The organism is Flavobacterium sp. Sd200, from assembly GCF_009826935.1.
In the GTDB taxonomy this organism is placed as follows: Bacteria; Bacteroidota; Bacteroidia; order Flavobacteriales; family Flavobacteriaceae; genus Flavobacterium.
The window spans coordinates 173,014-230,684 of the sequence record NZ_WUMN01000002.1; the positions used below are offsets into that span (position 1 = coordinate 173,014).

57 protein-coding genes and 1 tRNA gene (1 of these 58 running past the window's edge) are annotated in these 57,671 nt (G+C 39.5%); 30 read left to right on the forward strand and 28 right to left on the reverse strand.

The genetic code is table 11. The annotated features are described in order from the left end of the window. Window positions 1-60 precede the first annotated feature (60 nt). On the reverse strand, window positions 61-450 hold the full coding sequence (locus tag GR160_RS06805) for a helix-turn-helix domain-containing protein (RefSeq protein ID WP_160749592.1): 390 nt from the start codon (window positions 448-450) through the stop codon (window positions 61-63). Window positions 451-615: 165 nt separating this feature from the next. Between GR160_RS06805 and GR160_RS06810 the strand changes: the two genes are divergently transcribed. From GR160_RS06810 to GR160_RS06830, 5 genes are all read left to right on the forward strand, one after another. Then, entirely contained in the window at window positions 616-1,809 is a 1,194-nt protein-coding gene (locus GR160_RS06810; protein WP_160749118.1) for a hypothetical protein, read from the forward strand. 36 nt (window positions 1,810-1,845) lie between these two features. After that, window positions 1,846-2,196 (forward strand): hypothetical protein, encoded by a 351-nt coding sequence (locus GR160_RS06815; RefSeq protein ID WP_160749119.1) that lies wholly within the window; start codon window positions 1,846-1,848, stop codon window positions 2,194-2,196. Window positions 2,197-3,238: 1,042 nt separating this feature from the next. Continuing rightward, entirely contained in the window at window positions 3,239-4,024 is a 786-nt protein-coding gene (locus GR160_RS06820; RefSeq protein WP_160749120.1) for an AraC family transcriptional regulator, read from the forward strand. Window positions 4,025-4,105: 81 nt separating this feature from the next. Then, on the forward strand, window positions 4,106-5,209 hold the full coding sequence (locus GR160_RS06825) for a serine hydrolase domain-containing protein (protein ID WP_160749121.1): 1,104 nt from the start codon (window positions 4,106-4,108) through the stop codon (window positions 5,207-5,209). Between the two features lie 23 nt (window positions 5,210-5,232). Next, window positions 5,233-6,342 carry a S41 family peptidase gene (locus GR160_RS06830; RefSeq protein WP_160749122.1) on the forward strand — a complete coding sequence of 370 codons (1,110 nt, stop codon included), beginning with the start codon at window positions 5,233-5,235 and terminating at the stop codon, window positions 6,340-6,342. A gap of 650 nt (window positions 6,343-6,992) precedes the next feature. On the opposite strand, the gene GR160_RS06835 is transcribed toward GR160_RS06830, so the two are convergent. Beyond that, window positions 6,993-8,036 (reverse strand): DUF932 domain-containing protein, encoded by a 1,044-nt coding sequence (locus tag GR160_RS06835; protein WP_160749123.1) that lies wholly within the window; start codon window positions 8,034-8,036, stop codon window positions 6,993-6,995. Between the two features lie 406 nt (window positions 8,037-8,442). Here GR160_RS06835 and mobA point away from each other — a divergent pair, with 406 nt between their 5' ends. The 4 genes from mobA to GR160_RS06855 all read left to right on the forward strand — a co-directional run bounded on the left by mobA (window position 8,443) and on the right by GR160_RS06855 (window position 10,955). After that, window positions 8,443-8,874, forward strand: a complete 432-nt coding sequence (gene mobA / locus GR160_RS06840) for a conjugal transfer protein MobA (RefSeq protein WP_160749124.1) — start codon at window positions 8,443-8,445, stop codon at window positions 8,872-8,874. 3 nt (window positions 8,875-8,877) lie between these two features. Next, the gene (gene mobB, locus GR160_RS06845) at window positions 8,878-10,158 is read left to right on the forward strand and encodes a conjugal transfer protein MobB (protein ID WP_160749125.1); all 1,281 of its coding nucleotides are present in this window, start codon (window positions 8,878-8,880) and stop codon (window positions 10,156-10,158) included. 223 nt (window positions 10,159-10,381) lie between these two features. Continuing rightward, entirely contained in the window at window positions 10,382-10,657 is a 276-nt protein-coding gene (locus GR160_RS06850) for a helix-turn-helix domain-containing protein (RefSeq protein WP_237421180.1), read from the forward strand. Window positions 10,658-10,664: 7 nt separating this feature from the next. Further along, window positions 10,665-10,955, forward strand: coding sequence for a hypothetical protein (locus GR160_RS06855; RefSeq protein ID WP_160749126.1), 291 nt, complete (start codon window positions 10,665-10,667; stop codon window positions 10,953-10,955). 202 nt (window positions 10,956-11,157) lie between these two features. On the opposite strand, the gene GR160_RS06860 is transcribed toward GR160_RS06855, so the two are convergent. From GR160_RS06860 to GR160_RS06875, 4 genes are all read right to left on the reverse strand, one after another. After that, entirely contained in the window at window positions 11,158-12,198 is a 1,041-nt protein-coding gene (locus GR160_RS06860) for an alpha/beta hydrolase (protein WP_160749127.1), read from the reverse strand. Between the two features lie 11 nt (window positions 12,199-12,209). Beyond that, entirely contained in the window at window positions 12,210-12,767 is a 558-nt protein-coding gene (locus tag GR160_RS06865; protein ID WP_160749128.1) for a DapH/DapD/GlmU-related protein, read from the reverse strand. Window positions 12,768-12,872: 105 nt separating this feature from the next. Then, the gene (locus GR160_RS06870) at window positions 12,873-13,697 is read right to left on the reverse strand and encodes an AraC family transcriptional regulator (protein WP_160749129.1); all 825 of its coding nucleotides are present in this window, start codon (window positions 13,695-13,697) and stop codon (window positions 12,873-12,875) included. A 103-nt stretch (window positions 13,698-13,800) separates the two neighbouring features. After that, window positions 13,801-14,241: a nuclear transport factor 2 family protein gene (locus tag GR160_RS06875; RefSeq protein WP_160749130.1), complete on the reverse strand. Its 441-nt coding sequence runs from the start codon at window positions 14,239-14,241 to the stop codon at window positions 13,801-13,803. Window positions 14,242-14,390: 149 nt separating this feature from the next. Here GR160_RS06875 and GR160_RS06880 point away from each other — a divergent pair, with 149 nt between their 5' ends. Next, a complete protein-coding gene (locus GR160_RS06880; protein WP_160749131.1) occupies window positions 14,391-14,777 on the forward strand; it encodes a helix-turn-helix domain-containing protein in 387 nt (128 codons plus the stop codon). 91 nt (window positions 14,778-14,868) lie between these two features. On the opposite strand, the gene GR160_RS06885 is transcribed toward GR160_RS06880, so the two are convergent. After that, window positions 14,869-15,765: an AraC family transcriptional regulator gene (locus GR160_RS06885; RefSeq protein WP_160749132.1), complete on the reverse strand. Its 897-nt coding sequence runs from the start codon at window positions 15,763-15,765 to the stop codon at window positions 14,869-14,871. 148 nt (window positions 15,766-15,913) lie between these two features. Here GR160_RS06885 and GR160_RS06890 point away from each other — a divergent pair, with 148 nt between their 5' ends. Genes GR160_RS06890 through GR160_RS06915 form a run of 6 tightly spaced genes read left to right on the forward strand, consistent with a single transcriptional unit; the run spans window position 15,914 to window position 20,488 of the window. After that, on the forward strand, window positions 15,914-16,405 hold the full coding sequence (locus tag GR160_RS06890; RefSeq protein ID WP_160749133.1) for a cupin domain-containing protein: 492 nt from the start codon (window positions 15,914-15,916) through the stop codon (window positions 16,403-16,405). A gap of 9 nt (window positions 16,406-16,414) precedes the next feature. Next, window positions 16,415-17,476 carry a carboxymuconolactone decarboxylase family protein gene (locus GR160_RS19370; RefSeq protein WP_160749134.1) on the forward strand — a complete coding sequence of 354 codons (1,062 nt, stop codon included), beginning with the start codon at window positions 16,415-16,417 and terminating at the stop codon, window positions 17,474-17,476. Window positions 17,477-17,478: 2 nt separating this feature from the next. After that, window positions 17,479-17,871 (forward strand): DUF2255 family protein, encoded by a 393-nt coding sequence (locus tag GR160_RS06900; RefSeq protein ID WP_160749135.1) that lies wholly within the window; start codon window positions 17,479-17,481, stop codon window positions 17,869-17,871. Window positions 17,872-17,875: 4 nt separating this feature from the next. Then, window positions 17,876-19,069, forward strand: coding sequence for an NAD(P)-dependent alcohol dehydrogenase (locus GR160_RS06905; protein ID WP_160749136.1), 1,194 nt, complete (start codon window positions 17,876-17,878; stop codon window positions 19,067-19,069). Between the two features lie 9 nt (window positions 19,070-19,078). Next, the gene (locus GR160_RS06910; protein ID WP_160749137.1) at window positions 19,079-19,834 is read left to right on the forward strand and encodes an SDR family oxidoreductase; all 756 of its coding nucleotides are present in this window, start codon (window positions 19,079-19,081) and stop codon (window positions 19,832-19,834) included. Between the two features lie 15 nt (window positions 19,835-19,849). After that, the gene (locus GR160_RS06915) at window positions 19,850-20,488 is read left to right on the forward strand and encodes an NAD(P)H-dependent oxidoreductase (RefSeq protein ID WP_160749138.1); all 639 of its coding nucleotides are present in this window, start codon (window positions 19,850-19,852) and stop codon (window positions 20,486-20,488) included. 126 nt (window positions 20,489-20,614) lie between these two features. On the opposite strand, the gene GR160_RS06920 is transcribed toward GR160_RS06915, so the two are convergent. Further along, the gene (locus GR160_RS06920) at window positions 20,615-20,935 is read right to left on the reverse strand and encodes a MazG-like protein (RefSeq protein ID WP_160749139.1); all 321 of its coding nucleotides are present in this window, start codon (window positions 20,933-20,935) and stop codon (window positions 20,615-20,617) included. A gap of 835 nt (window positions 20,936-21,770) precedes the next feature. On the opposite strand from GR160_RS06920, the gene GR160_RS06925 reads away from it, so the two are divergent. The 10 genes from GR160_RS06925 to GR160_RS06970 all read left to right on the forward strand — a co-directional run bounded on the left by GR160_RS06925 (window position 21,771) and on the right by GR160_RS06970 (window position 29,641). Beyond that, window positions 21,771-22,874, forward strand: coding sequence for an acyl-CoA desaturase (locus GR160_RS06925; protein WP_160749140.1), 1,104 nt, complete (start codon window positions 21,771-21,773; stop codon window positions 22,872-22,874). An 8-nt stretch (window positions 22,875-22,882) separates the two neighbouring features. Continuing rightward, window positions 22,883-24,136: a sodium:proton antiporter gene (locus tag GR160_RS06930; protein WP_160749141.1), complete on the forward strand. Its 1,254-nt coding sequence runs from the start codon at window positions 22,883-22,885 to the stop codon at window positions 24,134-24,136. A 214-nt stretch (window positions 24,137-24,350) separates the two neighbouring features. Beyond that, window positions 24,351-24,662 (forward strand): RNA-binding protein, encoded by a 312-nt coding sequence (locus GR160_RS06935; protein WP_160749142.1) that lies wholly within the window; start codon window positions 24,351-24,353, stop codon window positions 24,660-24,662. 231 nt (window positions 24,663-24,893) lie between these two features. Then, entirely contained in the window at window positions 24,894-26,009 is a 1,116-nt protein-coding gene (locus GR160_RS06940) for a DEAD/DEAH box helicase (RefSeq protein WP_160749594.1), read from the forward strand. 71 nt (window positions 26,010-26,080) lie between these two features. Further along, a complete protein-coding gene (locus tag GR160_RS06945; RefSeq protein WP_160749143.1) occupies window positions 26,081-26,338 on the forward strand; it encodes a hypothetical protein in 258 nt (85 codons plus the stop codon). 65 nt (window positions 26,339-26,403) lie between these two features. After that, window positions 26,404-26,646 carry a hypothetical protein gene (locus GR160_RS06950; RefSeq protein ID WP_160749144.1) on the forward strand — a complete coding sequence of 81 codons (243 nt, stop codon included), beginning with the start codon at window positions 26,404-26,406 and terminating at the stop codon, window positions 26,644-26,646. A 249-nt stretch (window positions 26,647-26,895) separates the two neighbouring features. Then, complete coding sequence (locus GR160_RS06955; protein WP_160749145.1) at window positions 26,896-27,711, forward strand: oxidoreductase; 816 nt, start codon at window positions 26,896-26,898, stop codon at window positions 27,709-27,711. Between the two features lie 28 nt (window positions 27,712-27,739). After that, window positions 27,740-28,180 carry a DUF2147 domain-containing protein gene (locus GR160_RS06960; RefSeq protein ID WP_160749146.1) on the forward strand — a complete coding sequence of 147 codons (441 nt, stop codon included), beginning with the start codon at window positions 27,740-27,742 and terminating at the stop codon, window positions 28,178-28,180. Window positions 28,181-28,209: 29 nt separating this feature from the next. Continuing rightward, complete coding sequence (locus GR160_RS06965) at window positions 28,210-28,731, forward strand: hypothetical protein (protein WP_160749147.1); 522 nt, start codon at window positions 28,210-28,212, stop codon at window positions 28,729-28,731. A 4-nt stretch (window positions 28,732-28,735) separates the two neighbouring features. Then, window positions 28,736-29,641, forward strand: a complete 906-nt coding sequence (locus tag GR160_RS06970) for an AraC family transcriptional regulator (RefSeq protein WP_160749148.1) — start codon at window positions 28,736-28,738, stop codon at window positions 29,639-29,641. Here GR160_RS06970 and GR160_RS06975 read toward each other — a convergent pair. The 9 genes from GR160_RS06975 to GR160_RS19550 form a co-directional block, all read right to left on the reverse strand. Continuing rightward, window positions 29,638-29,997, reverse strand: a complete 360-nt coding sequence (locus GR160_RS06975; protein WP_160749149.1) for a type II toxin-antitoxin system HigA family antitoxin — start codon at window positions 29,995-29,997, stop codon at window positions 29,638-29,640. The genes GR160_RS06970 and GR160_RS06975 overlap by 4 nt on opposite strands. Window positions 29,998-30,056: 59 nt before the next feature. After that, complete coding sequence (locus GR160_RS06980) at window positions 30,057-31,142, reverse strand: YhcG family protein (RefSeq protein WP_160749150.1); 1,086 nt, start codon at window positions 31,140-31,142, stop codon at window positions 30,057-30,059. 3 nt (window positions 31,143-31,145) lie between these two features. Then, window positions 31,146-32,480 carry a site-specific integrase gene (locus tag GR160_RS06985; protein ID WP_160749151.1) on the reverse strand — a complete coding sequence of 445 codons (1,335 nt, stop codon included), beginning with the start codon at window positions 32,478-32,480 and terminating at the stop codon, window positions 31,146-31,148. A 270-nt stretch (window positions 32,481-32,750) separates the two neighbouring features. Then, window positions 32,751-32,828 (reverse strand) — tRNA-Val (locus tag GR160_RS06990). Between the two features lie 78 nt (window positions 32,829-32,906). Beyond that, complete coding sequence (locus tag GR160_RS06995) at window positions 32,907-34,121, reverse strand: folylpolyglutamate synthase/dihydrofolate synthase family protein (RefSeq protein WP_160749152.1); 1,215 nt, start codon at window positions 34,119-34,121, stop codon at window positions 32,907-32,909. Between the two features lie 57 nt (window positions 34,122-34,178). Next, on the reverse strand, window positions 34,179-35,405 hold the full coding sequence (locus GR160_RS07000) for a Glu/Leu/Phe/Val dehydrogenase dimerization domain-containing protein (protein ID WP_160749153.1): 1,227 nt from the start codon (window positions 35,403-35,405) through the stop codon (window positions 34,179-34,181). Between the two features lie 62 nt (window positions 35,406-35,467). After that, window positions 35,468-37,474: an ATP-binding protein gene (locus tag GR160_RS07005; RefSeq protein ID WP_160749154.1), complete on the reverse strand. Its 2,007-nt coding sequence runs from the start codon at window positions 37,472-37,474 to the stop codon at window positions 35,468-35,470. Between the two features lie 92 nt (window positions 37,475-37,566). Next, window positions 37,567-37,740, reverse strand: a complete 174-nt coding sequence (locus GR160_RS07010; RefSeq protein WP_160749155.1) for a hypothetical protein — start codon at window positions 37,738-37,740, stop codon at window positions 37,567-37,569. Between the two features lie 432 nt (window positions 37,741-38,172). Next, window positions 38,173-39,009, reverse strand: a complete 837-nt coding sequence (locus GR160_RS19550) for a LytTR family DNA-binding domain-containing protein (protein WP_160749156.1) — start codon at window positions 39,007-39,009, stop codon at window positions 38,173-38,175. Between the two features lie 104 nt (window positions 39,010-39,113). On the opposite strand from GR160_RS19550, the gene GR160_RS07020 reads away from it, so the two are divergent. Further along, on the forward strand, window positions 39,114-39,782 hold the full coding sequence (locus tag GR160_RS07020; protein WP_160749157.1) for a response regulator: 669 nt from the start codon (window positions 39,114-39,116) through the stop codon (window positions 39,780-39,782). Here GR160_RS07020 and GR160_RS07025 read toward each other — a convergent pair. After that, window positions 39,777-40,853, reverse strand: a complete 1,077-nt coding sequence (locus GR160_RS07025) for an anhydro-N-acetylmuramic acid kinase (protein WP_160749158.1) — start codon at window positions 40,851-40,853, stop codon at window positions 39,777-39,779. The two genes, GR160_RS07020 and GR160_RS07025, sit on opposite strands and share 6 nt — an antisense overlap. 86 nt (window positions 40,854-40,939) lie before the next feature. Here GR160_RS07025 and GR160_RS07030 point away from each other — a divergent pair, with 86 nt between their 5' ends. Next, the gene (locus tag GR160_RS07030; RefSeq protein WP_160749159.1) at window positions 40,940-42,082 is read left to right on the forward strand and encodes an acyl-CoA dehydrogenase; all 1,143 of its coding nucleotides are present in this window, start codon (window positions 40,940-40,942) and stop codon (window positions 42,080-42,082) included. Window positions 42,083-42,099: 17 nt separating this feature from the next. Here GR160_RS07030 and GR160_RS07035 read toward each other — a convergent pair whose 3' ends face one another. Then, the gene (locus tag GR160_RS07035) at window positions 42,100-42,456 is read right to left on the reverse strand and encodes a hypothetical protein (RefSeq protein WP_160749160.1); all 357 of its coding nucleotides are present in this window, start codon (window positions 42,454-42,456) and stop codon (window positions 42,100-42,102) included. A 394-nt stretch (window positions 42,457-42,850) separates the two neighbouring features. On the opposite strand from GR160_RS07035, the gene GR160_RS07040 reads away from it, so the two are divergent. Beyond that, entirely contained in the window at window positions 42,851-43,189 is a 339-nt protein-coding gene (locus tag GR160_RS07040) for a helix-turn-helix domain-containing protein (protein ID WP_160749161.1), read from the forward strand. Between the two features lie 82 nt (window positions 43,190-43,271). After that, window positions 43,272-45,695 (forward strand): ATP-binding protein, encoded by a 2,424-nt coding sequence (locus tag GR160_RS07045; RefSeq protein WP_160749162.1) that lies wholly within the window; start codon window positions 43,272-43,274, stop codon window positions 45,693-45,695. A 10-nt stretch (window positions 45,696-45,705) separates the two neighbouring features. Here GR160_RS07045 and GR160_RS07050 read toward each other — a convergent pair whose 3' ends face one another. The 9 genes from GR160_RS07050 to topA form a co-directional block, all read right to left on the reverse strand. Continuing rightward, on the reverse strand, window positions 45,706-47,052 hold the full coding sequence (locus GR160_RS07050) for a sigma-54 dependent transcriptional regulator (protein WP_160749163.1): 1,347 nt from the start codon (window positions 47,050-47,052) through the stop codon (window positions 45,706-45,708). 135 nt (window positions 47,053-47,187) lie between these two features. Further along, window positions 47,188-47,487, reverse strand: a complete 300-nt coding sequence (locus GR160_RS07055; RefSeq protein WP_160749164.1) for a hypothetical protein — start codon at window positions 47,485-47,487, stop codon at window positions 47,188-47,190. A 198-nt stretch (window positions 47,488-47,685) separates the two neighbouring features. Then, window positions 47,686-50,976, reverse strand: coding sequence for a T9SS type B sorting domain-containing protein (locus tag GR160_RS07060; RefSeq protein ID WP_160749165.1), 3,291 nt, complete (start codon window positions 50,974-50,976; stop codon window positions 47,686-47,688). A 247-nt stretch (window positions 50,977-51,223) separates the two neighbouring features. Then, window positions 51,224-52,201 carry a gliding motility protein GldN gene (gene gldN, locus GR160_RS07065; protein WP_160749166.1) on the reverse strand — a complete coding sequence of 326 codons (978 nt, stop codon included), beginning with the start codon at window positions 52,199-52,201 and terminating at the stop codon, window positions 51,224-51,226. Between the two features lie 36 nt (window positions 52,202-52,237). Then, entirely contained in the window at window positions 52,238-53,782 is a 1,545-nt protein-coding gene (gene gldM / locus GR160_RS07070) for a gliding motility protein GldM (RefSeq protein WP_160749167.1), read from the reverse strand. A 52-nt stretch (window positions 53,783-53,834) separates the two neighbouring features. Next, the gene (gene gldL / locus GR160_RS07075) at window positions 53,835-54,467 is read right to left on the reverse strand and encodes a gliding motility protein GldL (RefSeq protein ID WP_202390740.1); all 633 of its coding nucleotides are present in this window, start codon (window positions 54,465-54,467) and stop codon (window positions 53,835-53,837) included. Window positions 54,468-54,540: 73 nt separating this feature from the next. Then, a complete protein-coding gene (gene gldK, locus GR160_RS07080; RefSeq protein ID WP_160749168.1) occupies window positions 54,541-55,914 on the reverse strand; it encodes a gliding motility lipoprotein GldK in 1,374 nt (457 codons plus the stop codon). Window positions 55,915-56,062: 148 nt separating this feature from the next. Then, window positions 56,063-57,211, reverse strand: coding sequence for a formimidoylglutamase (locus GR160_RS07085; RefSeq protein WP_160749169.1), 1,149 nt, complete (start codon window positions 57,209-57,211; stop codon window positions 56,063-56,065). Window positions 57,212-57,217: 6 nt separating this feature from the next. Then, on the reverse strand, window positions 57,218-57,671 hold the end of the coding sequence (topA, locus tag GR160_RS07090) for a type I DNA topoisomerase (RefSeq protein WP_160749170.1). Its footprint extends 2,066 nt past the window's final position; only the last 454 of its 2,520 coding nucleotides appear in the window; its start codon lies beyond the right edge, outside the window — the gene reads right to left on this strand; its stop codon occupies window positions 57,218-57,220.

Consider the following 57,671-nt stretch of genomic DNA (forward strand, 5'->3'; position numbering starts at 1 on the left):
GTAAAATAAAAAAGAGACCACCTTTCAGCGGTCTCCATCAGTAACAGTAAAACGAGTTTACTATTTATTTAAAAGCTTCTCCAAGTAAGCTACTTTATCTTTTTCGGCTTGAACTAATCTCTCATAAAGTTCTACAACTTTATCGAGTGGATTAAAATTGCACGTGTTGTGAGTCCCTATCGGCCCTTGATTAATACTATTATCGCTAAAATTATTGAAATAATTTATCACAGCCTCCTCAGAAAAATTCTTAATCGCTTCCACAGTCACACCAAGAGCTTTGGCCACTTCAGCCAGTTTTTCATCTTCAACTACTTCACTGTTCTCCAAAATAGAAATAGCCTGCTGGTTTGTTCCCATTGCCTGGGCAAGGGCTTCCTGTTTCATATTACGCAGTTCGCGAATACGGCTGATTTTACGTCCTATATGGTTTGGTTTTGTCGTGTTCATAATCAAAGGTATAAAATTGAAAATAAAGTGCCACCCTGTAAAATACATTGAAAACCATGTACCATACATCGGAAATTGATTTGGTACAGGATAAGCAATGATTTACTTGTGCTTCATAACAAAAATACAATTTTTCAATGATGTACCACTTTAAAACGTAAGATTATGAACGATTCCATTCAAATTAAGCAAAGCGATCCTTCAGCAGGAATTCTCAAAGAATTAACCGAAAAGGTAATAAAGGTTGCCCCAATGCAAGATATTTATATCTCTGTCGCCAATACAGCACCGGAGACGAGATTTATATTGTTTGTAGATACCACCTTTACACGTATTGACAATGACCTGCTGGAGCCACTCAACCAGGTATTTGAAGACTATCTCTCGATTACCTATAATGTGTTTTCGGGTGATTATGCGGCTGACGCCATACGCAAGGGCAACCTCTATTTTATTGAGCACTGCGTTTTAGGCCAGCTGGCTTACACAAATACCGAAGCTAAAACTAACTTCCACCCTGAGAGCATACAGCCATCTATTTTAATTCCACGTGCCAAGAAACAATTTAAAAGGGCAATGGGCAAAGTAGATGGCAGGTATACCACCTTTCCTAAAAGTCTGAAGAATGAGAAATATGTGGATGCGGCGTATACATTACATCAAATGATGGAACAGCTGTTCAAAATTGCAGAAGAATTTATTTTAGGGAAACAGCTTTTTGCAAAAGATATTTCGGAACACCAAACTGCACTTACGGGCTATGTGCCAGGCATTGCAACATTATTTGACATCGAACACGAAGAAGATGTTTGCTTGCTGGAACTACTTCATTCCGCATACCTGGCATTCAGGCACAAAAACCATTTGCATATTTCCCGCGCAGATATTGAAAAACTTTTGTGTAAGACGCAATCCCTACGAAAAGAAATAGAACGGCTATTTATGGAAGCTGTTGCTAGATGCTACGAAAAAATAGAGACAGACCAGACTACTCCGGCTAGGGAGGATAAACACGAATTGGAAAACACAGTAAATGATGAAGCCGGAAAGGAATCCCCTCCGCGGCCGAAATTACCAAAATATATGTTGACTGATACAGAGGGTTATGTATGTAATCTTAAGTTCAGCAGCTACTTTGACCTGTTTGTGGTTATTGAAGACTTAATAGAAATTTCATTGCATACGCTGTATAATGCCGATTCTGAGAACAGTGGATTTGTCAGGAATCCCCATTATCACCTCGTAAGTGTACTAGAACTTATTAAGAAATTACTCCCTGGAGACACCGGCCAGACACTTACAGAGCTAAATGATTACCTGAATGCTGTAAATAATTTAAACGAGCAAATATCAATATAAATGAAGTGCTGAAAAGCTATAAATTGATGTGGCGATATGAAAAAAGAAAGAAAAAAAGCGATAAAAAAGTTCGCAAACGCAGAGACCAGAATGTGGATGTTCACCACATTAGCTGAGGATACAGGTGATGACAGCTTTGAAGCCCGGCTGCATTTTGATAGTTACAGTGACTTGATGTATACCGTTTCAGACCTTCTAAAGATTTCCATGCACGCAATGTATCACGATGGTGATACAAATTCAGGCGAGATAGCAGAGCCGGGTTACCATGTTATAAGCGTTTTGAGGATAGCATCCCAACTATTACCCTTGAATGAATCGGAGGTTTTGGATAACTGCCATAGACTTTATTTGAAACTGGAAGAACTTAAAAACAGTAAAAACTAAAAGGCATTTTCTATAATAAAAAATAAATCAATAAATAACAGTAAAAGTTTGGCGACTCACATCAAAAATCGACTCCGGAGATTTTTTAGCCCACTGCGCAAGGGCAAGTTGTTTTGAGCTGCTGAAGTATTTCAAGCAGCTCAAGACACAACTTGCTGTTGCTACGCGGCAACATTTTAGATAAAGGAAATAAACTGAAAAGGGTATCAAGCCCTTTTTGTTTTGTCCGGAACAAATCATCTTTTCCACAAGGAAAAAAAGGCTAATAAATTCAATAAACTAATCAAGTTTACCCCTTGATGGCATGCCTGTAGGGTGCCCACCCGAAGATTCAGTATATCATTTAACTGGTTTACTTGCCAAATAATAAAGCAGGTAGATTTAAAGGTTATATAGCTAACCTGGTGGCTTGGAAGTAGGTAATAAAACTATAAGGTTTTAAAAGTATAAAAGCGGTAAAGCGGTTTTATTACCTTTTTAAAATTTTACCAAAAAGCTTCTTTTTAAGGAGTGTGCTTTAGAGCTAAAGTGCAAAACAATTTGGTGATAAGGTAAAGTTAGAACACATCCTACCAGGAACCTATATTGGTCGGCAGTCCTGATGGCTGCCCGCTTGTATAAATTCCCTGCAAACCCACCTTTTTATAATCTTTGGCACCTTGCAGGGATAAAAATGTTGCTGCTAACTATTAACTATTCCAAAACAGCTGCTCCGTTATTTAATCTCAAAAAACAGAGGCCAAAAACTCAATTATTGACTGCGCCTAACAGGCGTGCTGAGCAATAAATAATATTTTGATTATAAATGATTGTGTTGAAAATATTTTGGTGTAAGATCGGCAACTACGTTACTAAATCATTGATTAGTCGGAATCTATTCAGTAACTTCGCACAACATGTTCTAAGCGGCAATGCGTGTCGCAGGCTAAACACAGGCACTGCGCCTAGCGTGGGAGTGTTGGTGTAATTTAGTTGCTGACATTACTATAATAATCACAGTTTGAAAAATGATAGGATATAATTATTTTTACAAATGCTAACTTTGAAAAAAGGTACATATTCGGGGGATGTAACTTGTGCGAAAAATATAAATGGCATTATCGCATGTGTTACTGATTATAATATCAATGATTATAATAGCTCAATGCATTGTCACGAAAATGCTCACTTAAGCTTTATGATACAAGGTGGTTGTGTGGAGAAGAAAAGAGATGCTTTTGATATTAACCCAGGTAGTATTCAATACTACAGTTCCGGCGAAATGCATCAGGTCGTAAAAATCGCTAAACCTTCTCGAAGGGTTAATTTAGAATTGGAAGAAAGTTTTTTTGCTCAGTTTAACCTTGACGACACACAAGCAAGAGTTGCTATTTTGAAAAATCTGGAATTCAAATTTTTAATGATAAAGATTTACAAAGAATTGCTTACTTATGATTCTTTATCAGAAATATCTATCCAAATGTTATTGTTTCAATTAATAAGCCAGGAGCAATATCATACCCAAACAAACAAACTCCCGCTTTGGATAAGTGCCGTTGAAGAATACTTGCATGATAACCCGGATGAAAAAGTATCATTGCACGAACTGGCGCTAATTACGAATATGCATCCCGTAACACTTTCAAAAAATTTTCCAAAATATTTTCATTGTACTATAGGGGAATATAAACGCCGCATAAAAATAGAAAAGTCGCTTACCCTAATTAAATCATCGAAATTGACACTAACTGACATTGCGTTAGAGTGCGGTTTTTTCGATCAAAACCACTTCATCAGAACATTCAAGCATATCACAGGTTTTTTGCCGATGGAGTATAAGAAATCATAAAATTCTTAATGGCTAAATTCATGCTATTTATTCTTTTCGACACAAAATAATTTTGCTCAATAACGTAAAATTTAGATGTCTGTGAAACAAAATAGAAAGATTTTATTTTTAGTCGTTACCCTTCCTCTTTTAGTAATTCAGTATTCCTGCCGTTCGGTAACTGCTCTAAATGGGAAAAAAGTAAGTGCATCCGATATTGACCACTTTATTAAAAAACAGGTTGATACTTTTCATTTACCAAGCGTATCAATTGCATTCATTGATGATGGAAAAATAGCTTATTATAAAGAGTTCGGTTATTCCAATATAAAAAATAAAAGTAAAGCTGACCGGAACTCTATGTACGAGGCATGTTCTATGAGCAAGCCTGTGTTTGCTTATTTCATAATGAAGATGAAGGAAAAAGGCATTATAAATATTGACACTCCATTGTATCAATATTTGTCTTATCCTGAAATTGAATATGATAATCGCAACAAATTAATCACAGCAAGAATGATCCTGTCCCATACTTCAGGTTTACCAAACTGGCATGAATATGAACCTGCTGATCCAAACCTTCATGTACCCGAAGGCGCTCAATATTTAAAGTTTAATCCCGGCACTGCCTATAATTATTCAGGGGAAGGATATCAATATTTGGTTAATGTTATTGCCCACTTATTGCATACTGATGTAAAAAGCCTGTCTGATACCGTATATAAGGAAGTTTGTAAACCCCTTCAAATGAAACACGCGTGTTTTGGCTGGAACCAATATGTTGCACAACATAAAGTAACGGGGTACCGTCAAAATGAAAATGATGGCAATAATATGCCAGGCACATTAAAAAAGTTTGAAGAGTTTAGTGCGGCAGGCGGGTTGCATACCAACGCAATTGACTACGCAAATTTTGTAATTGCGCTGATGGATGAAAAAGGATTATCAAAAAATACTTTTGAAGAGATGTTTGAACCGCAGATCAAGGTTCCTGATTCTGATGAAGCTGATTATTGGGGGCTTGGTTTGGCCATTAAAAAAACCAATTATGGAATCAGATATATGCACAGCGGAAATAATGGTGATTTTACGAGTTATTTCGTTATGTATAAAGATTTAAAAAGAGGTTTTGTCTTTTTTACAAACTGTAACAGGGCGGGTGACTTATTCGATGTTTTATTGCCGCTATTCGAAAATGGAAACTAACAACAAACATAAAAAAAATTAAAATGAAAAAAATTATCCTTGCATTGCTATCACTTTCTGTTAGTTTTGTTTTTGCCCAAAATCCGGTGTCCTATCCAAAGGACACTGCTATTTCAAAACCGGAATTAAATTTTGAAGTGTTATGGCATACTTTCGAAGACAACTATGCCTTCTTTAAGTTAAGGAATATTGACTGGCATGCCACCTATCAAAAATATAGGCCACTGATAAACGCCAATACCTCTGATGATTCTTTATATACGGTTTTTTCTCAGATGCTGGCTCCTTTTCATGACAATCATATCAACGTTATCGTTCCGGGAATAAAGCAATTCAAATCCGTGAAACCTTCGCAGTTCGTAAAAGAGTTCCCAACGGATAGTTTACGTAACGCTTTTTGGAAAATGGTAGATTCTTCCTTATCGCAAAAACATTTTAAAGCGCTGCAATACGCAGGTCCTGAATTTAATCATGTACCTCTGTTTGCTTATTCGACTTCAAATGGCATTGGATACCTGCGTTTCAACAGATGCTTCGTTGATCAGGATTCCGATAATGTACCTGATGCAGTAGTTGCAGGTAAACTATTGGATAAGCTGTTTGCAAATTTTAAAGATGTGAAATCAATTATCGTAGATGTAAGAGATAATATTGGGGGCAATGATGAATTTGCTTATGAAGTCGCCGGCAGATTTACAACTAGTAAAGTAATTGGGATGCATAAAAAAACAAGAATAAGAAAGGGAGGATATGAAGATTTTGGGCAACTGGAAACATGGTATACTGAGCCCAAAGGTGTTTTTCAATTTACAAAACCTGTAGTAGTCTTAACGAATGACAAAACAGTAAGCGCCGGAGATTTATTTGCTTCGATAATGAGAGAACTGCCCAATGTAAAAATCGTCGGTTCAAACACACGCGGCATTTACTCAAATATGTATGGCTTTACACTTCCAAATGGGTGGCTTATTTCACTCTCTAATGAGCGGTACTACGACAACAAAATGATTTGTTATGAAGGAATCGGCGCACCTGTTGACATTCATGTTCTAAATACCCAAAATGATTTAATAAACCTGAATGACCCCGTATTAGACACAGCTATCAAAGAATTATTAAAGAACCGTAATTAAAGGAACTACCGCCAACATCGGCTTCCCACCACGGCAGCGACTTAATAAAAACATACATTTTAAGCCGTAAACGTTAATCTTACTACTTTATAATTTTACTAGAAGGCTTCTTATTAAAGAATAAACTTTACAACTAAAGTGTAAAACAATGTGAAAATAAGATAAACAAGAATATATCCTACCGGAAACCAATATTGGTCGGCAGCCCTGATGGCTGCCCGCCCGCAAAATTCCCTGTAAAGCAACCATTGGCTATGTGTGGCAGCTTGTAAGGATTCAAAGCAATACTATACTATTGGCTATACGGCTGGCTTGCTTGTCAAAGATAAAATTATACAGCCTGTCAACTTACTAATTGTATCAATGTTGTGCTGTCTTGTTTTTTTGCTGTATCGTTGGCGAGCCTGCCAGACAGACAGACGTATTGCTGTACCGCTGTATTGCCAGCCGTACAGCAATATTTAGCTACGTAGCTATGTGTGTAGGTACGTACATACGTATTTACGTATGTACCTGTGTATTGTTGTACATATCTAAATACATATCTATTTACACAAGTATGTATATACATAAATACCCACATACTTATATGAATAGGTATACAGGTACGTATAAAAAAGCAGCGCTGCTTTGCGGGCTGCGGTTAACTATCAGTTGAATTGCAGGGCAACCGCCCCATCTTTGGCAAAGCCCCCGCACAGGTCGAAGGCTTTTTGCCCCCGTGCCTGTGCCGTACCGCCCAAACAAATGCTTTTTAATTTATCTTCATCCGTTTTAAAGCTGCGTACATTTTGGTAATAGCCCGTAACGGCATTGTAGGCACCAAACAAAGTGCCTTTGGTGGTAGCCATGCTTTGGGTATCGTCCGCCATAGCATACTTGAATGCAGCCTCACAGGCATTTTTATACATCGTTGAAAGTTCCTCGGTAGCCCCTTTCTTTAAAAGGTTGTAGGTTTCCTTGTTCGGACAAAGTGCCAACTGTATCAGCTGCTTAACCTGTTTATCTTCAATGCGCACGTTAGCCCATTGGTTAAAAATGCCCTCCAATTGTACCGATAGGTTATCAGCAACGCCCATAACTTTATGCGCCTGTTCCAAACGTTCTTTTGCGCCTGCGGTGTGACGTATGCGTACCACGTTGGTAGCGGTTTTCAGGGCTGCGTTTAATGTGTTCGAGCAAACAACCCTTATAGGCGTAAAAGCTGCCATAATTGAACCGCTGCCATCGTGGGAGGTGGTCAGGAAGATATACTTTTGTGTTACATCGTCCCCGTTACCCACACGGATATAGCCGGGCAGTTTGGCGGTAATAAATATGCGTTCCCCGTTGCCTAGTGCACCGGCTGTTTCATACAGTATGCCCTCGCCACCGCCTATAATGGCATCGAAAAAAGCGAACGCATCACTGTTTTGTACGATTTGGTAGTCTTTACCCACCACGCCAAAAACGGCTTTGGTGTCGGTGCGCATTGTGGCGTATTGGTCAGGTACTGGGTAACTGTCAAACTCACCTGTACCCCTTGCAAAGATCGGAGCTTTTGCTACTTCATAGTCCAAACCTGCAAACACTATCGCTTCACGGCTTGTCGGGTAGTCTTCTACGATTTGCCCAAGCCCATGCCATGCGGGCTGCTTTACGCTCATAAAAGCGTGCTGTCCTGTCTCTGTGTTGAAATTTAAATTATGTGCCATAATTTTTGAATTTAATAATGATACAATCGTTTTGTATCTCTTTCCAATCCTCAAATGTGGCAGTCCTGCTACGCTTGCGCTCCGCATAACTTTTTCCCAAAAAGAAAACCGAAAAAAGAAAGCAATAAAAAGGTGCAGGCAATTCGGAAAAAGCAAAAGGAAACGGAATAAGTCCCGAGGGGTGGGTTTGTGAGTGTGCGAGCAAAGCCATTATGCCGTAGTCTTTTGTCTTTTTTTGGATTGACAGCAATACCTTCGCTTGCTTTTATCGGTTTACTTGGGAAAAGTTTCTTTTCTAAACCTATCAAAGCCAACCGGTGCCATAAATCGCCGGAAGCGATTTACTGATTACATCAGTAGTTATCTTTATTCCAATACTGGCAGAAAAAACAAAAAAGAAATATAAGTGGACGATAACGGTACACATAAAAAGCATAAAGGCGGCAGGCATCCCAAAGATGACCGGGCAACGTTCCGTTATTCCATCAGCCTGACGGCTGTTGAAAATGCAAAGTTCCTGACCCTATTTGAACAATCGGGTATGAACGTCATGGCACATTTTATTACTGCCTGTATCTTCCAAAAGACTATCACTACAGTAAAAATCGATAAGGCAGCAATAGACTATCATGTAAAGCTAACTGGACTGTTTGTGCAGTTCCGTACCATCGGGGTCAACTATAACCAAGTTGTAAAAATGCTCTACAATAATTTTACAGAGAAAAAAGCCGCAGCAGCGTTATACAAACTGGAAAAACACACTATTGAACTTGCTACGTTAGGTCAAAAAATTATTGAGCTTACAAATAAATTTGAAGCCAGCCATCTTAAAAAGTAGTTTATGGTAGCGAAGATTGGCAGGGGGAAAAGTTTGTTCGGTGCGTTGGCCTACAATATGAGCAAGGTAAATAACAATACTGCAACGGTATTGGCAGGACAGAAAATCATCGAATCACCGGACGGTACGTTTACCACTGCTCAAATCTCAAATTCGTTCCAGGCATACCTTGTTGCCAACCGAAAAACAGAAAAACCGGTGGTGCATATCTCACTCAACCCTGACCCGGACGATACCGTAAACAACAACGATTATAAAGCCATCGCCAAAGACTACATGGCGAAAATGGGTTATGGCAAGCAACCATTTATCGTATTTAAACACAATGACATTGAGCGCAGCCACATCCATATTGTAACGGTTTGTGTAGATGAACAGGGCAGAAAAATCTCGGATGCCTTTGAAAAAAGAAAATCTATGGCAGCCTGTAGGGAACTGGAACGCAAGTATAACCTGAAAAGTGCTGTGGAAAAGAAACAAGACCGAACCGAACCCATTTTCAAACCGGTCAATTATAAAGCTGGTGATATTAAAAGCCAAATGGCTGCGGTTATCCGTTACCTGCCCAAATATTATCAATATACCACACTCGGCACTTACAATGTGCTGCTGTCATTGTTCAACATTACTGCTGAAGAAGTTAAAGGCCAATACGATGGTAAAGCCCGGCAGGGGCTGGTCTATTTTACACTGAATGAAAAAGGAGAAAAAACAAGCAATCCCTTCAAGGCCTCACTTTTCGGAAAAGGTGCGGGTCATAGCGAATTGCAATCCCACTTTGCAAAATCTAAAATGCAACTGCAAAACAGCCCAAGCAGGTCAACACTCAAAACCACCATTGAGCAAACAATACTGGCAAGCAAAAATGAAGATGAGTTTAAATCAGGACTGAAAGAAGTGGGTATCAATACGGTTGTCCGCCGGACAGCTGATAACCGAATCTACGGTATCACATTCATTGACCACCAATCCCGGTCGGTATGGAACGGTTCGCAGCTTACTAAAAACCTTAGCGCAGGCGTTTTCAACGACTGGTGGAATAACGGCAATAAGCCTGAGATTCATTTACAAAATCCAAACGATGTAAAATCAACAAATACTAGTCTTATGAGTGGACTCAACAGACCAGCTGAAAATGAAAAAATAAATTCAAACCTGTCCGATGCTGCGAATGCTCTCTCAGATATTTTTGGTGGTCTATTGCCGCAAGCTCAAGGCGAAGATTATGATGAAGAGGCATTTGCACGGCAAATGAAAAAGAAGTCAAAAGGATTGAGGAGATAGCCGGACTATCTCACGAAACAACCTGCCGTTTTGCAGCGGAGCGACACAGGAGCATAGCTGTAAATTGGCAATACCAAACTAAAGACTAAAAGGCTTTCCCAACAAAGGAAGGGAGTGCCTTTTGGTTTCTAATACCAGTTAAGGACATTTACTGCCAGCGAATGGCAGAAATATACAGCCAGCCATTACTAATACTATTTTCGGGCTATGAACTGAAAATGCAATGATGATGAGCGAGTATGTTACAAAAGATGACTTAAGGCAGTTCGGCCTTGTCATGATGGATGATTTCCGTAAAATCATTGAAGAGTCTAAAAAGGAGCAGCACAATAAACCAGTACTGGACTGGCTAAAAAGCCGTGTGGTACGCAAACTACTGGATATCTCGGCAGGTTCGTTACAAAACCTCCGGGTTACCGGCAAAATACGTTTTAAAAAAGTACTGGGTTCCTATTATTACAGTAAGGCCGACATCATGAATTTGTTTAACGACAAATAGCTGCCTTATGGAACTACAAAGCCTATTAAAATACCTGAAACTTTTTGAGCGTGACACCTCCCTTAACGTCTGGCACTTTGCGCTACTTAGTGCTATTCTGTACCTTGGTTACAAGCAGGGACAACCAAAAATAATAAAGGTCAGCCGAAGTAAAATCATGGCGCTTTCGCATATCAAAACATTACCCACATACCATAAATATTTTAAAGAGCTTCAGGTCATGGGTTATATCCGGTATACGCCTTGCTACCATCCGGGGTACAGAAGTGAGGTGGAGCTGTTGTTCAAAAACAGATAAACTGACAATTAAAAACTCGCACCGGTGGTGCGAGTTTTTAATTGTCAGTTTAATTTGTCTCATCACTGATGAGACAAATTAAATACACTATAAAATAATGACTTACAATTGTTGCCGCACTGAGGCAACAATTAGTAGAAATCCAATACCGCGTCCAATAAATTACTCTGAGATTGACTTTTACTATTTTACCAACAGGTAATTATTTTAAATTCTCTTTAAAAAATGTCTCCAGTTTATCAAATGGGATTTTATCTATCTGGTCGTACAAATCGGTGTGGACTGCATTGGGTACAACTACTAATTCTTTAGGCTCTGCTGCTGCTTCATAAGCCGTTTCGCTGAAATAGCGTGAGTGCGCTTTTTCCCCTGCGATAATTAACACAGGCCTTGGCGAAATCTCCTTTATGTAATGCAAAATTGGCGCATTCATGTTGGTCACAGCATTGGTCAAAGACCACGAGGCGTTAGAGTTGAGCGATCGCGGATGAAATCCTCTGTTTGTCCTATAATAGGCCGCATATTCTTTCACAAACTGTGGTGCATTTTCTGGTACGTTTGCTAATCCTGTAGCACCATAAGCCGGAGTTCCTTTTTCTGCATCTTTCCAGCGTTGTTCGCCTATCTGTATGTATTCTTTTGTGCGTTCTTCCAGTGTCTTTTTATCATAATAACCGTTTGCTGTACCTCTTGATATATCATACATCGTAGCCGTAGCAACCGCTTTGATGCGCTTGTCCGGTGCTGCCGCATTCAGGGCATATCCACCAAATCCGCATATCCCGATGATGCCAATTTTATTTCGGTCAATGTTTTTCTGTAATCCCAAAAAGTCTACAGCGGCACTGAAATCTTCCGTATTTATATCGGGCGATGAAATATTACGGGGTTCGCCACCGCTTTCACCTGTGTAAGAAGGGTCGAAAGCAAGGGTTATAAAGCCGCGTTGTGCTAATTGATTCGCATACAAGCCCGACGACTGTTCTTTCACTGCTCCATAAGGTCCGCTAATGGCAACAGCTGCAAGCGATGCAGTTCCACCATTCTTAGGAACATACAAATCGCCCGTAAGTGTTATTCCGAAACGGTTTTTAAACGTTACTTTTTGGCGTGTTACCTTATCGCTCAATTGAAACGTATAATGGTCTGTTGTATCTAATTGTTTCATTTCTTTTTTCTGGTTTTGAGCGCTGACCCCTAACATAAAAAGGGATAACATTGCTGTAATTATTGTCTTTTTCATTTTATTACTATTTAAATTGTTTTAATATTTTTTGCAGGGATGCCTGCTGCTACAGTATTATCCGGTACGTCTTTAGTGACTACAGCACCGGCGGCTACAACTGCATTTTCACCAATGGTCACTCCCGGCAGTATGGTAGCACCTGCTCCAATCCACGCATTCTTTTTGATGGTTATTTGCCCGGGGACAAGGGCATGCCTGTCCTGCGGTGATAGCGGATGCCCTTCTGAAAGCAAACTTACCTTGGGAGCTATCTGTACGTTGTCCTCTATGGTAATCCCCCCTAAATCCAGAAAAATGCAATCGAAGTTTATAAAGACGTTTTTGCCGATTTTGGTATGCTTGCCATAGTTGATGTGGAGTGGTGTAAATACGGCAGTGCTTTCGTGTATTTCGGTGCCGGTTATCCGGCTTAGCAGGTTTCTTATTTCAGCGGTGTCTGAAGAACGGTTCATTTCCAACACTATTTTTTTGGTGGCGTAAGAAGCTTCCCGAAGTAAATCCATCTGGCCATCATTAGCCGAAATGGTGTCCCCATTGTATAACCGTTCAAAAATATCGGTGCCCATAACTTTTGTTTTTGTCCTACTCATTTATAAGACAAAATTAAAAACAGAGCCCCGCAGTGGCTTTACTGCGGGGCTCAAATAGCTTTTCTCAGAAGCTCATTTCCATTATACTTCAGTGGGAGGTAAACCATACTGTTTTTTGAAAGCGGTTGAAAAATGGGAAGGATTTTTAAAACCTACTTCTACATAAACATCCTGTACTTTATGGCCTCCTTTAAGCTTTTCATACGCCTCTTCCAAGCGTCTTTTTATAAGCCATTTCTGTGGGCTAAGGTTGCTGATTTTCCTGAAATCCCTTTTGAATGTTGCCAGGCTACGCCCTGTATAAGCGGCAATTTGTGCCATACTCAGGTCATCGCGGAAATATTCATTAAGGAATTCTAAAATATCTATTTTCCAGGGCTCTGTAAAGTCAAAGAGTATCGGGTAAAACGCTTCGTTGTTGTTTAAAAGCGCATAAATACCTTCAAGCAGTTTCAGATGCACTACACCTTCTGTAGGCTTTACCTCTTCATCAAAGTAAGGGGTTAATGACTGGAACAAACTCGTTACATCAGCGCGGGGAGCCACTTTGAAAACCACTTCATCAGTAACGTTAACGTCAGCCGGTAATGCTGATTTATTCAGCTTACTGTAAAATTCCCTTAGTATTTTCCTGCTGAAAGTAAGAGAAATCCCTTTGTATAGTTCTTCCGTTGTACTGTTCTTGTACATCAAAAGGCGGTGGTCGCGGCGTATCAGCACGCACTCACCGGGTTTAATCACATATTTCCGGTCTCCGTATTCGATAATTTGTTCACCGGAATATAGATATAATAGCACGTGTTCCGGAGTGGAATGAATACACTTTTCACTCTGTTCTGAAAAACACGACAGGAAAATCCCCGAATAACTTATTGTCTTTAACTTATCTTCTATTGCCTGGTTCATAAATATTTACGGAATGTGATTCAGCACAAAGATATTGATTAACCACGATAGATATTTTTCTGAGAAGCTCACACAACTTTACTCATTGGCTCACTCCAAAAGACTATTTCGATAAGGAGCGTTCTTCAACAATTAAGAAATGTCCTTCACGCGCATGTATAAGCCACATGCCATTTTCAAAGATATAGCTGTCATCATATCTCACGCTGTAATCGGTCAGTACATCTTTGCCATCCACTTCCCGTATCATTTTTATTTGTGTGAAAGAAATACCGGTTGCTGTATTACCGTCAATGGTAATTTCATGCTGCCCATTTAGCGTAAAGTAAGTTTTAACTAATGCTGCATGACCGTTAAACTCCTTTTCCATTTGGTCTTTACCCGATACCTCTGATACCAAAGCGCCTCCCATAAAGGCCTTATATACAATTTCATCTGTAAATAAATTCATTTGTTCCGCTATTTTCTTCTGGTCTCCCAGCGTAGCATAGTCATCAATTAGTTTTCGTAATTGGTCTTTTGTTTCTAAAAATTCAAGTGACATAATTTTCTATTTTTTATATTAAAAAAGTTTTTTGGGAAGTATAAATACTGATCAATATTTCGTTTATCCATTGTCAAAATTATTTTATATTCGCTTACAATTTATTAGTTGTTACCTAAAGGTTAGGAACTAATCTAAATGAACCGAGAATGAAAAGAGATAATAATCCGGATGAGGTAAACAAAGAGTTTACTGACGAATGCCATAAAACGTTAATGGCCGTAAGCGATGCGCTTTATGCCATAGGTGGAAAATGGAAACTAATGATTATCATAGCTATAGCAAGGGGCAATAATCGATTTACTGAAATCCAGAGGCAGGTTAAAGGCATATCTGCCCGAGTGTTGTCAAGCGAACTCAAGGAACTTGAAATGAATGGATTTATTATTAAAAAGGTAGATGTGGGATATCCTGTTACGATCGAATACCAGTTATTACCCTACAGCCATACCTTAGAAGAAGTTGTAGGGGCTATGACCCGCTGGGGGATGCAACATCGGGAGAAAATAAGACAAGAAAGTGGTTCCGGAAAATAAGAATTCTTAGTGGTGCTTTAATAATGACCGGAATTATAGTAATCGAAGTTTTATCATTTTGAGGTTTATTGTGATCGAAAATCAACCGATTTTAATTCATATTTTTAAATTCTACAGGTGCCATACCCACTTTTTGCTTAAATAATCTTGTAAAGTGCTGCTGGTATTTAAAACCAAGCTCATCAGATACTTCTGTGATTGTTTTATCGGAAGCAAGTATTTTCTCTTTAGCAACCTCAATGAGTTTGGATTGTATGAAATCCAGCGCAGTAGTTCCGGTTTCTTTTTTAATGAGGTCGCCAAAGTAATTAGCCGATAAGTTGAGCTGCTCTGCAAAATATCCTACAGACGGTAGCCCTATGGTAGCAGGTTTGCCCGACGTAAAATAATTATTCAGCAGGTTTTCAAAACGTGTTAGTACATCATTATTTACGTGAGTACGGGTTATAAACTGGCGGTCATAGAAACGCATGCAGTAATTCAGGAACAGTTCTATATTAGAAACTATTAAGGTTTTACTGTGCTTGTCCAGGTTTAATTCTATTTCTGAAGCTATCTTCTCAAAGCAATCGTTAATGGTGGCACGTTCTTTTTTAGAAAGGTGTAGTGCTTCGTTAACCTCATAGGAAAAGAAGCTGTAGTCTTTAATTATTTTACCCAGATGGGTACCGATAATTAAATCCGGGTGAAATACGAGGGCTTTGCCCCAGGGTTTTATTTTTTCTCCTTTACTATCTATGCCGTATACCTGTCCCGGAGCAACAAACACCAGAGTACCGTCTTCATAGTCATACGGCTGGCAGCCATACATCATATCGCCGCACTTTATATATTTAAGAAAAACAGCATACACCCCCATATACCTTCGGAAATATTGGAATGATGGAATTTGGTCAAAATCCACTACCGTTACCAATGGATGTAGCGTGTCAGCTCCTACCGAATCGTTGTATTGCTTAACTGTATCCATCCGTTCTACCGTCTTCATATCAAATCATTTTAAACAAATGTATTGAATCTAATAAGTGGTTGTATCGATATAATACCAAATCAGTAAAAGTGGTATATATACCTGTAAAATGTATAAATGCTACTGTGTTGGTTATCCCGAAATTTGTGATAAACAATAATGCAAGATGATAAAACAATTAATACTGGCTGTGCTGATACTAACCGCGGCAGCCTGCAACAACAAACAATCGGAGAACAAAATGGAAACTACAAAAACTGAAAACACACCGCTTTTTCCTAAAGGCGAACGTACACCGGCAGAATATTTTAGAGGCAACGCATACCTGCACCCAATACAGCAACGTACCGCCAACAATGATTTTGTAATTGGCAGCGTAACCTTTGAACCCGGCGCGCGTACCAACTGGCATACCCACCCTAAAGGGCAGGTACTCATTGTAACCGAAGGCGAGGGCCTGTACCAGGAAAAGGGTAAAGCTGCACGCATAATCCGTAAGGGTGATGTTGTAGATATCCCGGTAGACGTAGAGCACTGGCACGGCGCAACGGCTAAAACCAAAATGGTACACATAGCAATAACCAACTATCTGGGTGAGGAAAATGCCAACTGGCTGGCGCCGGTTAGCGATGAAGAGTACAAACAGGCTAATCAATAAAATCAAGCTATGAACAGAAAAAGCATTATCAACACTTTATTGCTGTTTCTGGTACTAATTTCTACTACCATGAATGCACAAACTAAAACAGAAAACAATTCAGGTCTTGATACCCGTCAGCAAAATCTGGCAGCCATAGCAACACTAACAGCTAAAGGCAATACAACCGAGCTAAAAACTACACTGAACTCGGGTTTAGATAGCGGCCTTACTATAAATGAAATTAAAGAAGCATTGGTACAGCTGTATGCCTATTGCGGTTTTCCGCGCAGCCTTAACGCACTGGGTATTTTTAAATCTGTGGTAGAAGAAAGGGCTGCTAAAGGCATTAAAGATGATGAAGGTAAACCCATTGTGATAGAAAACCAAACAAAGGACAAGTATGAGCAGGGGCGTAAGGTTTTAGAGGAAATTAGCAAAACACCACAGCCCAAACCGGCACCGGGTTTCGGGAAGTTTGCACCACGTATAGATGCTTTCCTGAAAGAACACCTTTTTGCTGATATTTTCGTGAGCGATGTATTAAGCTACCAGCAGCGTGAACTGGTTACAATTTCTGCCCTTGCTGCCATGCCGGGAGTAGAAGCGCAGTTAAAATCACACCTTGGTATCGGAAAAAATACCGGAATTACTGATGCGCAGCTTAAAGCTCTTTGCAGCATTATTGAAAAACATGCGGGGCGAACCCAAGCTAATATATTACGAAGGAATGTTGGCGAGACCGAACTACCGCTAACTGCACCTGACATGATGGTTCGTGTTTCTGAAATTGAAATTTTGCCTGAATTTTTGGAAGAGTATAAAGCCATTTTACAGGAGGAATCTTCGGCATCGGTGGCAGTAGAGCCGGGAGTAATAGCCATTTACCCCATGTTCCAGAAAGAAAATCCGACCCAAGTACGGATTGTAGAAATATATGCCGACAAGAAAGCCTATGAGGCACACCTGCAAACCCCTCACTTTAAGAAGTATAAAGAAACTACGCTAAAAATGGTTAAGTCCTTAAAGCTGGTTGACATGGATGCTTTGGATACAGTCACAATGCCACAGGTTTTTAAAAAGATAAAATAATTATGAGTACAAGCAATAGTTTTTCAGCTGCCGATTTAAATAAAATAAATACGGCAGATGACCTTAAAATAGCCCCCTTCAGGGCAGATGGCGTAACCTACGGCACACCTACATGGATATGGAATGTAGTGGTAGATGGCAATCTGTATGTTAGGGCATATAATGGCAGGCAGTCAAGCTGGTACCAGTCGGCAGTACAACAAAAGGCCGGTCAAATCCATGCCGCCGGTATGGTCAAGGAAGTAGCGTTTGAACCTGTTGAGGATACAATTGTGAATGAACGGATAGACCTTGCCTACAAAGAAAAATATAGCAAGAGTCCATACCTGCCTCCAATGGTCAGCCAGCATGCCAAAGCAGCAACGGTAAGAATTACTCAAAAAGCAGAGAAATAAAAATATGGAAACATCGAGAAGAAAATTCCTTCAACAGGCAGCACTTGCCGGAACCGGGCTGGCATTGGCTACGCCGGCAGGGCTATTGGCCGGTGAAAAAGAAACTGAAAATAACACACTAAAAAACATTGATATGAGCAAACCTATAAAAACCAAAGGCTATGCCGGAACCGATGAAAAAGCACCACTGAAAGCATGGGAATTTGAACGCAGGCCTGTGGGCGATTATGATATCCTGATTGACATTAAATATTCGGGTATCTGCCACTCAGACATCCATACCATAAGAGGCCACTGGGGACAACAAAAATACCCGCAGGTACCCGGTCATGAAATTGCTGGTATTGTAGCTGCCGTGGGTAAAAAGGTAACCAAGTTTAAAGTAGGCGACAAAGCCGGTGTGGGGTGTATGGTGGATAGCTGTATGGAATGTACCAGCTGCAAGAACGGCGAGGAGCACCACTGCGAAACTACCGGAATGGTGGGCACTTATGGCGCTCCCGATACTACTTCACCAAGCGGTATAACACAGGGTGGTTATTCAAACAATCTTGTAGTTACCGAACATTTTGCTATTAAAATTCCGCAAAATATAGACCTTCAGTATGCAGCACCACTACTTTGCGCGGGTATTACAACCTATTCGCCCATGATGAAAACGGGTATTAAAAAAGGCGATAAAGTTGGTGTGGTGGGTATCGGCGGACTTGGGCACCTTGCTGTAAAGATTGCCGCTGCTAAAGGCGCCGAGGTGTATGCTTTTACCACATCTGTCGATAAGGTTAACGATAGTAAATCATTTGGGGCTAAGGAGGTAATTGTTGTAGATGAAAACCAGGAATCACTAAAAGCATGGTTTGGCAAGCTTGATTATATGATTTCTACCGTACCGTATGCATACCAAATGTCAAACTACATTTCATGTGTCAAGCCAAACGGGTTCTTTACCCAGGTAGGCCAGCCCGTAAACGGCGAACTGACTATCAATAACTTTAACATGATATTTAATCGTGTCAACTTTAACGGTTCGCTTATTGGCGGTATCCCTGAAACACAGGAGGTAATGGATTACTGCGCACTGAATAAAATTTATCCGCAAATACAAATTATCAAGGCTAACGAAATTAACGATGCATGGGATAAGGTAGTAAGCAAGCAGGCGCGTTACCGCTATGTAATTGACGCTTCAACATTTTAACAATAAATCATGAAAGAAGAATTTAAAGACAAGGTTGCAGTAGTTACTGGGGCCTCTATGGGTATGGGGCTGGCTGCCGCCAAGGCATTTGCCGCTGCCGGGGCAACTGTTGTATTAATAGATATATTGGATGCCACTACACAGGCAGAAGAACTTGTAGCCGCTGGATATAAAGCTGAAGCATTTTTATGCGATGTTGCTGATGAAACACAGGTTAAGGTTACTATTGATAAAATTGTAGCAAAGTATGGCAGGCTTGATTTTGCTTTTAACAATGCCGGTATACAGTCACCAGCACAGGAAGTAGCCGATGTGAGCAACGAAACGTACGAACGTATATTGGATATAAACCTGAAAGGCGTGTGGAACTTTATGAAGTACGAACTGCAACAGATGCGTAAACAAGGAAGCGGAGCTATAGTAAACAATTCGTCTCTGGGAGGCTTAGTAGGTGTACCGGGACGTGCTGCTTACCATGCTTCTAAACACGGTATTTTAGGGTTGACCAAAAGTGCAGCGCTGGAATATGCCCAGCAGGGAATACGGATTAATGCCGTTTGCCCTGGGATTATAGTTACGCCTATGGTAGAAGACATGCTGGCTAATGAAACTGACGCTATGGATATTCTTATGCAGCAGTTACCTATTAAACGCTTGGGCAAGGCCGAAGAAGTTGCTGATGTGGTCCTTTGGCTTTGCAGTAGTGCGTCTACCTATGTTATTGGGCAGGCTATATCGGTCGATGGAGGATATACAGTGCAATAATTTAAAACTACTGAAATGTCTTTAATAGAAAATTTAAACTGGCGTTATGCCACCAAAAAATACAATCCGGACAAGAAAATATCGGATGCTGATATTAAAACAATTGTTGAAGCTGCAAGGCTGGCTCCTTCATCGTATGGTATTCAGCCTTATAAAGTAATTGTTATAGGTAATCAGGAACTGAAAGAGAAAATCTATGGGGTTGCCTGGAATCAGCAAATTGTAAAGGATTGCTCGCACCTGATGGTATTTGCAGCCTGGGATAAATATACTAAAGAAAGGATTGAAGCTATCTTTAATCACACTACTGAGAAGCGTGGTATAGAAAGGGGAACTGCATTTGGTTCTCATACCGCCGTGATTGCAGCTTCGCAATATGAAATGGATGAGGAGGCTGCTTTTATTGATACTGCTAAGCAAGCCTGTATTAGTTTAGGTATGGCAATTGCGCAGGCAGCTGAACTGAAAATAGATAATACGCCTATGGGTGGTTTTGAGAACAAAGGGCTTGATGCAATTCTCGACCTCGAATCAAAAGGTTTTAAAAGTGTTTACCTCTTATCCTTAGGATACCGTGCGGATGAAGGAGACTGGTTACGGGATTTAAAGAAAGTGAGGACACCGATACATGATTTTGTAGATTATCGGCTTTAAATCAACTTTAGTTTATAATTGTCGGCACAGTGCGGCGACAAATCCAATCCGTTGCAAAACAATATTTTATAATTGTGCCATCAGTAATGGCACAATTATAAAATTATGAATTTAATTCAGGATAGACTATTTAATCAACTTCTCAGTTTTATCTAAAAAACCTTCTACTGCCTCTTTAATATCAATGCCTGATCGGTCGGCAAGCACGATTAGCCACCAGATGTTCTCGCCAAGTTTATGCTCCAACTCTTCATTCGAGCCCGATTTAGGCCAGCGTTTTTGCTCAGACATAATATTACGGCCTACTAGACCTGCATCGGTAAGGTAGGCAAGAGCATCTTCTTCAATAGTCCATTCTGAACCGTGGTATTGTACTTCCAGTTCATGGTATTTTTTGCGCAGTGCAAGGGAACGGTTAACAATATCGTCAAAGCTATTTTTACTCATTTCTTATGTTTTAAATTAAGTAGGCTTTTATAAAAGCAATTTTGTCGTTCTCAAAGGTAAAGTCAAACATCCCACCGATAACACCTTCAGGAAAATTACCTGCAAAATAGATTACTATAAAGCAAGCAGAGTATACATTACATAATGCCCAGTCTTGAATTTCCTGTTAAAGTCATATAACTTCCACATACATAATAGTATCTTTACAGAATTCGGGAAAAATTCTGGATATCCAAGCCATGAATTATTTCCTTGTTCTTATCGCATGTATTGGTATATACGCAATTGTTAACTTTATGGTTAACAGACGCCTGCACCTTGCCTATAGAAAATCGCTGGCCTATTCCAAAATTTTAGAAACAATATTATCTAATTATATTGAAAAAGGCTTTCAAACCATACAGATTTTTAAAGGAGTTAGTTTTGAGCTCTATTTGAGTAAAGTAAAATCGGATAGGCAAATACACCTATCCAAAAAAGCTTATGAGAGTTATTTAGAATTTAACCTTCTCAGAAGATTCAAATGTATCCGCTTTATTAATCAATATTCTTCCGAATTAAAAACGGTCATCATTGCTCTCGAAAAAAAATCAAGGCAGGTAACAGGCGACTGACCTGTTGTATATATCTGTAATTTAAAACATAATCCAAATCATGCACCTGTAATGAAATAGTTTTTGAACAATAAGAAGTAAAAAAATACGTTATCTTTGTATACTCCAACAAAGGAACACTTCCGAAAAAATTATTGGAACTCCAATACTATAGAATGCCCTCTCACCGTCCTGTCTCATTGATTGCATAGTGAATTTAAGGTTGTAGCTATGTCGTTATCATGACAAAACGTTTGAAATTCCCTCCTAAATCCGCCTTTTTCACAGCAGTCAGGCAACGGGTAGATGCCCACTTTTCCGAAACAGGAAAGCATAAGCATGCTAACACTGCGATGTGGGTCAAAACCCTCATTTTTCTTGGCGGTTTCTTTGGGTGTTATGCACTGGTGATTTCCGGTGTTCTTCCATCCTTAGCCATGCTTGGCTGTGCCGTGCTTTTAGGAATGTTCAGTGCCTTTGTAGGCTTTAATATCTGCCACGATGCTATCCACGGTTCGTTTTCGGCCAATAAACACGTTAACAAAGCACTTGGCATGGTATTCAACCTTTTGGGTGCCAGCCCTTACATCTGGAATATTTCCCATAATGGCATACACCATACTTTCACCAATATCCCCGGCCATGACGAAGACCTTGTTATTGCCCCGGGGCTGATACGTATTGAAGAAGACGACCCCAAAAGAAAAATACAGCGCTTCCAGCATTGGTACGCATTTCCCCTTTATGGATTAGCCAGCCTGTCGTGGGTTTTTCGTAAGGATTTCATGAAGATATTCCAAAAGAAGATAGGACAGGTTGCCGTAAAGCACCCGGCAAAGGAATACTTTAATTTATTTGCCTCTAAGGGCTTATATTACTTTTTGTTCATAGTACTGCCATTACTTGTCCTGAACATTACCTGGTGGCAGTTTATCATTGGTTTTGTTGCCCTGCACCTGGCACAGGGACTCACCATGGGGCTTGTGTTCCAGCTGGCACATGTGGTAGAAGAAACGGATTTCCCTGATGCCAATACCACGGGTACAATGGAGGAAGCATGGGCAGAACACCAAATGCGCACTACGGCTAACTTTTCCGCTGACTGCCGTATGGCAGCGTTCTTCCTTGGCGGGCTGAACAGGCAGATAGAGCATCATTTGTTCCCAAAAGTTTGCCATATACACTATGGCGAGATTGGTAAGATCGTAAAGCAGACCGCGCAGGAATACGGTTTACCCTATATTGAAAGCCCTACGTTCTTTTCTGCGATGCGCTCGCATTATCGTGTACTGAAAAAATTCGCACGTGAAGCTACCGCTTCAAAAGTTGGTTACAAAGCGGCTTAAACACACCTATGGACCTGTTACAACTGATAACCCTGTTGCTGGTGATAAGCGCCGGTGTTTCCTATCTCAACCAGCGTTTTGTAAAACTGCCCGGCACCATAGGGGTGGTTGCCATATCTGTGGTGGTCTCTATTGTTATTGTAGTAATCGGCAAAACCAATAATGAGCTTTCAGATAAGATTAGGAAAGTCTCAGCGAGTATGGATTTTTCAAGGATATTGCTCGATATCATGCTGGGTTTTTTGCTCTTTGCAAGCGCGCTCCATTTTGATTACCAGAAATTGCGCAAACAGCAGTGGCCTGTTTTTGTGTTGAGCACGTTGGGGGTTTTCATTTCGACGATTATTTTCGGGCTGTTGCTGTATTATCTGTGCAGCCTGTTCGGCATTGCGCTTCCGCTTGTGTACTGCTTTATATTTGGCGCATTGATATCACCGACCGACCCCATAGCGGTAGGGGCAATACTGAAACATTCCAAAATATCCGAAAAGCTTTCAACTGTCATTGCGGGTGAGTCTTTGTTTAACGACGCTGTGGGCTTATTGCTTTTTGTATTGCTGCTGGAATTTGTGCAGCAACCCGAAGCCATGATAAGTATCGGCACAGTTGGCAGCTTATTACTGCATGAAATCCTCGGTGGGATAGCCATAGGGCTTTTAGCCGGATACAGCGGGTACAAACTGATAAAGTCGATAAAGGACTTCCAGACCATTCTGTTGTTATCCGTGGCTTTGGTCTTAGGTATATCGTTCCTTGCCAATTACTTCCATGCCTCCATACCGCTTGCGGCGGTTTCGGCCGGCCTTATCATCGGCAATAACAGCTTCCATACCGATAAAGTATCAGACGATTTCCTGCTAAAGATGTGGAAAATGATCGACGAGGTGCTCAATACCATACTTTTTGTGATGATCGGCCTGCAACTGGTCGCCATGCCATTTTTAGAGGAATACTGGCTGCTTGGCCTTTTTTCCATAATTATTATACTGATCGCACGCACCGTCAGCGTTTCATTGCCTGCACTGTTCCTTTTGGGTAAGCTGAACGTAAACAATGTACTTATACTGGCCTGGGCAGGCCTGCGCGGCGGAATTTCTATTGCCATGGCCTTGTCGCTTCCCGATTCGCAATATAAGGAAGGCATACTTTCAGGATGCTATTTTATTGTGTTGTTTTCTACTATAGGCCAGGGCTTGTCCATCAATACGCTGATTGCCGCCCTTGACCGCAAAGCCCTAAAAAGGCAGGCAAAGCGATCTTAAAAAAAATCTATTTTATTGATTTTCAATTTTTTATTTTGAAAGTTTTCCAGATAAACAGGCGCTGCTAATTATATTTAGCTTACCTTTGACCCATATTGGTTCTCTGCCAATGCTCACGCTGATAAGCAAATTTGTCCATCTTGTAAAATTTGTCCTTTCTTACTCTTCAGTTCAGGCGTTTCAGTTGCCTTATTTAATTTAAACAATTTACATTATGAACATTTATGTAGCAAACCTGGGGTATGGTACCTCAGAAAGTCAGGTGCGCGATGCTTTCGCTGCCTACGGAGAAGTAACTTCCGTAAAATTAATCATTGACCAGGTTAGTGGCCGCGCTAAAGGATTTGGTTTTGTAGAAATGCCAAACACTTCTGAAGCGGAAACAGCGATTGAAGAACTGAACAATTCAAAGCTGGACAGCCAGGTGATTGTGGTGAATGAAGCCCGCCCTAAACCGGCAAATTCAGGTTTTGGTTCTAACCGCGGAGGCGGTGGCTATTCAAGGTCTAACGACAGAAGATACTAAACTCATGTATATAGATAAGAATGGCTTAGGCCATTCTTGTTTTTTTCTGCCTTTTGAATTTTCTATTCCTATAATAGTGACAGTTTTTGTTTATAAAATTCATCTGGTATTGAACGGGCGCTGCCCGGATTTATTCCCCGCATCGTACCATCCCGAGAATTTCAGGCCTTAAATAACCTTTTGGTATTTAGGCTACTACTTTAAACAAAAGCCTTTATGGCACACTTTATCATGACATTTGAAAATTTAAATATTTCAGCTCCCATACTTAAAGCTTTGGGGCAACAAAATTATACAATACCAACTCCCATACAAGGGCAGGCCATACCGGTAATCCTTTCAGGTAAAGACCTGATAGGCTGCGCCCAGACCGGCACGGGTAAAACCGCTGCCTTTGCAATCCCTATTTTACAACAACTGGCAGGCAGGCCGGCAAAAAAGCCAAAAGCCATAAGGTCGCTTATACTTACGCCCACGCGTGAACTGGCAATACAGATAAGCGATAACTTTACCGCTTATGGGCAACATCTTACCTTAAAGCATACAGCCATTTACGGGGGCGTATCGCAATTCCACCAGGTTAAGGCATTGCGTAACGGCATTGATATATTGATCGCCACGCCCGGCAGGTTGCTGGATTTACTACAACAACAATACATAGACCTTTCTAACCTTGAAATATTTGTACTGGACGAGGCAGACAGTATGCTCGACCTGGGCTTTGTACGTGATGTAAAAAAGATCATTACAAAGTTACCAACTAAAAGGCAAACCCTGTTTTTCTCGGCGACTATGCCTAATGCCATACAACAATTGGCTGACAGCCTGCTTAAAAACCCTGAATACGTAAGTGTAGCCCCAGTATCTTCCGCTGCAAAAACCGTAAGCCAGAGCGTTTACTTTGTAGATAAAAGGGATAAAGAAAAATTGCTGACGCATATTCTTAGTGATATAGGAATTTCTCGTTCGCTGGTATTTACGCGCACCAAGCGTGGCGCTGACCAGCTGGTAAAGCTTCTTGTAAAAGAAGGCATATTTGCGGCAGCCATTCACGGTAACAAGTCGCAGAATGCCAGGCAAAAAGCATTGCAGGGTTTTAAGGTAAACCAGCTTCGCGTCCTTGTGGCTACCGACATTGCAGCACGTGGCATTGACATTGACGAACTTCCACACGTGATTAATTTTGACCTGCCCGATGTGCCGGAAACCTATGTACACCGCATTGGCCGTACAGGTCGTGGCGGTAATAGCGGCACGGCGGTATCCTTTTGTGGCACGGAAGAAAAAGCAGACCTGAGAAGCATCGAAAAACTCATTGGCTTTAAGCTGGCGGTTTCCGCTTTGTAACCTCTTCAGCCAATCAAATCAAGGCACCAGGCAATAATACAGTATTTCACTTTTAAAATCATTTATATACGATGGCAGATTCTTTTTTTAAGAAAGAAAACAACAAGAAAAAGACCCTGATAAAAAAACAGAAGGCGCAAAAGCGACAGGACAGGAAAACGAGCAATAATAAAGGCAAAGGCTTTGAAAGCATGATTGTTTATGTAGATGCAAACGGGCATTTTACAAATACACCGCCGGAAAAGCAACTCGCGGAGGATGCCGATAAAAAGAGCATGCCCGGGCAACGCATACAACGTTTCAAACAAAACGAGCGAAACGCCAAATAATAAACTCCGTTTACGCCAGCTCATTCATTTTCTGATTGCGCCGTTTACATTAAAAACGATTAACAATGGCAGATCTAAAGACTAAAATAACGTTTGTAAATGGTGAAACACTTTTTACAACACATCAGGTTTACAACCTGGTGGGCAACAGGGAAGACAGTACCATAACTTTTAAAAGGAATAAAACCCTTTGGCTTGAAGGGACTGAATACAAAGTACTACATGTTGAATTTGTAGTTTTTGAGCGTGAAGAAAATGGCGTTACCTGTGAAGCACTGATACATATTCTCCCTATTAATAATCAATAAATAATGATAGGGCAGTATTAAGATTATGGGATACATGATTAAGATTGAAGTGCTCTTCAATAAAAAAAACTCGCGCCACCGGTGCGGGTTTTTCATTTAAGGACAGATTCTTATTTACACTATCTGTTTCAAACCAATAAATTTAACCCTCATTAAAACCGTAAAAAGAATACAACAACAGAGGATTTGTATTAACACCCACGCTTCAAATTGGGAGAACTTTGCACCGTAAACATAAAACATCAGAAAATGAAAAAAGTGATTTTGATTACAGGTGCCAGTTCCGGTATGGGAAAAGAAACGGCCATACACCTTATACAACAAGGGCACATTGTGTATGCGGTAGCCCGACGTATCGAACAAATGCAGGATTTAGAGCGTTTGGGAGGCCATCCCCTAAAAATGGATGTTACCTCAGAAACTGACATAGAGCGTGTTGTTGATACCATTATAAAGGAGCAGGGACGCATTGACGTACTTTGGAACAATGCAGGTTACGGACTTTACGGCGCTGTTGAAGATGTATCCCTTGAGGAAGCCCGTAAACAAATGGAGGTAAACGTATTTGGTATTGCTGCCATGGTTCAAAAAGTAGTACCGTATATGAGGGCTGCAAAGTCAGGCACTGTAATCAATACCTCTTCAATGGGCGGTAAAATGTATTTTCCTATGGGCGCTTGGTACCATGCGAGCAAGCATGCCGTAGAAGGGCTGAGTGACTGCCTCAGGTTGGAACTGAAACCGTTTAACATTAATGTCGTGGTACTGGAGCCCGGTTTCATCGCCACAGAATTTGGTTCTGTATTGCTGGAAGGCTTTTCAAGAATTTCGAAAAACAGCGCTTACCGCAATATGATGGATAAAATTATTGAGGGAACTAAAAAAGCCGCCGAGGGTAACGGTTCGTCTAAGCCGGAAGTAATATCTAAGACCATATCTGCGATCGTAAACAGCCGCAAACCCAAAACCCGTTACCGCGTTGGAAAATTTGCCAAGCCTATGGTATGGATGCGTGTGTACCTTGGAGATGCACTTTTCGACAAGATTGTAATGAGCCAGATGTAATTAATAGTTAACTTTAAATTTCAATATAATGAAAAAGCTAAGCTTGTATTTGTTGCTCCTATTGTTTACAGTGGGTAAGACTTTTGCCCAAACGGGAGAAAATGCTATTATTGGCATATGGGAATCCGATAAAAAGGATGTCCGTATGGAGATTTACAAAGAGAATGGGAAATACTACGGGAAGTATCTTTGGGGTGCTCAGATTGTGGAAAAAGATGGGGTTACCTCAAAAAAAGATAGCAAAAACCCCGAACCGAAATTGCGGACAAGGAATCTTATAGGCATTGTTAGCCTTACCGGGTTAACATGGGACGATGGGGAGTATGTAGACGGAAAAATTTATAATGCACCCAGTGGCGAATATTATAAATGTAAGGCATGGATGAAAGACGGTAAAATGAATTTACGCGGTTATATGGGCATTTCGTTGCTGGGGCAGACCGCTACGTTTCATCGCTACAAACCTTAAAGAATCAGCATAATCTCATACCAAATACTATGGACTTCTTTCAAAATACCATGAACTGGATAAAGGGCGAACTACTGGAAGCCGGGCTGATCCTTACCTTTGGGATAGTAACTGTTATAGCAGGCATTTTGTTTTTCAGGCTTGGGGCAACCCCGGCGGCTAAGGCATTGTTGTGGCCGCTAATTGTAACGGGTATTATTTATGCGGCAATTGGCAGCGGCATGCTGTACTCCAACAAAAAGAGGATGGCAGAATTCCCTGAACACTATAAAACCAACCGAAAGGAGTTTATTGTATCAGAGAAAAAACGTGTGGAAGATTTTCAATACGGCTATACCGTTTCTAAAGTTGTTGCTACGCTATTTTTTGTGACAACCCTGCTACTTTTTTGGTTTTCTAAAAACCCATTTTGGCAGGGTATTGGGATAGGCCTGGCGTATTTTGGTTTAGCGGGGCTGGTGGTCGATTATTTTTCACAGGAGCGTGCAAATGCCTATTATGCCGAAATTGTAAAGGCTGCTGATTTAAAGGCGCTCTATATTAAACGATAAACAGATGAAACCTATAATACACCTTCACAGCATATCCGACATTAATAAATTTGTAAAGGGTGTAACCCGTCATCCTTTGGTTGCCGTTATTGATTTCAGTAAGATAGACGAGTATTTTCAGGAAGAAATACGGGTAAGCTGTGATTTTTACTCCATAATGTTTAAAAATTACTGCGCTAACAAGATGCGTTACGGCAGGCAGGAATATGATTTCCAGGAAGGCAGCCTGGTGTGCATTGCACCGAAACAGGTGATGACCATGGATAGCGAAATTGAGAAACGTGATGATATGATGGGGTGGGGACTCTTCTTCCATCCCGATTTGGTTCACGGTACTTCCCTGGGGGCTAAAATGAAAGACTACACCTTTTTCTCTTATGAGACTACTGAAGCACTACACCTTTCCGATAAAGAAAAACAGGTTTTGTATGATTGTGTATTGAAAATCCAGAATGAACTTGAGGAAAATATTGATTTACACAGCCAAAACCTAATAGTATCGAATATTGAGGTGCTATTGAATTATTGTTTGCGGTATTATGGAAGGCAGTTTATTACAAGGCGCAACCCAAACAAAGATGTGGTAGCCCGTGTGCAAAAAGTAATCCGGGATTATTTTCAATCGGAAACGCTTGCCAAGAAAGGTATCCCAACAGTTACTTATCTCGCGGATAAAGTAAACTTGTCAGCCAACTATTTGAGTGATTTGCTTAAAAAAGAGACTGGCATGAATGCCCAGGATCATATACACTACCACTTAATTGAAGAAGCAAAAGTTGTTTTACTGAATTCTAATAAAAGTATTGGTGAAATTGCACATCAGCTGGGGTTTGAATATCCCCAGTATTTCAGTAAACTTTTTAAGCAGAAAACCGGGAATACGCCTCATGAGTTTCGTTCTCTGAATTAATAAAGTTGTATCAATATATCCGCGGATATGTTAAGCCGTTCCTTCAACGCACGTATCATTGATAGGCTAAGCTTTCTTTTACCGGACAGAATTTCAGATTTGCGTGAACGTGCGCCCAATATTTCAGAAAGTTCAGCATCCGAAATATTCAGTTGCTCCATCCTGTGTTTTATCGCTTCTATAGGTGAAGGCTCAGGAACAGGATAGTGTTCATCCTCATATTTTTTAACCAGCATGGAAAGAATTTCCAATTCGTCCGATTCTTCGCTATCCGGTTGCAAATCGATTTGCATCAGTTCGTATATACGTGCAAGAGTATTTTCATACTGTTGTTCGGTTCTGATTAATCGTAACATCTCTATGATTTAAAAAACAAATATAAAAAAACGTTACCGTATTGGTAACGTTTTTAGTTTTAATCTTGATTACTGTTTAGTTCTTCTTCATCTTCAAAAATATCGCTGAACTTTCGTTGCAACAGTTCCTTGTCAGGAAGTTGCGTGCGATATTCGGCAACCATTGTAGGTGAAAGGCTCCTGCTTAAGGCGTATTCTACTACCTGATTATCCTTATCTTTACAAAGCAAGATACCAATGCTCGGGTTTTCATGTTCTTTCTTTACGTCCCTGTCCAATGCTTCGAGATAGAAATTAAGTTGCCCGATATGCTCCGGTTTGAATTTACCAGCTTTCAACTCAAAGGCAACCAAGCATTGTAAACCCCGATGATAAAACAATAAGTCAATGTGAAAATCACTGTTCCCGACCATTAGTTTATATTCTTCGCCGATAAAAATAAAATCTCTGCCTAATTCCAGGATGAAATCCTTCATGCGGTTGAGCAATCCTTTTTGCAGTTCGCTTTCACTGTGTGAGTCTGGCAAATTTAGAAAGTCAAAAACATAGCTGTCCTTAAACACATCTTGGATATCTGTTTTAGAATTTTTCGGTATAACGGATTTAGGATTTTCGCTTGTCATCGCCCGTTCAAACAAGCTTGCTGATATCTGCCGTTCAAGTTCTCGAAAGCTGTAGTTTTCCTGAATGCAAAGTGTTATGTAATATTTACGTTCTTCCATTACTTTACATCGGGAGAATATCGCCATGTGGTGTGACCAACTGATTTTTGAGAGCATACTATCTTTAATATCTGCTGGTTTAAATTGTGTCAACACTGTTGGCACAATTACAGATGGTTGATTGTCAATATTTAATGATTTTTCAGACACAAAGAGACGGTAGTCTTTTGAATACGTTTCATAAAATTGAATCATCCTGTACAAGCCCCTTCGGCTGAAGCCTTTAATTTCCGGATTATTACGTTGGATATACTCTGATAAGTCAGCAACAGTTTTATCTCCCCAATCAGAAAGTTTTAATTTATTACTGATATACATACCCACATTCCAGTACAAGTTTATTAATTCAGCATTAACGACTTTAATTGCATTCGTGCGTGATTGTTTTATTATTTGAACGATTTCTAAAAAATTACTTTCCATGATTTAGACTTTTTTAAGATGAGTAGTTCCGTGAGACAGTGCAAGCAGTTCTTTCAGTTCCTGTATTTCCTGTTGCATTTTGGATATGATATCCGGTGACGGTGGCTCAGGTGTGGTTTCCTTACTGCTTAGCCGCAGTTGTAACTGTTTCATTTCCCTTCCAACCGATTGTTGTTCGGTAATGGCATACTCTTCAGTTTGCTTCACAGATTGGTGTCCCAGCAGTTCTTTTACCACATGGATAGGCACGTCATTATTCAGTGTTACGGTACTTCCGAAGGTGCGCCTGGCCTTGTGGGTGTTTAATGTGCTTTCGATGCCGCACAGGTCAGCTATTTCTTTCAGATAGGCATTCATCTTCTGGTTGGAGGTTACCGGCAGCACAGAATTACGCTCCAGGCAAAGCTTATGGTCTTTGTAGCGTTCCATAATCGCTTTGGCTTTTGGAAGTAGTGGGATATTGATATTACTGCCTGTTTTCTGCCGTTCAGTGATGATCCACATTTCACCGTCAATTCCAAACTTAATATCGGACTTCTTCAGGTTGAAAGCATCAATGTAAGCCAGCCCGGTATAGCACTGGAATACGAAGATATCCCGCACGGTAGACAGGCGCGGGGTGGAAAAGGTGTGGTTCTCAAGCTGGGCGAGTTCATAACTACTCAGCGGCTTTTTAGGAACCTTGATTTTCTTTGCCTTAAAACGCTTAAACGGGTCTGCGGTTATGATTTCTTTGTCAATGGCAAGTAATACAATCTTCTTGAAGTTCGTAATGTATTTTACCGCCGTGTTGTGGCTGATATTCTTCACCGTCTTCAGGTAAAACTCATAATCCTTTACAAACTCAAAGTTAAGTTCGCGGAAATCCATATCCTCTACACTGTACTTAAAGCATAGGTATTCCTTAAGGTGCTTCTTGGCTACCTCAAAGCGTACATGGGTGCCAATGGCATATTCGCCTCGTTCAACCAAGGCCAATAATTCGTCATTGTGCTTTTGAAATTCCTGGACGATTTTACTTTGCGATGCCGCTTTGCCCATCACATAGTCCATCAGTTTCTCACTGGTCACAGGCTTACCGGCATACATTAAATCTGTACGGTACTGCTGGATTTTCATTTCTAGTGTTTCCAGAAAGAAATTCACCGTTCGTGCATCCTCTTTATTTCCGGTCGCGCGCTCTTTGGACTGATCCCATCGGGTGGCATCCCAACGGCGGCGAGTAGAGGTTTCTTTTGGTACTCCGTCAACAGTAATCCTTAAGTAGATTAACCTGTCATTTGTCTCTTTTCGCGGGGTCTTCAGAAAGAAGGTTAACCCAAAACTTGTTGCTAACATAATTCAACATTTTAAAAATTAATAAAATTAGAATTATAGCGTCTGTAAATCAAGTCGTTAAGCAGGTTTACCTGTTGATAATCAAAACGTTACATTGGATTTTGTGGCACATTTTTAAAAATTTCTTTGGTGCCACAAAAAGTGCCACAAATTATGGGCATTTTTGTAAATTTTGATAGTGCAGGAGGGTAAAATAAAAAAACCTGCAACTTCGTAAAGTGCAGGTTTTCTGTGATTTAACTAACTTTATCCGAAAATAAAGCCTTGTAGTGGTGGGCGATGAGGGGTTCGAACCCCCGACCCCCTCGGTGTAAACGAGGTGCTCTGAACCAGCTGAGCTAATCGCCCCAATCTTGCAATCGTTGTGGTTACTTCCGTATTGCGAGTGCAAATATACTACAGTTTTTCATATCTGCAAGCATTGTTCTATAAAATTTCGGCCACTACAAAAGTACTCCCGCCAATATAAATAAAGTCATTCTCACTTGAATCCTGAATTGCAGCACTATAAGCATCATTTACTAATGTGAAAATTTTTCCGAAAAGTTTATATTTTTTTGCTTCTTCTGCTAAAATTCCGGCATCAAGCCCTCTCGGTACACTCGGTTTGCAAAAATAGTAGATTGCATTTTGTGGCAAAAGCGGCAAGATATCGCTAAGGTCTTTATCATTTACCACCCCAAAAACAATACGCAGTGTCTCAAAATGCTGCTCCTTTACCTGCTGCATAACCAATTTAAGCCCATGGCTATTGTGTGCCGTGTCGGCAATTGCTGTAGGATTACAGTTAATTTGCTGCCAGCGCCCCATAAATCCGGTATTTTTAGCAACATTTAATAACCCTTCAGTCAAATGCTCCTCAGATATATTAAAATGCCCTCTAAGTAATCCTACCGACTGCACAACGGTTTTGATGTTTTGGTGCTGGTATAATCCCTTTAGATCGGATTCATATTTTTGCACAACAGCATCCTGTGCAAAATATAATTGTGCATTACATTGTTCGGCTTTAGTTTCAAACACTGCTTTGGTTTCAGGCAGATACTCCCCTACCACAACAGATACACCCGGCTTAATTATCCCGGCCTTTTCTCCTGCTATAGCCTGTAAAGTATTACCCAAAAACTGAGTATGATCCATGCCGATATTGGTTATTACAGAAAGCAGTGGTGTTATAATATTGGTAGAGTCCAGCCTACCGCCAAGCCCTGTTTCAATTATAGCGACATCTACATTTTCAGCTTTAAAATACTCAAAGGCAAGACCAACAGTCATTTCAAAAAAACTAAGACTGTTAGCTTCAAAAAAAGGTTTATGTTGTTGCATAAACTGCATTATAAAATCTTTTGAAATATCCTGTCCGTTTATTTTAATGCGCTCCCTGAAGTCTTTTAAATGCGGCGATGTATAAAGCCCTACATTATATCCGGCAGTTTGCAGCACAGAAGCAAGCATATTGGACACAGATCCTTTACCGTTGGTTCCGGCTATGTGAACAGCCTTTATTTTGCCTTCAGGATGACCAAGATATTCCGCCAGCAACAAAGTGTTGGTAAGATCTTTTTTGTAGGCTGATGCTCCTTGTGTTTGATACATAGGGAGCTGGTTAAACATCCACTGTATGGTTTCTTCGTATGTCATAATAAAAAAATGACAGAGGTTAATCTGTCATTAAATTTAAAAAATACTATTATATTTTTATACTAATTGTTTAAGTGCAATTTCAAACGCTGTATTGCTTATACCTGTCTTATTAGGATTTTGAGCGTGTACGTTTTGTATTGCCTTTTTAATAATATCTGATGTATCCTGGAAAATAGCCTCATCGGTCATCGACACTTTTTTCTCCATAAAATAGGCAAAAACACGCGCCATACCACAGTTAGAAATAAAATCCGGTATCAGGCTCACTTTACTGTCTGTAGCTTCCATTATTGGGCCAAAGAAAATTTCTTTATCAGCAAAAGGCACATTCGCTCCGCAAGAAATAACTTCAAGGCCGTTCGCTGCCATAGCATCTACCTGTTCTTTAGTTACCAACCTTGATGCGGCACAAGGTGTAAAAATTTCTGCCCCAATGCTCCAAACTTCAGCATTCAGCTTTTCAAACGGAATCATATTATCAGCTACAAGTTTATTGCCATCTTTATTTAAAAACAGCTCTTTAATTTCTTCAAAACTATAGCCTTCCTTATTGATCAAACCACCATCACGATCTATAATACCAACAATTTTTGCTCCCATTTTGGCAAGATAAAATGCCGCAGCACTACCCACATTACCAAAACCCTGAACTATAGCTTTCTTGCCTTTTACATCGCCTCCATAAATTTCATAAAAATTCCTCACTGCTTCGGCAACGCCAAAACCAGTGATCATGTCGGCCACGGTGTATTTGCGCACTACATCGGGCGAAAACAAAGGGTTTTCGATAACTTTAACCACCCCTTGGCGAAGCTGACCTATACGGTTTATTTTGTCGGCCTCAGTTGGTTTAAAGTGTCCGTTAAAAACACCCTCCTGCGGATGCCAAACACCACACTCTTCCGTAAAAGGTATTACTTCATGAATTTCATCTACATTAAGGTCGCCTCCTGTTCCGTAATAACTTTTAAGCAACGGAGACACTGCTTTGTACCAACGTTGCAGCACGCCTTTTTTACGTGGGTCGTTAGGGTCAAAGTTTATACCTGATTTTGCACCGCCAATTGCCGGGCCCGATACTGTAAACTTCACTTCCATGGTTTTGGCAAGAGAAAGCACCTCGTTCATATCAAGGCCTTTTCTCATACGGGTACCACCACCGGCTGCACCGCCACGAAGCGAATTTATAACCGTCCAGCCTTCGGCATCGGTTTCGGTATCTTTCCAGTTAAAAACTATTTCAGGCTGTTTGTTTTCGTATATGCTAAGAAGATCTTTCATTAAATTGTGTTTTTTATAACAGTCGCAAAGATATAAAACATATTTTGCACAAAATTTAATTTTTATGTTACAACAGGAAACCGAACACTTATTGTTGCCCCTGCCCCCGGAGCCGACTCTATATCTAATTTACCGCCCAAGGCTTCGCTCCTTTTTTTAAGATTTTTCAGACCTATACCCTCTGCAGCTATAGCAGTATTAAAGCCAACACCGTCATCAGAAATACTCATTGCTATAAATCCATCATCCTGTTTTATAATAACAACAACATTTTTTGCCTGAGAGTATTTATTTACGTTTTGAAGCACCTCCTGTATAATCCTGTACACATTTACTTTGTGCGTATTTGGCAATAGCTCCCAATTTATTTTGGTATCTATCTCTGCATCAAATCTGGTATTGAAATTATTTTTTTGAGATGTTATCATATACTCCAATATACTCTCAAAACTTTTATCCTGATTAAAAGCTATATTTCTGCTAAGGTCATGCGATACCGCCCTTATCTCAGTTTCTATATGCTGAAGCTCTTTAATGTAGCCTTTTCTTTCTTCAATGGTTTTTTCGTCGGTCTTTTTATTGGTAAACTCAAGATTAAGCCTCACAGCATAGATATTATTTAAAATACCGTCATGAAGTTCCATAGCAATACGGTTTTTCTCTTCAGCACGGGCCCCTTCTACCTGCCCCTGCTGTTCAAACATAAGCATGTATATTTCTTCATTCGCTTTTTGCTGTTCCTGTATGTGCAATAGTTCTTTATTGCGCGAATTAAGATAGTAAATAATAAATATAGCCGCCACAAACAACAGCACAATTACCGACACACCTATTATAAAGGTATTTTTACGGGCCAGTGCTTCCTTCTCAACTACCAGCCTGTCGGTTTCATACTCGATCCGGGCAAACCTGTTTCTGTTTAATTTAGCTTTCTGCTGAAGGCTGTCGTTTAGCTGTATGTATTTTTCAGAATAGTAGCTGCTTTGGGTTTTATCTACATCTGCAAGCATCTTCAAACAGGTAAGCCTGTCGGTACTGCTGTTTATAGTATTTGCATCCCTATAAGCCCTTTGTAAATATTCAATGCCCTTAAGAGTGTCTTTTACTGCTATATAATACTCGCCAATGTATATGCGGCTTGAAACCATACCCGGCATATTATTAAGGCTATCCCTTATTCTTAACGACTGAAAAAACATAGTTGGCAAATCAGAATAATTGCCCTGCTTAAACTTAGCATAAGCCAAATTACTCAAAAGCTTTGCATATAAATTTGGGCTCGTTTTTTTTACATGACTAAACTCAATCCCCTCTTTAGATATTTGTATAGCCTTGTCATACTGTTTCATTTTTACATAAATGCGCCCCATGTTATTATAACAGGAGGCTCTGTAGGCATCTATAACGTCTACACTATAGCCTTCAGCTTTAAATTTTTCGATCTGCTCAAGGGCAAGCTTAAAATATTTAATTGCATCTGCATTATTATCCTGCCCGTCAAGCGCATTTGCAATAAGATTATAACAATTATAAATCTCTGTATTTACCTTTTGTTCCTGTAATTCGCGCAAGGCTTTAAAAGCTTCGGTCTCACAAAGCACAAACTCGCCAATATCATAATAAATGTAGGCCTTGTAAAGTATAATACGCCCAAGATCGGGGTCATTTAACTTTGCATATAATTTCTCAGCATGCTTGTAGGCAGCAAAAGCACTGTCTTGGGAAGTATTTTCATAATAAGATATACCCGATATATACAATGCCCTGGCCATGCTGATACTATCATTGGCATCAGTAGCAAGAGAAAGGCTTTTTTTGCTTACTGCAATAGCCTTGTTGTATTTACTTAAATAATAATAATTAAGTGCTGTTTTATTAAGCGCCTGTCTTGAAACACTATCATTTTTAAAATCTGATAACAGTACATAAGCAGAGTCAAGATAGGCCTCTTTTAATGAGTCTTCAAGCGCGGCGGAAGAGCCTTTTTCTAAAAAACCGTCTATTTTTTTAAAAGCGGCATTTTCTGCAGACCGCTTGCAGGAAGAGACGATTATTAAAATAAGCGTCAAAAAAAATACGTGACGGTATATATTCAAAATTTTTGAGGCAATAGTATTTGTACTATTGCCTCAAAAATATATAATTTTATGTTAACTGCCAATTATAACCTTGGACCAGTTGGTTTTGGAAGATCTACATCGCCAGGACCCGGTTTAGTAAAATCATCTGCAGATGTACTTTTTGTAGTTTCTAATGCGCTGTCATCAGTTGAGCAAGAAGTTGATGCGAAGCTAACAAGAGCAACAAGGCCTAAAGAAAAGATAAATTTTTTCATGATGTAGTAAATTTTTTAGTAATGATGTATTTTTCTGAATATTTATTTTTTAGCTAAACGGTCGCGTTTACCGTTTGTTTCTGAAGCAAAACTAATTACAAAAAAACACGAAACACTAATCTTTTAAGGCTGTTTAGTAAAAAGACACTCTACATGAGTAACTCGACCGATTTGAGTGGTAAAATGTAAAAAATAAATACAGAGATAAAATTGTATTTATTTACCCAATTTTCAAAACACAGAAAATCAGATTTATTTAACAGAAATTTAAGTTATATAATAACTTGCTTTTTATAACAGTGCTATAAAAAGCGTCTTAATACTGATCTAAATCCAAAATACCATCAGCAATAAATTATTTATAATTTATTTATTCAAACGTAACATTATCATTGAACACACTCCTGATTATGTTTATTTTACCCTTTTTCTTTACAAATACTCCGGCGCTATCTGCCTTATAATGGTTTCAACATTATCTTTAAAAGTCTTCGAAAACGAAACCGAGATCTCATTATTATCCAAATAACATAACGATTTGCCTGTATTGATTCGCGACACATAGTTGCTATTTACTATATAGCTATTGTGTATGCGGTAAAAAAAAGACGGCAGGTTATTTTCGTAATGCTTTAGGGTTTTATAAGCTGTTAACTTCTTACCGTTTTGCAAATGAAAATCAGTTGTATTGTTATCTGCCTGTAAATAAACAACATCGCGTAGTGCTATAAACTGATAATCGCCATACGATTTTATACAAATTTGAATATCAACTTCCGATTTTTGTACCTCGGCAGTATTCCTTGCATAATCAGCTTCCTCATTTAGCAACGCCTTCTTTTCTCTCTCTGTATTTATTGGCTTTACCGATTGTTTATTATCATATTGTGGCCAAAGCACCTGTTTTTTAAACCTGTAAAGGCATTTAATAAATGCAGGAGACGTAAAAGGTTTTTGTAAATAATCAAAAACTCCATGCTTTATTGCCTCATATGCAAAGTTTTGGGTATCTGCCAATACTATAAAATAAGGCAATACGTTTATATACCTGTATAATTCGGTAATTACAAAAAAGGGAAAGTTTGATTTACTTTTAGAATCTATGGTCAGGAAAACAAGTTGCGGTTGTGTTTCAAGGATTTTATCTACCGCATCGCTATCAGTAAAAACTGTGCCTATACAATAAAAGTCAGGAAATTCATCCAGCCACTCCAGTGTGTCTTTCGCATTTCCCTCGTCATTATCTACAACAAGATATGAATACTGCACAAGTTACTATTAAAATAAAATTAAGGCAATATAAACAATTTAATTCACTAATTTTACAACAAAGGACGTAATTTATTAACCCCCCGGAATATTGTCCCTTATTTATGATCAAAGAAATAAATGTTTTAATCGTCGACGATCACCCAATGACGGTTAACGGATATATCAATGTCCTTTCTGACGAGGAGTTTGAAGGACACAGGCTAATTTTTACCAAAGCCCTGGATTGCAAACAGGCTTACGATCTTATTACAGATACCGCCAACTCCTTTAATATAGCATATCTTGACCTTAGTTTACCTCCGTATCCGGAAAAAAATATAATGTCCGGCATAGACATAGGTAAACTGTTGCGCGAAAAAATGCCCGATTGCCTTATTGTTTTTCTTACCATGCACAGCGAAGCTACTTTGGTAGAAAGGCTTTTAAAGGAAATAAACCCACAAGGCATTTTGTGTAAAAGCGACATAGATATTGATGAGTTTTTGAATGCCTTTAAAATTGTATTTTCAGGAGACACTTATTTGAGCAGCAAAATTGTAAAGTCGCTTAAAGACCGTGTGTTTGACAATTACAAACTTGACAATTATGACAAGCAGATACTCATGCGCCTTTCTGAGGGAATATTGACAAAAAACATTCCTAACTACGTACCTTTATCATTACAGGATATTGAGCTGCGAAAAGCACGCATGAAAAACATGCTGTTGCAGGGCAAAGGAGGTAACGAAGAAGAACTTGTGGAAGCCATTAAAAAACTCGGAATTTTATAAACCTTTATATATAACACCCCCGGTGTGATCATGGGGTGCACCTGTAACACTCCCCAATACATTTATTTCGCCTCTAAGTTTGAGCACACCTAACAAGGCAAATATAAGAGCCTCCTTATATTGTATGGTCTTATCGTCGGGCACAACAATATTTGTATTGGGTAAAAGTTGAGCTAAACGGTTTATTAAAAGAGCATTGTATGCGCCGCCGCCCGTTATAAACAGGCTTGCGGAAACACTTTTACTGTTCACAACATTAGCAATTTGTACCGCCACATGCTCTGTAAAAGTAGCTAGTTTGTCTTGTGGACTTATGTTATAATTCTCTATAAGTGGCAGTACAGTTTGTTTTACAAATTCAAAACCTAACGATTTAGGATAAGGTTGTGCATAAAATTCAAGAGCATTAAGTTGTGATAAAAGAACAGGGTTTATAACACCAGATGCTGCAATACTGCCGCCATTGTCATATTCATGCCCCAGCACATTTGCATAATAGTTAAGTACCGTGTTAACAGGGCAAATATCAAACGCAATACGGCAGTTATCTTCTTCGAAAGATATATTGCTAAATCCGCCTAAATTGAGGCAATATTTATAGTCCGCAAATAGCAGCCTGTCTCCTATTGGCACAAGCGGCGCACCCTGACCACCAAGCAATACGTCGGCCACCCTAAAATCGCACACTACGGTTTTGCCCGTCAAATCAGCAATTTGCGGCAGGTTCCCAATTTGCAGCGTAATACCGTCATGAGGTCGGTGCAATATGGTATGCCCATGCGAACACACAGCGTCAAGCCCTTCAATATTATGTTGTTCGATGAAGCCGTTTATAAAACCGGCAAGCAGTTCAGTATAATTTTTATTCAGTTCCTTTAACTGTTCCTCATTAAATTCAATAGCCTGCTTAAGCGTTTGCACCCACTGAGAAGTATATGCTATGGTTTGGGCTTCTAAAATTTGATAGTTCCAAACATTGTTTTTAACAGTAAGAATAATATGGGCAATATCGGTTCCGTCTAACGATGTTCCGCTCATTACTCCTAAAACGTTGTAGCTTTCTTTAATCATGTGCTAAAATTAATCATTCATTTTGAAAAATCAGCATTAAATAACTACATTTGGGAGTAATAAAACAAAAAACCAAATTATTAATTATGGATTTCAAACTTACCGAAGAGCACCTGATGATACAGCAGGCCGCCCGAGATTTTGCCCAGGCAGAGTTGCTGCCGGGAGTTATAGAGCGCGACGAAAAACAGATCTTCCCGGCGGAACAAATTAAAAAAATGGGCGAACTGGGCTTTATGGGCATGATGGTAGACCCAAAATATGGCGGCAGCGGCCTGGATACTATTTCTTATGTGCTGGCTATGGAAGAAATATCTAAAGTAGATGCCTCCGCATCGGTAGTTATGTCTGTAAACAATTCGCTTGTATGTTGGGGGCTGCAGGCCTTTGGCACTGAAGAGCAAAAACAAAAATATCTTACCCGTCTTGCCACAGGCGAAATTATAGGGGCATTTTGCCTTAGTGAACCCGAAGCTGGCAGCGATGCAACATCGCAAAAAACTACAGCCGTAGATATGGGAGATCATTATATTGTTAACGGCACAAAAAACTGGATAACAAATGGAGGTACTGCCGATGTATATCTTGTTATTGCCCAAACTCATGCCGAGAAAAAACACCATGGCATTAATGCACTTATTTTAGAAAAAGGCATGCCGGGTTTTGAAATAGGCCCTAAAGAACAAAAACTGGGCATACGTGGCAGCGACACACATTCGCTAATGTTTACTGATGTTAAAGTCCCTAAAGAAAACCGCATTGGCGAAGATGGCTTTGGTTTTAAATTTGCCATGAAAACCCTTGCCGGAGGCCGCATTGGTATAGCATCTCAGGCACTGGGCATAGCATCGGGCGCATATGAGCTGGCTTTAAAATACAGCAAAGAGCGCAAAGCTTTTGGCACCGAGATTTGCAACCATCAGGCTATTGCATTTAAACTTGCAGATATGTATGTAAACATAGAAGCCTCAAGGCATCTTTGCCTTAAAGCCGCCTGGGATAAAGACAACCATTTAAATTATGACATTAGCGGCGCTATGGCCAAACTTTTTGCTTCGCAAACTGCTATGGACGTAAGTATAGAAGCAGTACAGATACATGGTGGCAATGGCTATGTAAAAGAATATCATGTAGAACGTTTTATGCGTGATGCCAAGATAACCCAGATATATGAGGGAACATCTGAAATACAAAAAATTGTAATTTCGCGTTCCCTTATAAATTCCTGATAATCTAAAGCCCTGTTTTACAGGGCTTCTTCTTTTTTTACAAGCAAACTTATTTGCCTGAAAACATCTTTAAACTTTTTTACAATAGCACCCTTAGTACGATCAAGATCTATTATAAAAACATTGTCCGGTGTTTTTAAAGATGCATCCTGCTTGTTACCTATTGCAAAAACAAAAGGCAATTCGGGTCTATATACTCTTACCATGTCTAAATGTTCAATCTCATCGTGCAAAAAAAATGCTATGGCATCATACTCCTCATCAGCATCGCTTTTATTTTTATACAGGAAAAATTCATATCCTTTTTTTATAGTACGAACGAGCATTTCGTAATAACCCAACTGGTTATCATAAACTAAAACTTTCTTCTTCATAACGGTTTATTTTTAGGGGAATTACAATTACAATATTTAAAATTTGATTATTAAATAATAACTATATATTTATAATTTATTTGTCTTTTAACGGTTAAACTGAACATTATATCGAATAATTGTGACACGCGTTTTGCCAGCGGATTTTTGTTTTATACATTTATCCAAGTAAACACAAATACAACAATATCAGCAGGCTTGCTTATTTGCTTGCAAAAACTAAAACTGAATATACATGTTTAGCAATGCAATGAGTAGAGTAAGGTAATTATTGAAGGGCGAGTGAGCACAAATCGAATTTAAGCACAAAATCCTTAAACAATAGTTATAAATAAATTAATTAAATTGTAATAAAACGCATCTCCACCCCAGACTAAAAAACACCACTAAAATCATGAATGTAATCGGACAAAGAATTAAAAAGTTAAGAGAAGAAAAAGGCATTACTCAGGACAGCATGGCTATACAGCTTGATGTTACACAAAGCAACTATGGCCGCCTTGAAAAAGACGACCGCAGGCTAAATGTGGTTAAACTTCTTAAAATCGTAAGGATACTAGATGTAAACATTATGTATCTTTTTAATGAGGTATTAGGCGAAGACCATGCACAAAGCACAGGGCTTAGCAACACCAATAAAGAAGTGTATGACATTTTAATTGAAAGCCTTAGAGCGGAGATACAGCATTTAAAAGACGAAGTTAACTTTTTAAGAGTAATTGTAAGAAGCTAAACACCCCTATTGCCCCCAAAACTGCTTATACTTAAACCACAGTTGTGCCGTTTAGTAATTATAATTGTGTATTTTTATAAGCATGGTACAAAAACCAAAAGCAACAAAATATAAAGTTGTAGCCGGCTATTTTTTACTGTTTATTACAGCAGTATTATCAGTATGGTTTGTTTATACTGAGATACTAAAAATAGCACGACCTGCACAAAACGCTGCCGATAACAATAAAATTATCCGCATAAGCAACACCATTGCCTCTTTGTATGCATCTGAGGCCATTGGACGCAGCTCTATACTTACCGGCAATGCTGCCGACCTTAAAAACTACAATCGCATTACCGATAGCATCAATACCGAAATTGAGGCTATAAAAAGCATTGTAGAACCAGCCCAGGCGCAAAAATTTGATACTGTTCAAATGCTGCTTTCCCGTAAAAAGGCCAGTATTGCAGAGATTATCAAATATCGTAAAAACTACAGTGCCGATAATACGTTTACCAAAGCCATAAGCGGCATACACATTACCAAAGACTCTATTTGGGAGAATATAAAACCTGTAAAATTCACTAAGTCTCATGAATGGCGCAAAGTTGTAAACTCGCTGCTTACGCCACGCCAGTTAGACTCGTTGAGCAAACTGCCCGTTTCTAACGACTCGTTAGCCATGGCTTTTGAAAAAGTACTTACTAACCTGCTTATAAAAGATAATAAACTGCGCTATCAGTTGTATCGCAAGGAACAAAAAATGCTGGAAGAAAACCGCATTATATCTGATAAACTGAGAGTTATATTAGCATCTGTAGAGCATGAGTTTGTACAAAAATCCTATAAAAACATTAACCAGTCTCAGGCAGCACTCGCCAAAACCATAAACACCATGGCATGGGTGGGGGCCGTAACGCTGTTTTTTTTAATTGTATTTGCCTACATCATTATAAACGACCTTACAACCCAGCAAAACTATCGCAGGCAACTGGAAATACTGAACACAGAAAACGAAGAACTGCTGCGCACCAAAAGTATGCTAATGGCCACTGTTACGCACGATCTGCAAACACCGCTGGGCAGTATAATAGGCTTTCACGACCTTATAAAAAAATTGGGGGTAACGCCGCGTCAAAGCCATTATCTGGCAAATATTAAAGAATCGGCCAATTATATTTTAAAGCTTGTAAACGACCTGCTCGATTTTTCGCGCCTCGAAAATAACCGAATAACCATAGAGCAGCAGCCTTTTAATTTTAAAGTAGCTATAGAAACCGCCTGCCGTTCGCTACAACCTATGGCTTTTGACAAAGACATTGAGCTTAACTGGGACATTGAAGATGAGCTGGATGCTTATTTTATATCAGACCCCTACAGGATTAAGCAAGTACTGACTAACCTTGTGAGCAATGCTCTTAAATTTACCCACGAAGGCTCGGTAGAAATTACGGCAAAGATTGAAGACAAGAACATAATACTATCTGTAATAGATACCGGAATAGGTATCGCCAAGCAAAATCACAGTGCTATTTTTAAAGAGTTTACGCAGGCACACACAGGAATAGAGAAAAAATTTGGAGGCACAGGCCTTGGCCTTACTATATCTAAAAAAATAATAGAACTGCTGGGTGGCACTATCAGCCTCGAAAGCCAGGAAGGACAAGGATCTATATTTACCATTACCCTGCCCTGCATACCTGCTACCGATCATGACATTGAGCAGCCACTACAGGAAAGGCACAATATTTATGATCTTTTAAGAGGGAAAAAGATACTTATAACTGATGATGATAATGTGCAGCTCATGCTGATGAAAGAGCTGTTGGGTCATTATCCTGTAGAAGTCACTACCGAAATTAATTCGGCAACAGTAATAAATCATTTACAAAACAACAATTTTGATATATTATTGACCGACGTGCAAATGCCCGTAGTAGATGGTTTCGAATTAGTACGACAAATCAGGCAGCACAGCAACCCAAACATTGCAGCATTACCTGTAATTGCCCTATCGGGCAAACAGGACCTCGCAGTTGACGATTATAAAGAACGTGGCTTTACCGCCCACCACACTAAACCCGTACAGTTGGAAGACTTGCTGGAACTTATTGCCGGTATTTTTGACCGCAGTTACGTTAAAAACGAAAGCACTACTCCAAACCCGGATAAAAAATCCAGTACAGGGCAACTATACAGCCTTAACAGCCTTTCTCAGTTTACTTACAATGACCCCGAAGCCCTGAAAGAAATTTTAGACACCTTTATAGAAAGTGCAAACGATAATTGTGCAGCATTACTACAGGCCGCACAGCAAAACGATATTGAAGCAACTGCCCGAACAGCCCATAAAATGATACCTATGCTCAGGCAAATGGAAGTGTACAGTATTGTACAAAAACTGGTTCCGCTTGAAGAAAAAACTTTAGTATTTACTCAACAAGAACTTATAACTTATATTGAAGATGTTTGCAGCAATGTAAATGTACTGTGTTCTAAACTACAGGAGGAAATAACAGTCTAAGCGCAACAATTTATAAATCTAAATTGTACAATTTAAGTTTATTATAAAGTGTTTTGCGGTCTATATCCAGCAATTTTGCAGCTTTAGATTTGTTATAATTGGTTTTTTCCAGTGCTCTTTTAATAGCTTCCTCTTCGTTATCTTTTGTATAACTAAAAGCTACTTCATTAATTACAGGTTCACGCATTTCGGCAGGTAAAACCTCTATATGTATCATATCTGATTTTTCGAGCAGTACTGACCTTTTAATGATATTTTTCATTTCCCTCAGGTTGCCCGGCCAGTCATAACTGCGAAACAATTGCACCACTTCCTGGTCAAAACCTTCAATATCTTTTTCAAGATCTATGTTTGCCTGGGCTAAAAAGTGATTGGCAAAAACCATAATATCCTGCTTTCTTTCGGCAAGACGCGGTGCCCTTATACTAAACTCATTTAATCTGTGAAAAAGGTCTTCCCTGAAATCGCCACGCTTTACAGCTTCCTGCAAATCTTCGTTAGTAGCTGCTATTACCCGGATATCGACATTAACCTCATGGTTACTGCCCACAGGCTTAATGCGGCGTTCCTGCAAAGCGCGCAACAGCTGTACCTGAACTTCGTAAGAGAGGTTACCTACCTCGTCTAAAAACAGTGTACCACCGTTTGCAGCTTCAAAGTGCCCGGTTTTATCGTTAACAGCCCCCGTAAAGGATCCTTTCAAATGCCCAAAAAATTCGCTTGAGGCAAGCTCTTTGGGTATAGCACCGCAATCTACTGCAATGTAGGGTTTATCTGCCCTTTTACTTTGCCTGTGTATAGAATGGGCAATATATTCTTTACCGGTACCACTGTCACCAATTATCAGCACCGACATATTTGTGGGTGCAACAAGAGCAATATGCTCATGCAACTCAGCCGAAGTAGTGCTTACCCCTTTTACAAAAGGCGCAACATTATTAGTCTGAATATTCTTTTTAGAAACTCCCGAATTGGCAGCACTCTGCTTATCGGGTGTTTTGTTTAAGGCCAGCCCGATAATATGCAATATTTCCTCAGGATTTATAGGCTTGCCTACATAATCAAAAGCACCAAGCTTCATGGCATTAACAGCCGTTTTGATATCGGTATAACCCGTCATGAGTATTACGCGGGCTTCCAAAGAAGATTCTTTGATATGTTTTAGTATCTGAAGGCCATCACTGTCGGGCAGCCTGATATCAGTTAAAACAACGTCGAATGTATGGTTTTTAAGCTCATCCTTTGCCTGCTCGCCATTAAAGGCATTTACCACCTCATAACCTTTTTTTTGCAGGAATGTTTTTAACATTACACAAAAAGCGGTATCATCATCAATTACAAGGATTTTCGAACTCATTTGGGGAAATATAGATATATACAAAGGTAATGTTTTTGATTCTTACAAAATGTTAATAAAAAACAAAAGGAGACGCTCCCGTCTCCTTCTATCGAAGAATAAATTCCTCAAATCACCTTACTATATCTTTTTCAATTACTTTTCTTCTTTTACAAATTCACCGGCTTCAGTAAAATACACTTTAACCGATTTTGTATCTTTGGCCACAGTAATTCTATACTCCTTATCTGCAGAAACCGCAGCATCGGTTATTTTGTAGCCTTCATATTTTGTTGATATTTCACTTAAAATGGCTGAAGGAACTTTCGACTCTTCAATCTTTTTATATTCTTTCTCCTGATGTAACACCACCTTATCTGAAACAGTGATCGTACTAACTGCTGCGTTCAAACCAATAGATAAGGCCAGTGCTGCTATAATGAATACCTTTTTCATGATTATTTAATTAGTGTTGTTATAAAGATTATTGAAAGAATTGTACCAAAATAAGATAAGCAAGCAATAAACCTGTAAAACCCTTATTTTACAACCACTTACTAAATTCAACACAAAATCATTAAACAAAAAAAGTGTAGAAATTCCACACTTATACTGTAGAAATTCCACACTTTATCAATTAAGTTGAATTAATTCTTATCGGATTAAAGCAAAATGCCCTCTGTGTATCCTTCCATCCTGACGATGAACCAAAAACCAATAATCGGTAGCTGGCAACGGATGACCATGAAATGTACCATCCCAGCCTTCACTTTGGGCATCAAAACTGGTAATAAGCTTACCAAATCGGTCAAATATATACACAAGCATTCCGGGCTCCATCCAAGAGTATCTGATATGCCATGTTTCATGCGTGCCATCGCCATTGGGTGTAAAATATTTAGGATAATTAAGCAGCACTACTTCTTTCGTAAGAAATCCACACTGAGATTTATCATTTACATACACAGTATAAATCCCCGGCCTCAATCCCCTGAACACATTGCTATCCTGATACTCATCACCATCTAACGAATATTCATATTCACCCTGCCCATCTGCAAAGACTGTAATAGTATTGTTGTTCTCAGTCCAGTCGTCAAGTTCTACGCTAATAGACTGCGGAGCTTCGGACTGCAACACCTCTATATCTACCGATGTTATACAGGCAGGCTGAGAACCTATAATCCTGCTTACGTTTACAGTATAGATGCCCGGCTCATAAACCTCAATAGCTGATGGCGAGAGTTGTGTTATAGGATGATTAGAAAGCCACTCATAAGCATCGTATCCTTCGTTAGCCGAAAGCACAAGGCGTCCCACATTTTCACAAATGTATTGTTTCTCCGGCATAAATAGCACAGGATTGAGAGTAGACCTTATTGGAAAAGATATTGTTTTAGGGCATACATTTATAAAATCATGTGTTACACGCGCATAAATGGTTTGCGGGTTTCTGACATTGGTATAAGGACTGGTTATAGGATTGTTACCACTCAATGCATCGCTTTGACTAACGTGATAAGTTACCGTATAAACCACGGGGCTTTGTGTTCCTAAAATTCCAGGTGTTAATTCCTCCAAATTAAATTCCTGAAACTCAGAATCACCAGACTCAATACAAATTTGCAGGCCACCTACCGGATTAGCAACAACAATATCAGGCAATGTAGATATATCCCTTAAGGTTACCTGTTGCTCTGTACAAACATTTTCTACCCTAAACCTGTAAGTTCCTGGATCAAGATTATTAAAAATAGGATTTGAGCCGTTATTTATTACAAAAGGCTCACCGTCCTTTTCATAAATAGAATAGGTTAACGGAGGCAAACCTGTAGCATCTACATAAACTGAACCCGGCAAACAGCCAACAGTATACACTTCATTAATTATAACGTCGTCAGAATAACTGAAAGTATCTCCAAATGGAGTAATACAATTTTTTGAAGTTACACCGTTTCCTATACCCTGAAAATACCTCAGAATCCTAAAAGTACCGCTATAATCAAAATTTACGTTATTTGTATTATTTAAGAGCTGAATTGAATTAGTACTGTCAGGCACAGTTCCTTCAGTATATTCTACTCCGGTTTCAGGGTTTACCCAACGCCCAGGCATGTTAGGATCTTCCATTTGAAGCCAATATGTTGCCGAACTTACTGTTGATACATCAAACAGCCCAACATTAAAAGCATTACATCTTGGATCTAATACAATAGCTGAAGCAGGCGGCACCTCTGCACCAACAACATTTACATCCAATATCTGTGTAATACCACAAAAATCTGCAACCTCAAATCTGTAGTCTCCTTCAGGCAAACCATCCACAAAAAAATCGCCATTAGTAAATATCAATTCATTGAGATCTACCGGGGTAACGCCTTCGTTAAACTCCGGAGGTGCACTTATTATTCTAACCAACACCAATGAACTATTTGGGCTGTCTATTTTTACACCACCAAAACCAACAGCACAATCGGGCTGGACAGTTGCAACAAAATCTTTCGGGACAAAAGCCGGAACTTCAATAACTTCATCATACCAATCACCACAATCATCCTGAATCCTTATCAGATATTCTCCAACAGGCAAATTATTAACCCGAAGTGTTCCATTCGAACCGATCATAGAAGAAACATCATAAGGCACAGGAGTGGTAAAAGCAGAGGGGCCGCGAACTATCTCTGCAAAAACTATCTCTCTATCAGGAATACTCGCTGTAATATAGCCAATAACCGAAAAGCAGCCATTATTAAAGCCTCTTAGAGTTGGATCTGGCTTTTCGCGAATAACATCCATAGAATTCGTAGTTGTCCTGCCACAGGCATCGGTAAGTTCAACTTCATAATATCCGTTAGGAACAGGATGCTCCTGAGTACCATACCACGTAACAGTATCTGTAAACGGGCCAGGGTAATCAGGATTAAAGGCCTGCGGATTAAACGTAGGAGGCGCATCTATAAAATTTAGCGTATAGGGCGGGACAAAGTTACTCGCAGTAAACGTAAGGGTATGCTGGTTACATAAAATCGGATTTTTACGTATTAATAAAATTGGCGTAGGGGTAGTTACCATTCCCGTTTTTACAGGAAATCTAATCCCACAACCATTTGTAACACTTATACTATATGTATCTACCCGACCTGGAAAAATTGGAAATGTATGACTAAACACGGCCTCAGCAGTATCACCCGATTCAATTGTTACCGTTGTAACCTCTGCCGCAGATCCATCACCCGGATGAAGTATGTACACCACCGTTAAAGGATATACAATCAATGTGCCCTGTGCATAAGACACCGTGTGCGTAATGTTTACCGACGTACAATCAGTAGAAAGAACTTCATCAAAAATTGGATCAGAAACCACCGGAGGAGTGTTGTCCGGTGCAGTAAGGGAAACGGACTGTGGTACTACTGCACCACATTGATCATAAACCCTAACCATATAATCTCCTTGCGGCAAACCTGAAAATACATTAGAAGATTGAGGCGGCACGGTAACCGGCCCCAACAACTCATACTGGACAGCTTGGCCTGCAGTAACATTTACAGTAATATTGTTACCGCCACCACATGGGTTATTGCCCGCCACTACCCTATAATTAAGCACACCAACAAGGTCCTGTATAACAATATTTTCAACTGATACGAAATTACTTTCAGCCCCTAACGTCTGAACTGCCACAACATTATAAGTTCCCCCGGGAAGAGAAACAACCGAGTTAGCACCTGAATATACTGGAACGGTAACATCAGGAAGCAAAAAAACAGAGTACAGAACAGTTGCACCCTGTGCAATCCCTGTAAGATTAAAGGTAAGCTGCCCCGTTCCATCGCAGGTTTCATCTAAAACATCGACAGTAAATTGAGGAACAGGCAGTTGTGCGCTCATTTCAACCCCGGTTAAAAGAAGCAATAAGAACACTATTCTTAATAACAGTTTCATAGCTGCCTGGGGAATTAAAATTTTAGGAATAAAAACATGATTGTATACAACGAAAAAATAAGGAGTAAATTTCACAAGAAAACTGCAAATATGCAGCATATTCAGATTATTTAACAATAATACACCAAAAACTTAACTTAATCACACAATCGACACAAAAAACGAAACTAATAAACATTAGGTGTAAATATATTCTTAAAAAAAGAGGCTAACCGTTTGGTTAGCCTCTTTATATTATATGTAAAATTTAGTAATTCCACATGTCCTGCTCATAGTTGCGAATCTTATCTCTAACGCGTTCTGCTTCGAGTAATTGCATTTGAGCATTTTCCTGTAAATATTCGTCAATACCCCTGTCTCCATAAATATTCTCTTCTTTAGTAACAACGGCAGAAAAACGCCTTGCATTAAGAAGGTGGTCGAATGTAATAGAAGCAGTAGAGTTTTTGTCGTTAAAAGCTTTAGCTTTATGCAACACATCTCTTGCACCAGGATAAAATATCCAGAAAAGCGATATTGGCTGAACATCTTCACCGGCTGTAGCCCTTGCTTTTGTAAAGGCATCCACACCCATTGGAGACAAACCTAATATTCTGTATTTTAACTCTCCCTGACGTTTATCAAAGTACCAGGTACCAACAATTTGGTATGCGGCAATATCACTTGGTTTTAAACGCGAAGTTGTAAAGTGCTCATCAGTCAAAACACCGTTTTTCCTAAGATCAGCCTTAATCTCATCTTCGTTCATGCCTTTATACTTCTTAAGACCCTGATTTCTGTTATAGATAGTAATACCTAAATCATTAATCTCTTCGAAAAAGAAACTTTTTTCGATATCCTGAAGAGTCTTTTTAGTTGTAAAGTAAGAATCGTCATAAACCTCTGTAAGTTTACCTCCCTGAATCGCTTCAATTAAAACATTGAATAATGATTTCCTATCACTACCCAGATTACCTCCGCTTCCACTGTCTTCAGTAGGGAAATATAATGGGTAGTTAATCCTCTGGTTAAGGTCTATAGTCTCCCATATCTTCTTAGAGAAAAGCACGTCCCTGTTACCAATGTAGCCGTAAGGAAGCGGTTTATCGTTATCTAAGGAATCCTCTGCAGCAGTCTTTTTACCTATTTCATCCGGCGTTTTTGCGTTAAGAAGGTTAGACTGGCCATAAGATGTAGCCAAACCTAAAAATAACGCAGCCATTACTGAAAACTTTCTACTATTCATAAATCTTGTTTTAATAAAAACGAATAATCAATTAAATTATTGTACCTCCCAGCTAAAGTTAGATGAGTCAGGTATTCTGTAACCACCTGCACCAGCAACAGTAACTTTAATATTACCGATAGTAACTATATCACCACGTTTTGCTTTAGCAATAGCTTTTTTAGCAGAGTCGTCAAATTTGTTACCTTGTACAAGTAGCCTTGGGTTACCTGGTACAAACACCTCGAAAGAGTTAACTGTAGTAGTAACATCAAACACGAAGCCAGGGAAAACAACACCTATCGTAGAAACAGAAAGGTCTTCCTTACTACCTTTTGATGAACCTTCACGACCCCTGATAGAAGGCATTGGCCTAGGAATATCGCGGATAACGAAAGTCTTTTTATCACTTACTGTAGAACCGTCAGGAAGTTTACCTGTTACAGTAACTACTGCAGACTCACCCGGAAGTGAAGTAACTGTCCAGTTGTATTGACCCGGCTTAGCACCTTTTTGGATACCAGGAGCAGATACTGTTACATCGCTAGCTGCAACACCTGCAAAAGATATACTCATTGGGTTGTTAACGCCACGGTAAACAGAGTTCATTTTATCAGCTGAGATAGTAGCTGAGTTTGGTCTTGGTACAACAACGTAAGTACTTTCGAATTTCAAAGGCACTTCTTTACCATCCTCAAGGAAAGTAAACTGACCTTTGATAGACTGCTCACCTACTGCACCAGCAGTCATATTAATTACAGCCTGACCATTCTCAATTTTACCAGGACCTTGGAAAGATGTAGGTTTAGTATCTGCATCATATTTACCAAGCACCACTTTACCGGTAACTTTCTCACCTTGGAAATAAGCATTTTTATCTAATACTACAAGAGCAGTATAGTTTTTCATTGAAGACGCATCAACAGCCGCTTTACCTAAAGCAGAGCTATAAACGCTTGCTTCAATTGTTTCAACACTGTTTTGAAGAGCAGATAATTTTGTTAAAGATGCAATTGCAGGGAAACCTTTATAGTGGTAGTCAAGATATTTTTTCTTAACACCTTCACCATCTACAACGTCACTTGTATCAAACTTACTATCTAATTCTTTAACAATTGATTTATATTTACTTTCATTACCAAGCGCTGCTTTCATGTCAGCTTTATACTTACCAAGAGCATCAACTATTTCCTGACCTTTTTTAGAATAACCGTCTCCTGCAAACCAGCCCTCATCAATTTTATCTCCTTTATCCATAGCCTCGTAAGGAAGTTTACCTTTCTCGGTTCTTTCAACTTCTTTGGTTATATCAGATTTTAAAGACTCTAAAAAGGTTACAAGTTGAGCAGATATTCCCTGAACTTTTTCAGCAACATTCTTTGCCTCAACAAAGTGAGCATCCTCACCTGCTTTAGTTGCCAAAGCATCATATAAACCTTTATTATTAATCGCCGCTTCTTTGTTTGAAGCCTCAAACTGTTCGTTCATCAAACCAAAGGCCGATAGAACTTCTTTTGACATGTTTAATGCCATCATTGCGATGAAAACCAGATACATCAGGTTCACCATCTTTTGCCTTGGGGTTTGTTTTCCTCCTGCCATTTTTACTTAAATAGTTTCTTTTGTTTTGTTATAAAAATAGAATTGGGAAAAATTATGCCCTGTTACCCATTGCAGAAAGCATACCACCATAAACATTGTTAAGAGACGCGATGTTTTTAGTCATAGCAGTCATTTCTTCCTGAAGTTTAGTAGCGTTTTCAGCAATTACTTTATTAGCTTCTGCATTACGTGCAGCGCTGTCAAGCTGTACTTTATAAAGGCTGTTTAATGATTCCATTTGTGCAGCAGCAGTAGACATTTCTTCGCTGTATTTTTTCTGAGAAGAAATTGAGTCAACTGTAGGAGCAATACCTTTAGCAGCAGATTCGAAATTTTTGATACTTGAACCTAAGCTAGCCATAAGTTCACCGTCGATTTTAGCCTCTTTCAATAAATTATCAAGTTTTTGAGATAGTAATCCCTGAGCTTCAGCAGGATTTTCTTTCTTCGCTTCTTTTTTCTTAGCCTCGCCACCAGCAAGCTCCGGATAAACTAACGACCAGTCAAGCTCTTTGTGGATTGGCTCGAAAGCAGAAAGACCAAAGATAAGAGCCTCAGTACCAAGACCAGCAATAAGCATTTCGCTCGCACCTGGCCAGTGCATAAGTTTAAATAGTGCGCCAACAATTACAACCGCAGCTCCAAGACCATAGGCCATGTTCATAACTCTTTGTGGTAGTGCCATAATAAAATAAATTTAGTTTTTAGTTAAGTTAATTAATTTAAATATTCAAAAAAATTCGAGTTGGTTACTTTAATTATTGGTTTCCTGTATTTTGTGTACCCATATAATCCTGTACAGTTCTGAAACCTATGTAGCTTCTTGCAGAGTCAGCATATTCCCAGTCCCTTGTACTTGTCTGAAGGAAATAAGCAACATCTTTCCAAGAACCACCGCGTATAACTTTACGCTTGTTGTTATAATCTGAAACGTTAGGGTTCATTGTAGAAACATACTCATAAGAGCTTCCATCATAAGATGAATCTGTCCACTCAGAAACGTTACCCGCCATATTAAACAAATTGAAATCATTAGGATCGAAAGAGTCAGCCTCTACAGTATAAAGAGCACCGTCAGCAGCATAGTCACCCCTGCTTGGTTTAAAGTTTGCAAGGAAACAACCTCTGTCATTCTTAGCATAAGGACCACCCCAAGGGAATGTACCTGATTGTATACCACCTCTTGCAGCATATTCCCACTCTGCCTCAGTTGGCAAACGGAAAGAGTTAGCAAACTCCCTGTTTCCTTTTGCTTTTTGATATCCACGCTTGTGCTCTGTCCTCCATGCACAAAACGCTTTTGCCTGCTTCCAGCTAATACCCACCACAGGATATTTACTGTATGCATCGTGCCAAAAATAGTCATTATGCATTGGCTCATTATAAGAGTAAGCAAAGTCTTTGATCCAAACAGTTGTATCCGGATAGATAGCAACCTTTTCAGATTTAAGGTATTTACTCCTTTTCTCCCTTGTATTGCCTGTAGTCTTATCTTTTGCAGCAGCCTGAATATCCATCCACTTGTACATATATACAAGTTTAGAAACATCAATAGTCCTGCCACCATTGTAAGATTCAGACTCCGGAAGATACATAGAGTCCATAACCTCTACATAAAACTCATCCGGATATTTTTGCGGATCCTGAATAAGTTTTGCTTTATGATTTAGCTTTCTTCCGGCATACGGATCATCACTAACACTGTAGTAATTATCTTCCATGTACTGGTCATAAGCAGATTTCTCTTCTTTTTCCTGATCTTTAAAAGCATACTCACCTATACCTCCACTGCCAGGAGTTTGCCCCTGTTCATCAGCAAGAATAGCAAGCCTTGTTCTGATCGTAGAATCTTTAACAGACTCCACAAACTGACGGTACTCGCTGTTTGTTATTTCTGTTTCGTCCATGTAAAAAGAACGAACAGTCACCGTCTTTGTAGGAGCATCCTGAAGATTAGCCAAATCGTCGTCAGACTTACCCATAATGTAAGCACCACCGGGAACTAAAGTCATACCATAAGGCTTTTCGGGCTTCCACTTCCTTCCTCTAACACCCACCAGTTCTCCGCGGTCGCTCGAACCACAGCTGATAAGTAACGTTAAAGTTGCTGTTAATGCAATGAACTTCTTCATAAATTTGGGTTATTAATGTAATCTATTTTTAAGGGCGTAAACCTATTTATTTATTTTGAAAAAAACAATTTTTTTTAGAAAAAATCCTAAGCTCGTCATAAACATTTGATAACTTATCGTAAAACAGCGTTTATTTGTATTGATAATGTTAAATTATGTTTTTTCTTTGAGCTTTCCATAATCTTTCAGGCACCTCATTGTCGCATGCATTAAGGTAATCCTTGTAACTACAGGGTAATAACGTATTATTTTTAACTTTATTATCTGTTACCCCCCCTGCCGGAACGGCTATCCACCACCTGTCTGTCCTGTCGCTCTTATAAAACACGAGTTCTTCGTCTTCTAAAGGAACTATATATTTTATATAATGCTCGCGGCTTCCAAAAGGATATTCATTAGAACGGTAATGTACCCCTTCTATAAAATACCACATAATTTGCGCAATAAGCACCGACTCCTGCCTGCTGTCATCGTGATTAAAGATACCAAAAGAGCTAACCTTATCACTTATACCGGCGTAGCGCGCTAAAGTACAAATTTCTTTGCCATCAAAACCATTTGGCACAAATTTAACAATATTTCCAGAATCGCTTGATTTTACTGCACTCATGTCAATACTAACCACATCGGCATCCCTAAATACAGGTTCGGCAATAGTAATATCATTACAAACCTCACCCAACCTGTAGGCATCAAAGTATAACTTTTCGATCAGATCTATCTCCTCCTGAGAGTTAAAATAAGTTTGATAGCCTATATTACTGTAATTAAAAAGATTATGAGGTTCCTCAACAATCATTTGCGTTACAAACGAGCGTGCAGACATTTCATCATCCTCTTTACCAAAATCAAAACGGCTGTCTACAGTTACAAAGTTAACCATTTGTTCCAAACGGTCGTATCCTCTGTACACAGCATAGGCCAAATCCTGGGAGCCACCTATTACTACCGGGATTATTTTTTGCTTTACCAGCTCTGCCACTACGGTCTTAAGCACATAATAAGTATCCTGTTGTGTTTCTCCGGCAGCAATGTTTCCTAAATCAGCAATAGTATTGTACCAATTGCCCGAATACAAACTGTAAAACTCCTTTCGTATATAATTTAAATGTATGTGCTTGCCATCCTGCTGCCCGCGATTATCTAAAACACCAATAAGTGCGATCTTTACATTTTCAAGATCCGGAAAATCGCCTTTGGAATGCACCAACACCTTCCTGCCCAATGCCTGATCGGGCAATGCAGCAGTAAAATCGGTAAAATCTTCGCCTAACGGTTGTAAAAATTCAAAAGCCATAGGTTGTTATTTCTTTTTTGCAGGTGCTTTTTTAGTTGCTGTGGTTTTAGATGCAGCTGCCTTTTTAGCCGGAGCTTTTTTAGCAGGGGTTTTCTCGGCCACCATAGCCTTTACCTGGTCTAATGTAAGCGCGGCAGCATCTATATCTTTATTAAGCTCTATTTTTATTTTGCCTTTGGTAATCACCGAACGTCCCCAACGGGCTTTCTCCACCCTAATTCCTTCTTCTTCCCAGTTATGGATTACCTTATCAATATCTTTTTGAAGCTTATCCTGTATAAGTTCAACAATATCGTTTTGAGTAAGACAATCAAAATTATATTTTTTACTTACATTTATAAAGATACCGTTCCATTTAATAAAAGGGCCAAAACGTCCTACACCTTTTTGAACCGGATGACCTTCATATTCTCCTATTGGAGCATCGGCCTGCTTCTTTTCATCTATAAGTTCAATAGCC

Coding starts and splice junctions, on each gene's coding strand:
- GR160_RS06805 (WP_160749592.1), bottom strand. CDS start 450: ATGAACACGACAAAACCAAACCATATAGGACGTAAAATCAGCCGTATT.
- GR160_RS06810 (WP_160749118.1), top strand. CDS start 616: ATGAACGATTCCATTCAAATTAAGCAAAGCGATCCTTCAGCAGGAATT.
- GR160_RS06815 (WP_160749119.1), top strand. CDS start 1,846: ATGAAAAAAGAAAGAAAAAAAGCGATAAAAAAGTTCGCAAACGCAGAG.
- GR160_RS06830 (WP_160749122.1), top strand. CDS start 5,233: ATGAAAAAAATTATCCTTGCATTGCTATCACTTTCTGTTAGTTTTGTT.
- GR160_RS06835 (WP_160749123.1), bottom strand. CDS start 8,036: ATGGCACATAATTTAAATTTCAACACAGAGACAGGACAGCACGCTTTT.
- mobB (WP_160749125.1), top strand. CDS start 8,878: ATGGTAGCGAAGATTGGCAGGGGGAAAAGTTTGTTCGGTGCGTTGGCC.
- GR160_RS06850 (WP_237421180.1), top strand. CDS start 10,382: ATGATGATGAGCGAGTATGTTACAAAAGATGACTTAAGGCAGTTCGGC.
- GR160_RS06855 (WP_160749126.1), top strand. CDS start 10,665: ATGGAACTACAAAGCCTATTAAAATACCTGAAACTTTTTGAGCGTGAC.
- GR160_RS06860 (WP_160749127.1), bottom strand. CDS start 12,198: ATGAAAAAGACAATAATTACAGCAATGTTATCCCTTTTTATGTTAGGG.
- GR160_RS06865 (WP_160749128.1), bottom strand. CDS start 12,767: ATGGGCACCGATATTTTTGAACGGTTATACAATGGGGACACCATTTCG.
- GR160_RS06870 (WP_160749129.1), bottom strand. CDS start 13,697: ATGAACCAGGCAATAGAAGATAAGTTAAAGACAATAAGTTATTCGGGG.
- GR160_RS06875 (WP_160749130.1), bottom strand. CDS start 14,241: ATGTCACTTGAATTTTTAGAAACAAAAGACCAATTACGAAAACTAATT.
- GR160_RS06880 (WP_160749131.1), top strand. CDS start 14,391: ATGAAAAGAGATAATAATCCGGATGAGGTAAACAAAGAGTTTACTGAC.
- GR160_RS06885 (WP_160749132.1), bottom strand. CDS start 15,765: ATGAAGACGGTAGAACGGATGGATACAGTTAAGCAATACAACGATTCG.
- GR160_RS06890 (WP_160749133.1), top strand. CDS start 15,914: ATGATAAAACAATTAATACTGGCTGTGCTGATACTAACCGCGGCAGCC.
- GR160_RS19370 (WP_160749134.1), top strand. CDS start 16,415: ATGAACAGAAAAAGCATTATCAACACTTTATTGCTGTTTCTGGTACTA.
- GR160_RS06900 (WP_160749135.1), top strand. CDS start 17,479: ATGAGTACAAGCAATAGTTTTTCAGCTGCCGATTTAAATAAAATAAAT.
- GR160_RS06905 (WP_160749136.1), top strand. CDS start 17,876: ATGGAAACATCGAGAAGAAAATTCCTTCAACAGGCAGCACTTGCCGGA.
- GR160_RS06910 (WP_160749137.1), top strand. CDS start 19,079: ATGAAAGAAGAATTTAAAGACAAGGTTGCAGTAGTTACTGGGGCCTCT.
- GR160_RS06915 (WP_160749138.1), top strand. CDS start 19,850: ATGTCTTTAATAGAAAATTTAAACTGGCGTTATGCCACCAAAAAATAC.
- GR160_RS06920 (WP_160749139.1), bottom strand. CDS start 20,935: ATGAGTAAAAATAGCTTTGACGATATTGTTAACCGTTCCCTTGCACTG.
- GR160_RS06925 (WP_160749140.1), top strand. CDS start 21,771: ATGACAAAACGTTTGAAATTCCCTCCTAAATCCGCCTTTTTCACAGCA.
- GR160_RS06930 (WP_160749141.1), top strand. CDS start 22,883: ATGGACCTGTTACAACTGATAACCCTGTTGCTGGTGATAAGCGCCGGT.
- GR160_RS06935 (WP_160749142.1), top strand. CDS start 24,351: ATGAACATTTATGTAGCAAACCTGGGGTATGGTACCTCAGAAAGTCAG.
- GR160_RS06940 (WP_160749594.1), top strand. CDS start 24,894: ATGACATTTGAAAATTTAAATATTTCAGCTCCCATACTTAAAGCTTTG.
- GR160_RS06945 (WP_160749143.1), top strand. CDS start 26,081: ATGGCAGATTCTTTTTTTAAGAAAGAAAACAACAAGAAAAAGACCCTG.
- GR160_RS06950 (WP_160749144.1), top strand. CDS start 26,404: ATGGCAGATCTAAAGACTAAAATAACGTTTGTAAATGGTGAAACACTT.
- GR160_RS06955 (WP_160749145.1), top strand. CDS start 26,896: ATGAAAAAAGTGATTTTGATTACAGGTGCCAGTTCCGGTATGGGAAAA.
- GR160_RS06960 (WP_160749146.1), top strand. CDS start 27,740: ATGAAAAAGCTAAGCTTGTATTTGTTGCTCCTATTGTTTACAGTGGGT.
- GR160_RS06965 (WP_160749147.1), top strand. CDS start 28,210: ATGGACTTCTTTCAAAATACCATGAACTGGATAAAGGGCGAACTACTG.
- GR160_RS06970 (WP_160749148.1), top strand. CDS start 28,736: ATGAAACCTATAATACACCTTCACAGCATATCCGACATTAATAAATTT.
- GR160_RS06975 (WP_160749149.1), bottom strand. CDS start 29,997: ATGTTACGATTAATCAGAACCGAACAACAGTATGAAAATACTCTTGCA.
- GR160_RS06980 (WP_160749150.1), bottom strand. CDS start 31,142: ATGGAAAGTAATTTTTTAGAAATCGTTCAAATAATAAAACAATCACGC.
- GR160_RS06985 (WP_160749151.1), bottom strand. CDS start 32,480: ATGTTAGCAACAAGTTTTGGGTTAACCTTCTTTCTGAAGACCCCGCGA.
- GR160_RS06995 (WP_160749152.1), bottom strand. CDS start 34,121: ATGACATACGAAGAAACCATACAGTGGATGTTTAACCAGCTCCCTATG.
- GR160_RS07000 (WP_160749153.1), bottom strand. CDS start 35,405: ATGAAAGATCTTCTTAGCATATACGAAAACAAACAGCCTGAAATAGTT.
- GR160_RS07010 (WP_160749155.1), bottom strand. CDS start 37,740: ATGAAAAAATTTATCTTTTCTTTAGGCCTTGTTGCTCTTGTTAGCTTC.
- GR160_RS07020 (WP_160749157.1), top strand. CDS start 39,114: ATGATCAAAGAAATAAATGTTTTAATCGTCGACGATCACCCAATGACG.
- GR160_RS07025 (WP_160749158.1), bottom strand. CDS start 40,853: ATGATTAAAGAAAGCTACAACGTTTTAGGAGTAATGAGCGGAACATCG.
- GR160_RS07030 (WP_160749159.1), top strand. CDS start 40,940: ATGGATTTCAAACTTACCGAAGAGCACCTGATGATACAGCAGGCCGCC.
- GR160_RS07035 (WP_160749160.1), bottom strand. CDS start 42,456: ATGAAGAAGAAAGTTTTAGTTTATGATAACCAGTTGGGTTATTACGAA.
- GR160_RS07040 (WP_160749161.1), top strand. CDS start 42,851: ATGAATGTAATCGGACAAAGAATTAAAAAGTTAAGAGAAGAAAAAGGC.
- GR160_RS07045 (WP_160749162.1), top strand. CDS start 43,272: ATGGTACAAAAACCAAAAGCAACAAAATATAAAGTTGTAGCCGGCTAT.
- GR160_RS07050 (WP_160749163.1), bottom strand. CDS start 47,052: ATGAGTTCGAAAATCCTTGTAATTGATGATGATACCGCTTTTTGTGTA.
- GR160_RS07055 (WP_160749164.1), bottom strand. CDS start 47,487: ATGAAAAAGGTATTCATTATAGCAGCACTGGCCTTATCTATTGGTTTG.
- GR160_RS07060 (WP_160749165.1), bottom strand. CDS start 50,976: ATGAAACTGTTATTAAGAATAGTGTTCTTATTGCTTCTTTTAACCGGG.
- gldN (WP_160749166.1), bottom strand. CDS start 52,201: ATGAATAGTAGAAAGTTTTCAGTAATGGCTGCGTTATTTTTAGGTTTG.
- gldM (WP_160749167.1), bottom strand. CDS start 53,782: ATGGCAGGAGGAAAACAAACCCCAAGGCAAAAGATGGTGAACCTGATG.
- gldL (WP_202390740.1), bottom strand. CDS start 54,467: ATGGCACTACCACAAAGAGTTATGAACATGGCCTATGGTCTTGGAGCT.
- gldK (WP_160749168.1), bottom strand. CDS start 55,914: ATGAAGAAGTTCATTGCATTAACAGCAACTTTAACGTTACTTATCAGC.
- GR160_RS07085 (WP_160749169.1), bottom strand. CDS start 57,211: ATGGCTTTTGAATTTTTACAACCGTTAGGCGAAGATTTTACCGATTTT.